Annotated in this window: 55 protein-coding genes (2 of these 55 running past the window's edge); 26 read left to right on the plus strand and 29 right to left on the minus strand. The window is 65.3% G+C overall.

All coding sequences use genetic code 11. The features are described from left to right. Positions 1-309, minus strand: the beginning of a protein-coding gene (locus KXR83_RS07975; protein ID WP_437424471.1) for a guanylate cyclase. It extends 393 nt beyond the left edge of the window; only the first 309 of its 702 coding nucleotides appear in the window; the start codon lies at positions 307-309; its stop codon lies beyond the left edge, outside the window. Positions 310-395: 86 nt separating this feature from the next. On the opposite strand from KXR83_RS07975, the gene KXR83_RS07980 reads away from it, so the two are divergent. Further along, positions 396-566 (plus strand): hypothetical protein, encoded by a 171-nt coding sequence (locus KXR83_RS07980; protein WP_437424363.1) that lies wholly within the window; start codon positions 396-398, stop codon positions 564-566. Positions 567-584: 18 nt separating this feature from the next. Here the strand turns inward: KXR83_RS07980 and KXR83_RS07985 are convergent, their stop codons facing one another. Next, positions 585-1,052, minus strand: coding sequence for an SRPBCC family protein (locus tag KXR83_RS07985; RefSeq protein WP_317713392.1), 468 nt, complete (start codon positions 1,050-1,052; stop codon positions 585-587). A gap of 50 nt (positions 1,053-1,102) precedes the next feature. Beyond that, entirely contained in the window at positions 1,103-1,984 is an 882-nt protein-coding gene (locus KXR83_RS07990) for an SDR family NAD(P)-dependent oxidoreductase (RefSeq protein ID WP_437424364.1), read from the minus strand. A gap of 183 nt (positions 1,985-2,167) precedes the next feature. Between KXR83_RS07990 and KXR83_RS07995 the strand changes: the two genes are divergently transcribed. Further along, on the plus strand, positions 2,168-2,815 hold the full coding sequence (locus KXR83_RS07995; RefSeq protein WP_437424365.1) for an NUDIX hydrolase: 648 nt from the start codon (positions 2,168-2,170) through the stop codon (positions 2,813-2,815). 76 nt (positions 2,816-2,891) lie between these two features. Then, positions 2,892-3,920, plus strand: coding sequence for an iron-containing redox enzyme family protein (locus tag KXR83_RS08000; RefSeq protein ID WP_437424366.1), 1,029 nt, complete (start codon positions 2,892-2,894; stop codon positions 3,918-3,920). On the opposite strand, the gene KXR83_RS08005 is transcribed toward KXR83_RS08000, so the two are convergent. Both KXR83_RS08005 and KXR83_RS08010 read right to left on the minus strand, forming a co-directional pair. Further along, complete coding sequence (locus KXR83_RS08005; RefSeq protein ID WP_437424367.1) at positions 3,921-4,184, minus strand: CDGSH iron-sulfur domain-containing protein; 264 nt, start codon at positions 4,182-4,184, stop codon at positions 3,921-3,923. Further along, positions 4,181-4,897: a HemK2/MTQ2 family protein methyltransferase gene (locus tag KXR83_RS08010; RefSeq protein WP_437424368.1), complete on the minus strand. Its 717-nt coding sequence runs from the start codon at positions 4,895-4,897 to the stop codon at positions 4,181-4,183. Before KXR83_RS08010 ends, KXR83_RS08005 begins: the two co-directional genes overlap by 4 nt. A gap of 279 nt (positions 4,898-5,176) precedes the next feature. Between KXR83_RS08010 and KXR83_RS08015 the strand changes: the two genes are divergently transcribed. The 5 genes from KXR83_RS08015 to KXR83_RS08035 all read left to right on the plus strand — a co-directional run bounded on the left by KXR83_RS08015 (position 5,177) and on the right by KXR83_RS08035 (position 9,916). Continuing rightward, positions 5,177-5,860 carry a phosphodiesterase gene (locus KXR83_RS08015; protein WP_437424369.1) on the plus strand — a complete coding sequence of 228 codons (684 nt, stop codon included), beginning with the start codon at positions 5,177-5,179 and terminating at the stop codon, positions 5,858-5,860. Between the two features lie 44 nt (positions 5,861-5,904). Next, entirely contained in the window at positions 5,905-7,380 is a 1,476-nt protein-coding gene (locus KXR83_RS08020) for an NCS2 family permease (RefSeq protein WP_437424370.1), read from the plus strand. A gap of 66 nt (positions 7,381-7,446) precedes the next feature. Beyond that, a complete protein-coding gene (locus tag KXR83_RS08025) occupies positions 7,447-8,685 on the plus strand; it encodes an MFS transporter (protein ID WP_437424472.1) in 1,239 nt (412 codons plus the stop codon). Positions 8,686-8,744: 59 nt separating this feature from the next. Beyond that, a complete protein-coding gene (locus KXR83_RS08030; RefSeq protein ID WP_437424371.1) occupies positions 8,745-9,665 on the plus strand; it encodes an alpha/beta fold hydrolase in 921 nt (306 codons plus the stop codon). Positions 9,666-9,724: 59 nt separating this feature from the next. After that, on the plus strand, positions 9,725-9,916 hold the full coding sequence (locus tag KXR83_RS08035; protein ID WP_437424372.1) for a hypothetical protein: 192 nt from the start codon (positions 9,725-9,727) through the stop codon (positions 9,914-9,916). Positions 9,917-9,933: 17 nt separating this feature from the next. On the opposite strand, the gene KXR83_RS08040 is transcribed toward KXR83_RS08035, so the two are convergent. The 4 genes from KXR83_RS08040 to KXR83_RS08055 all read right to left on the minus strand — a co-directional run bounded on the left by KXR83_RS08040 (position 9,934) and on the right by KXR83_RS08055 (position 15,070). Further along, on the minus strand, positions 9,934-10,575 hold the full coding sequence (locus tag KXR83_RS08040) for a DUF305 domain-containing protein (protein ID WP_437424373.1): 642 nt from the start codon (positions 10,573-10,575) through the stop codon (positions 9,934-9,936). Further along, positions 10,572-12,059 (minus strand): hypothetical protein, encoded by a 1,488-nt coding sequence (locus tag KXR83_RS08045; RefSeq protein WP_437424473.1) that lies wholly within the window; start codon positions 12,057-12,059, stop codon positions 10,572-10,574. The genes KXR83_RS08040 and KXR83_RS08045 overlap by 4 nt, the downstream gene beginning before the upstream one ends. A gap of 162 nt (positions 12,060-12,221) precedes the next feature. Then, positions 12,222-13,037 carry a hypothetical protein gene (locus tag KXR83_RS08050; protein WP_437424374.1) on the minus strand — a complete coding sequence of 272 codons (816 nt, stop codon included), beginning with the start codon at positions 13,035-13,037 and terminating at the stop codon, positions 12,222-12,224. Further along, positions 13,034-15,070, minus strand: coding sequence for a protein kinase domain-containing protein (locus KXR83_RS08055; protein WP_437424375.1), 2,037 nt, complete (start codon positions 15,068-15,070; stop codon positions 13,034-13,036). The genes KXR83_RS08050 and KXR83_RS08055 overlap by 4 nt, the downstream gene beginning before the upstream one ends. Before the next feature lie 156 nt (positions 15,071-15,226). Between KXR83_RS08055 and KXR83_RS08060 the strand changes: the two genes are divergently transcribed. From KXR83_RS08060 to phoU, 6 genes are all read left to right on the plus strand, one after another. Continuing rightward, positions 15,227-15,697 carry a hypothetical protein gene (locus KXR83_RS08060; protein ID WP_437424376.1) on the plus strand — a complete coding sequence of 157 codons (471 nt, stop codon included), beginning with the start codon at positions 15,227-15,229 and terminating at the stop codon, positions 15,695-15,697. Next, entirely contained in the window at positions 15,697-16,197 is a 501-nt protein-coding gene (locus tag KXR83_RS08065) for a nuclear transport factor 2 family protein (protein WP_062795356.1), read from the plus strand. The genes KXR83_RS08060 and KXR83_RS08065 overlap by 1 nt, the downstream gene beginning before the upstream one ends. 259 nt (positions 16,198-16,456) lie before the next feature. Then, positions 16,457-17,449: an acyl-ACP desaturase gene (locus KXR83_RS08070; RefSeq protein WP_437424377.1), complete on the plus strand. Its 993-nt coding sequence runs from the start codon at positions 16,457-16,459 to the stop codon at positions 17,447-17,449. Positions 17,450-17,488: 39 nt separating this feature from the next. Continuing rightward, positions 17,489-18,649, plus strand: a complete 1,161-nt coding sequence (gene dusB, locus KXR83_RS08075; RefSeq protein WP_255283870.1) for a tRNA dihydrouridine synthase DusB — start codon at positions 17,489-17,491, stop codon at positions 18,647-18,649. Between the two features lie 200 nt (positions 18,650-18,849). Beyond that, the gene (locus KXR83_RS08080) at positions 18,850-21,072 is read left to right on the plus strand and encodes an LCP family glycopolymer transferase (RefSeq protein ID WP_437424378.1); all 2,223 of its coding nucleotides are present in this window, start codon (positions 18,850-18,852) and stop codon (positions 21,070-21,072) included. Positions 21,073-21,171: 99 nt separating this feature from the next. After that, a complete protein-coding gene (gene phoU / locus KXR83_RS08085) occupies positions 21,172-21,831 on the plus strand; it encodes a phosphate signaling complex protein PhoU (RefSeq protein ID WP_116917290.1) in 660 nt (219 codons plus the stop codon). A gap of 6 nt (positions 21,832-21,837) precedes the next feature. On the opposite strand, the gene KXR83_RS08090 is transcribed toward phoU, so the two are convergent. From KXR83_RS08090 to KXR83_RS08125, 8 genes are all read right to left on the minus strand, one after another. Then, positions 21,838-22,710 (minus strand): serine/threonine-protein kinase, encoded by an 873-nt coding sequence (locus tag KXR83_RS08090; protein ID WP_437424379.1) that lies wholly within the window; start codon positions 22,708-22,710, stop codon positions 21,838-21,840. Then, positions 22,700-24,118, minus strand: coding sequence for an FHA domain-containing protein (locus KXR83_RS08095; RefSeq protein WP_437424380.1), 1,419 nt, complete (start codon positions 24,116-24,118; stop codon positions 22,700-22,702). Before KXR83_RS08095 ends, KXR83_RS08090 begins: the two co-directional genes overlap by 11 nt. A 71-nt stretch (positions 24,119-24,189) precedes the next feature. Further along, positions 24,190-24,966, minus strand: coding sequence for a phosphate ABC transporter ATP-binding protein PstB (gene pstB / locus KXR83_RS08100; RefSeq protein WP_023957280.1), 777 nt, complete (start codon positions 24,964-24,966; stop codon positions 24,190-24,192). A gap of 9 nt (positions 24,967-24,975) precedes the next feature. Beyond that, complete coding sequence (pstA, locus tag KXR83_RS08105) at positions 24,976-25,890, minus strand: phosphate ABC transporter permease PstA (protein WP_062795351.1); 915 nt, start codon at positions 25,888-25,890, stop codon at positions 24,976-24,978. Beyond that, positions 25,887-26,918 (minus strand): phosphate ABC transporter permease subunit PstC, encoded by a 1,032-nt coding sequence (pstC, locus tag KXR83_RS08110; RefSeq protein WP_116917287.1) that lies wholly within the window; start codon positions 26,916-26,918, stop codon positions 25,887-25,889. Before pstC ends, pstA begins: the two co-directional genes overlap by 4 nt. A gap of 33 nt (positions 26,919-26,951) precedes the next feature. Beyond that, the gene (pstS, locus tag KXR83_RS08115; protein WP_437424381.1) at positions 26,952-28,058 is read right to left on the minus strand and encodes a phosphate ABC transporter substrate-binding protein PstS; all 1,107 of its coding nucleotides are present in this window, start codon (positions 28,056-28,058) and stop codon (positions 26,952-26,954) included. A 212-nt stretch (positions 28,059-28,270) separates the two neighbouring features. Further along, positions 28,271-29,137: a mycothiol synthase gene (gene mshD / locus KXR83_RS08120; protein WP_437424382.1), complete on the minus strand. Its 867-nt coding sequence runs from the start codon at positions 29,135-29,137 to the stop codon at positions 28,271-28,273. Further along, the gene (locus KXR83_RS08125; protein ID WP_023957288.1) at positions 29,127-29,912 is read right to left on the minus strand and encodes a winged helix-turn-helix transcriptional regulator; all 786 of its coding nucleotides are present in this window, start codon (positions 29,910-29,912) and stop codon (positions 29,127-29,129) included. Before KXR83_RS08125 ends, mshD begins: the two co-directional genes overlap by 11 nt. 177 nt (positions 29,913-30,089) lie before the next feature. Between KXR83_RS08125 and KXR83_RS08130 the strand changes: the two genes are divergently transcribed. The 4 genes from KXR83_RS08130 (at position 30,090) to KXR83_RS08145 (ending at position 33,274) form a co-directional block, all read left to right on the plus strand. Next, the gene (locus KXR83_RS08130; RefSeq protein WP_437424383.1) at positions 30,090-30,926 is read left to right on the plus strand and encodes an LmeA family phospholipid-binding protein; all 837 of its coding nucleotides are present in this window, start codon (positions 30,090-30,092) and stop codon (positions 30,924-30,926) included. Positions 30,927-31,207: 281 nt separating this feature from the next. Next, positions 31,208-32,047 (plus strand): sulfurtransferase, encoded by an 840-nt coding sequence (locus KXR83_RS08135; RefSeq protein WP_437424384.1) that lies wholly within the window; start codon positions 31,208-31,210, stop codon positions 32,045-32,047. Between the two features lie 2 nt (positions 32,048-32,049). Beyond that, positions 32,050-32,355 carry a DUF1416 domain-containing protein gene (locus KXR83_RS08140; RefSeq protein WP_437424385.1) on the plus strand — a complete coding sequence of 102 codons (306 nt, stop codon included), beginning with the start codon at positions 32,050-32,052 and terminating at the stop codon, positions 32,353-32,355. 304 nt (positions 32,356-32,659) lie between these two features. Continuing rightward, the gene (locus KXR83_RS08145) at positions 32,660-33,274 is read left to right on the plus strand and encodes an FABP family protein (protein ID WP_116917283.1); all 615 of its coding nucleotides are present in this window, start codon (positions 32,660-32,662) and stop codon (positions 33,272-33,274) included. On the opposite strand, the gene KXR83_RS08150 is transcribed toward KXR83_RS08145, so the two are convergent. Continuing rightward, positions 33,271-34,146: an NAD-dependent epimerase/dehydratase family protein gene (locus KXR83_RS08150; protein ID WP_437424386.1), complete on the minus strand. Its 876-nt coding sequence runs from the start codon at positions 34,144-34,146 to the stop codon at positions 33,271-33,273. The two genes, KXR83_RS08145 and KXR83_RS08150, sit on opposite strands and share 4 nt — an antisense overlap. Positions 34,147-34,318: 172 nt before the next feature. On the opposite strand from KXR83_RS08150, the gene KXR83_RS08155 reads away from it, so the two are divergent. Beyond that, entirely contained in the window at positions 34,319-34,636 is a 318-nt protein-coding gene (locus tag KXR83_RS08155) for a winged helix-turn-helix transcriptional regulator (RefSeq protein WP_437424474.1), read from the plus strand. A gap of 252 nt (positions 34,637-34,888) precedes the next feature. Here KXR83_RS08155 and cydC read toward each other — a convergent pair whose 3' ends face one another. From cydC to KXR83_RS08180, 5 genes are all read right to left on the minus strand, one after another. Next, positions 34,889-36,592 (minus strand): thiol reductant ABC exporter subunit CydC, encoded by a 1,704-nt coding sequence (gene cydC / locus KXR83_RS08160; RefSeq protein ID WP_437424387.1) that lies wholly within the window; start codon positions 36,590-36,592, stop codon positions 34,889-34,891. Further along, a complete protein-coding gene (gene cydD, locus KXR83_RS08165) occupies positions 36,579-38,273 on the minus strand; it encodes a thiol reductant ABC exporter subunit CydD (RefSeq protein ID WP_437424388.1) in 1,695 nt (564 codons plus the stop codon). Before cydD ends, cydC begins: the two co-directional genes overlap by 14 nt. After that, positions 38,270-39,331, minus strand: coding sequence for a cytochrome d ubiquinol oxidase subunit II (cydB, locus tag KXR83_RS08170; protein WP_437424389.1), 1,062 nt, complete (start codon positions 39,329-39,331; stop codon positions 38,270-38,272). The genes cydD and cydB overlap by 4 nt, the downstream gene beginning before the upstream one ends. Positions 39,332-39,348: 17 nt before the next feature. Beyond that, positions 39,349-40,866: a cytochrome ubiquinol oxidase subunit I gene (locus KXR83_RS08175; RefSeq protein ID WP_437424390.1), complete on the minus strand. Its 1,518-nt coding sequence runs from the start codon at positions 40,864-40,866 to the stop codon at positions 39,349-39,351. Positions 40,867-40,994: 128 nt separating this feature from the next. Continuing rightward, positions 40,995-41,906: an aminodeoxychorismate lyase gene (locus tag KXR83_RS08180; protein ID WP_437424391.1), complete on the minus strand. Its 912-nt coding sequence runs from the start codon at positions 41,904-41,906 to the stop codon at positions 40,995-40,997. 38 nt (positions 41,907-41,944) lie between these two features. Between KXR83_RS08180 and ygfZ the strand changes: the two genes are divergently transcribed. The 3 genes from ygfZ to KXR83_RS08195 all read left to right on the plus strand — a co-directional run bounded on the left by ygfZ (position 41,945) and on the right by KXR83_RS08195 (position 44,138). Then, the gene (gene ygfZ, locus KXR83_RS08185; protein ID WP_437424392.1) at positions 41,945-43,069 is read left to right on the plus strand and encodes a CAF17-like 4Fe-4S cluster assembly/insertion protein YgfZ; all 1,125 of its coding nucleotides are present in this window, start codon (positions 41,945-41,947) and stop codon (positions 43,067-43,069) included. Positions 43,070-43,177: 108 nt separating this feature from the next. Then, positions 43,178-43,822 (plus strand): MOSC domain-containing protein, encoded by a 645-nt coding sequence (locus KXR83_RS08190; RefSeq protein ID WP_437424393.1) that lies wholly within the window; start codon positions 43,178-43,180, stop codon positions 43,820-43,822. A 136-nt stretch (positions 43,823-43,958) separates the two neighbouring features. Next, the gene (locus KXR83_RS08195) at positions 43,959-44,138 is read left to right on the plus strand and encodes a DUF3073 domain-containing protein (protein ID WP_081729715.1); all 180 of its coding nucleotides are present in this window, start codon (positions 43,959-43,961) and stop codon (positions 44,136-44,138) included. A gap of 157 nt (positions 44,139-44,295) precedes the next feature. Here the strand turns inward: KXR83_RS08195 and purM are convergent, their stop codons facing one another. From purM to KXR83_RS08210, 3 genes are all read right to left on the minus strand, one after another. Beyond that, positions 44,296-45,390, minus strand: coding sequence for a phosphoribosylformylglycinamidine cyclo-ligase (purM, locus tag KXR83_RS08200; protein ID WP_437424394.1), 1,095 nt, complete (start codon positions 45,388-45,390; stop codon positions 44,296-44,298). Between the two features lie 216 nt (positions 45,391-45,606). Continuing rightward, entirely contained in the window at positions 45,607-47,160 is a 1,554-nt protein-coding gene (gene purF / locus KXR83_RS08205; protein ID WP_437424395.1) for an amidophosphoribosyltransferase, read from the minus strand. A 118-nt stretch (positions 47,161-47,278) separates the two neighbouring features. Beyond that, positions 47,279-47,659, minus strand: coding sequence for a sterol carrier family protein (locus KXR83_RS08210; RefSeq protein ID WP_437424396.1), 381 nt, complete (start codon positions 47,657-47,659; stop codon positions 47,279-47,281). A 337-nt stretch (positions 47,660-47,996) separates the two neighbouring features. Here KXR83_RS08210 and helR point away from each other — a divergent pair, with 337 nt between their 5' ends. From helR to KXR83_RS08225, 3 genes are all read left to right on the plus strand, one after another. Next, entirely contained in the window at positions 47,997-50,204 is a 2,208-nt protein-coding gene (gene helR / locus KXR83_RS08215; RefSeq protein ID WP_437424397.1) for an RNA polymerase recycling motor ATPase HelR, read from the plus strand. 85 nt (positions 50,205-50,289) lie between these two features. Beyond that, the gene (locus tag KXR83_RS08220; protein WP_437424475.1) at positions 50,290-51,927 is read left to right on the plus strand and encodes an ABC-F family ATP-binding cassette domain-containing protein; all 1,638 of its coding nucleotides are present in this window, start codon (positions 50,290-50,292) and stop codon (positions 51,925-51,927) included. A gap of 64 nt (positions 51,928-51,991) precedes the next feature. Further along, the gene (locus KXR83_RS08225) at positions 51,992-53,500 is read left to right on the plus strand and encodes a glutamate-cysteine ligase family protein (RefSeq protein ID WP_437424398.1); all 1,509 of its coding nucleotides are present in this window, start codon (positions 51,992-51,994) and stop codon (positions 53,498-53,500) included. Positions 53,501-53,536: 36 nt separating this feature from the next. On the opposite strand, the gene KXR83_RS08230 is transcribed toward KXR83_RS08225, so the two are convergent. After that, positions 53,537-54,385 carry a phytanoyl-CoA dioxygenase family protein gene (locus KXR83_RS08230; protein WP_437424399.1) on the minus strand — a complete coding sequence of 283 codons (849 nt, stop codon included), beginning with the start codon at positions 54,383-54,385 and terminating at the stop codon, positions 53,537-53,539. A gap of 213 nt (positions 54,386-54,598) precedes the next feature. On the opposite strand from KXR83_RS08230, the gene KXR83_RS08235 reads away from it, so the two are divergent. After that, positions 54,599-55,630 carry an NAD-dependent epimerase/dehydratase family protein gene (locus KXR83_RS08235; protein ID WP_437424400.1) on the plus strand — a complete coding sequence of 344 codons (1,032 nt, stop codon included), beginning with the start codon at positions 54,599-54,601 and terminating at the stop codon, positions 55,628-55,630. An 18-nt stretch (positions 55,631-55,648) separates the two neighbouring features. Here the strand turns inward: KXR83_RS08235 and KXR83_RS08240 are convergent, their stop codons facing one another. Further along, the gene (locus tag KXR83_RS08240) at positions 55,649-56,728 is read right to left on the minus strand and encodes an NAD(P)H-dependent amine dehydrogenase family protein (protein WP_437424401.1); all 1,080 of its coding nucleotides are present in this window, start codon (positions 56,726-56,728) and stop codon (positions 55,649-55,651) included. A gap of 134 nt (positions 56,729-56,862) precedes the next feature. Then, positions 56,863-57,671 carry the 3' portion of an MFS transporter gene (locus tag KXR83_RS08245; protein ID WP_437424402.1) on the minus strand. The gene runs 469 nt beyond the window's last position, so 809 of the gene's 1,278 nt are visible here — the last part of the coding sequence; its start codon lies off the right edge, out of view; it ends in the stop codon at positions 56,863-56,865.

Here is a 57,671-nt window from a genome sequence, read left to right on the forward strand (position 1 = left end):
GGCCGCATACGGCGTCAGCTGCCGGATCCAGCATCGCTGACCGTACTTCTGCATCCACTGCTCGGCAGCCTCACGGGCGTCGTTGAGTTGCACGCCTCGGTGATTGGTGCCGGTCCACATGTCGGTGAGCTTGTTGCCCAACTCGGCGTGCCACATCAACGGCGGCAGATCGTCGAGTGCGACCGCCATCGCCACATGGTTCACCGGGCTGTTGGTGAGGGTCTGGATGGCGCGGTCGGGACCCGACCGCCCCCGAAAGAGCCACACATCTCCGGTCCGGGTGGAGTCGAGCGCCTCGTCGAGCGAGATGGCCGCAGGCCGCTGGGAATGCACACGCAGAGCCTAAACGCGCCACGTCGACCCCCGCAGCGTCACGGCGCCGGTACGCTCGACCGGTGCGCAACGCCTGGAAGTGGATCGGTCTGGCCGGTGTCGTAGGTGTCGCCGCCAGCGGCGTCCTGGTGCGACGGGACGTCCGCCAGCGCAACGCGTATACGGCCGACGACATCCGGGCCCGCCTGCACCAGCGATACGAGGAAGCCGAGGGCCCCGCCCCGGAGCGGTGACGTCAGTTGCTGTGACGGTCAGGCGAAGCGGGCGGCGAGGGCTTCGAGTGTGCCGGTGATACCGGAGCCGTTCTTCTTGTCGAACCCGAAGACCTCGAGCATCTTGGGCGACTTCGCACTGCTGTAGTCGAACGTCTCGGTGACCTGCGTGGTGTCGGGGCCGAGCGACGAGAACTCCCACCGCCACTTGTGGCCCAGCGGATGTTGCCACTCCACGAGGGTGTCGTTCTCGAAGGCGGTGACGGTCGAGGTGATCTTGTACGGAAGTCCGTACTGCTTCATGCCGACGCTGAATTTCGCGCCCTGACTCAGCCGATCGGGTCCTTTGACCGGGGTGTCGCGGACTGTGCCCGATCCGTCGAGTTCGGGGTGCCGGTGAGGGTTGGCGACCAGAGCGAAGACCTCGGAGACGGGTGCCTTCACCACCACCTGCCGGGCGATCTTGCGTGGGCCGGAATCGATTGTTGTCACAGTTGCATCTGCCATGGCGCCAACGTACGCCGCGACCGTGGGTCGATGCGCGTGCGAACACATTCTCAGAGCGGGTATCTCGTCCCGGTCTCACGTTCGGCAGCGCGCCACAGGTCGCCAGCCAGGTCGTAGTCGCAGGCGGTGGACGATCGCCCGGACAGCACCGGCGACCCTTTCAGCGCCCAGAGCCCGTCCATCCCCACGTAGCTGCCCGGTGGAATCGGTTCGGTCAGGCAGTAGAGCGTGGACGCTGCGCCGGCGTCGATGTCGTTGGCGACGAGGGTCGCTGCGGCTTTCACCACCTTGTGTACCGGACCGAGCCGGGGCTTGTTCGAGATGTTGGACGCCACCCAACCGGGCTGACTGAGCATCGCTGTGATGGGAGAACCACTGTGGCGCAACCTCTTGTCCAGTTCGAGGCCCCACAACATCACGGCCAGCTTGGACCGGGCGTATGCGCGGGGCGGCGACCACCGTGCGCTGCGCAGATGCAGGTCGTCGGGGTCGATGGTCGCCGATCGGTGGGCATCGGAGGCCACCAGGACGATCCGCTCACGAATCTGCGGCAGCAGCAGGTTGGTCAGCGCGAAGGGTCCGAGGAAGTTGGTGCCGATGGCGGTCTCGAATCCGTCGCCGGTGTCAGCGCGTGTCGTCGGGACCATTCCGGCGTTGTTGATCAGGACGTCGATCGGCCCGCCGAGGTTCGCCGCGGCGTCGCGCACCGACGAGAGGTCGGCGAGGTCGAGTCGCAGCACCTCGGTGTCTCCACCGATCTCCGCCGCGCGCCGGGCACCGAGTTCGGGATCACGGACCGCCAGGACCACACGCGCCCCGGCGCCTGCGAGTGCTCGGGCGCTGGCGAATCCGACCCCGTTCGTGGCCCCGGTGACCACCACCCGTTTGCCCTTCACGACACCGAGCCGGTCGGGTAGCCACTGTGTTGCCATGGCGTCGACCGTATCTCGCAACACCACGGGCGGGCAGGCGCGCACAGAAACCGGCCGCGATGGTCACATCCGGCCTTTCCACGACGACTTGTGTGCACTGTGGCGCACCCGCGCCGGAGCGGGCGGGCTCGGTTTGGTCCCTGCGCCGACACACCGGGGCGACCGATACGGCACAGTGAATCCATGAGCGTGAACAACACGAGGGGCGCCGGCGACCTCGGACGAAGCCCGGACACGGTCCGCCAGACCATCGTCGACCGTCTCGACGGTTTCGACCACGCCACCGCCGACCTCACCGAAGGCGTCCGGGCCGCCGCTGTGGCGATCGCGGTGACCAGTCGCGACGGCGAGTACGGCATCTGGCTGACCAAACGTCCTTCCCGGATGCGCGAGCACCCAAGCCAGTTCGCACTCCCCGGCGGACGTCTCGAGGCCGGCGAAACCCACGCCGATGCAGCGTTACGCGAAATGCACGAAGAGCTCGGCGTTCACGTCGACCAGACGCAGGTACTGGGCCGCCTCGACGACTACGCCACCCGATCGGGGTACGTGATGACCCCGATCGTGTGCTGGGCAGGGCCCGACCGCGAGACCAATCCGAACCCCGGCGAAGTGGCCCAACTGTTCTTCATCCCGATGTCCGACCTGATGGTGACGCCGCGGTTCGTCAGCATCCCGGAGTCGGACAAACCGGTCATCCAGCTCCCGCTGGTGGGATCGCTGGTGCACGCACCCACGGCCGCAGTGATCTACCAGTTCGCCGAAGTCGTGTTGGCAGGACGCCATACCCGGGTCGACGGGTTCGAGCAGCCGGTGTTCGCATGGCGTTGATCCGGGTGCCCAGAACCGGCTGTACCCCTCGTCACCATGAGGTTTCCACACAGCACCGAAAGGGTAGGCGAACACCGTGACCGCACCGCTGAAGACTTCATCGTCCAGTTCGATCATCCGGGACCTGCCGAAGCCTGCCGGTCCTCTCTCGGCGGCGGTCGTCTCGGCGTTGTCTCGTGATCCCGAAACATCCACGTCGCTGCTCTCCCTGGACGAGTCCGACTACAACACCGAACCGTACGGTCGTGATCTCCAGCTGGCGCTGTACGTCTGCTACGAACTGCACTACCGCGGGTTCATCGGCGTCGACGACGCCTGGGAATGGAACCCCGAACTCCTCCGGCTGCGCGCGCGCCTGGAGAAGAACTTCATGAACGCGCTGCGCGCGGACGTGGAGCCGGGCGACAACGCCACCGCGGAGATCGAGGCGCTCTCCATCGAGACCCCGGACGGCAGCGGACCTTCGTACTACCTGTGCGACGTCGGCACGTGGCACCAGCTGCAGGAGTACTTCGTGCACCGCTCGGTGTACCACCTGAAAGAAGCCGATCCCCATGCGTGGGCGATCCCCCGCCTCACGGGCCAGGCCAAAGCGTCGTTTGTCGCCGTCGAATTCGACGAGTTCGGTGGCGGTCGCGGCGAGAACGTCCACCAGCAGCTGTACGCCGACCTACTCGATGCCGCCGGCCTTGACTCCGACTACCTCGCTTACCTGGAGATCGTCCCCGGCGAGTCCCTGGCGCTGGTCAATCTGATGTCGATGCTCGGACTGCACCGATCGTTGCGGGGCGCGGTGGTCGGGCATTTCGCGGCCACCGAGATCACGTCCTCGCCCGGTTCCCGCCGGCTGGCGCAGGCCCTCGAACGTCTCGACGCCCCAGACGAGTGCATCCGGTTCTACCGCGAACACGTGGAGGCCGACGCCGTGCACGAGCAGGTGCTGCGCCACGAGGTGGTCGGTGACCTGCTGACACGCGAGCCCGAACTCGAATCCGACGTGGTCTTCGGGATCCGCGCGTTCGACTTCCTCGAGGAGAAACTCGCAGCCCTGCTGATGAGGAGCTGGACCGAAGGAAAGTGCTCGCTGCTCGAACCGATCAGCTGATCAGATCCGGTCCTCGCGGCGCACGATCTTCTTGCGGCCGCGATGGCTGGTGTCGCACAGCGGATAGGTCTTGCTGCGTTTGCATGCGCACAGCGCGACCATGAATCGATCGGAGTCGACGGTGCTGCCGTCGGGCATCTCGATGCTCACCGGTCCTTGAACCATGATCGGGCCGCCCTGCACCACCCGGATCACCCGGCGATCGCCGCCTCTGTTGCCGGCTCTTCCCTTCTCGGGAACGGTTCCCTTGTCAGGAACTGTCATCGCCCACCGGCGGCCTTGTGCGCCCGGACAACAACGAGTTCTTCTTCGCGGCAACCGGGTTCGAGCATGCCGAGGGACTCGAGCCAGCGCGCGTTCTGCATCAGCACCGGCCCGAACGGAATGCGTTCGCGGGCAATGACATCGGCGTTGAGGCCACCCGCACGCAGTTCGACCAGCGAACTCTCGGTATCGGCGAACTCCGACTGGACGATCATGATCGTGCCATCGTCGGCAAGCAGCTCCGGGGCCGCGACGCACAGCGGGTCGAGCAATGTCCGGCCATCGCGGCCACCGTGCCATGAATGTGTCAGTCCCACAGTCGCTGTCGAGAGGCGATCGGCAGGTACGTAGGGCGGATTGGAGACAACGAGGTCGAACGGGCCGGCTTCGAGCGCCTCCTCCAGCGAACCGAGCCGTGCGTCCACAACAAGTCCCTGCGCCTCCGCGTTGTCCAGCGTGCACTGCACCGCCTTGGGCGAGATGTCGTATGCGACGACTTCAGCGGCACCGATCCGTGCGGCCGCGACGGCGAGCACGCCACTTCCCGTGCACAGATCCAGCACTCGTCGCCCCTGCACCATCCCGAGACCGGCCATGGCCGCGAGCAGCAGTCGCGAGTCCTCCTGCGGCTTGTATACGCCGTTCGGCACCTCGATGGCCTCCAAGGCCGCCAGGGCCTCGTCGACAGGGTCCGACACGTAGTTGTCAAGCATCGGGACACCCCGAACTGGCAGCATTGTCATGTTGTGGGCCTTTGCGGTCTCGAGGCCGCCGACGCTGATCGCCGTGGCCGCCATGGGTTTCTTATGCCCCCTACCTGCGGGCGGTAAACACACCGTGCGCTTTGCCGTCTGAGCATATGGCCCCGAACTGTTCGACATTTCCGTTCCGGGTGACCGGCAGCCACGGAATGATGAGGGAGTTTGCCCGCATCGGCCGTCGGGTATCTGCCCTGGGACAGCGCCACGTCCCACCAGTGATGAAGGAGCGCGATGAGAGTTTCGGACATAGCCGGCCTTCCCATTCAGGCAGGCGCCGCCCTGCGGGGCGCTCGCCTCTTCCACCCCAACGGCGTATTGGCAAAAGGCACCCTGACCAGGGTGGCCGATGACGGTGTCGGGTTGCCGATGGCCGACTGCGACGTGGTGGCCCGGGTGTCCAAAGGTGTCGGGATGCCCGGAACGGTTCCCGATGTGCTGGGCCTTGCCATCCGGATGCCGCCGCATCCAGGCGATCACGCGCCGTGGGACGTGCTGCTCGCCAGTGCCGCGGGGACAAACTTGGTCGCCAGGACCATCCCCTTCCCCGCCCGCGCCCTCGGCGGCGCCGTCCTCTCCTCCCTGCAACCGCTGCACCACGACGGTGGGAGCTGGTGGCTCCGGGCAAGGGTGGCGCCGGAGACACCGCAGGCCAGCGTCTCCCTGGAGAACTTCCACAAACAGATCAGCGGTGCCGGTCTGGTCTTCGACATCGAGCAGGCCCACGGCACGGGGCCGTTCGAGCCGCTCGCCCGGTTGACGCTCGCCGAACCTGCCGACGAGGCCGACTACCCGAACATCGGTTTCGATCCCACGGTGAACACCACCAGAGACGTTGATCCGGAACCGAACTGGTTATCGGGTACCCGTAAGCTCGCCTATCGTTACAGCCGCAAGGGGCGTGCCGCCGAAGGGTGAGGTGAGCACGGCAATCTGGTCGAGTCGCGAAGGGGCCGAAGATCATGTCGTTGGACCAGGAGAAGACCGGCACCTCGGAACATCGCCTCCCTGCGCTCGACCGTTTCTTCAAGATCACCGAGCGCAACTCGACGCTCTCACGAGAGATTCGTGGCGGCCTTGTCACCTTCTTCACGATGGCCTACATCGTGGTGCTCAACCCGATCATCATCGGCGGGGTACCGGGCAACTCCAAGAACACCGACGTCCTCGGTGACGTTCTCCCCCTTGCACAGGTTGCGGCCGTCACCGCGCTGGTCGCCGGCATCATGTCCATCATCTTCGGGCTGGTGGCGAACTATCCGTTCGCGATCGCAGCCGGCCTGGGGATCAACAGCCTGCTCGCGGTGTCGATCGCGCCGCAGGTCACGTGGGCCGAGGCGATGGGGCTTGTTGTCGTCGACGGCATCATCATCGTGGCGCTGGCCGTCACCGGATTCCGGACAGCGGTGTTCCGGGCCGTCCCTGCAGAACTGAAGGCCGCGATCGCGGCAGGCATCGGGTGTTTCATCGCCTTCATCGGCCTGGTGGATGCCGGCTTCGTCAAACGCATCCCCGATGCGGCGGGCACAACCGTGCCGGTGAGCCTGGGCATCGACAACTCCGTGGCCACCTGGCCGACCCTGATCTTCGTCTTCGGGGTGCTGCTCATGGGCGTCCTGGTGGTGCGCAAGGTGCGGGGCGGTCTGCTCATCGGCATCGTGATCACCACTGCGGTGGCCATGATCGTGCAGACCTTCGCCGACCTGGGGCCCTCGGTCACCGATACCAAGGGCTGGAATCTCAACGTGCCCGACTGGCCGTCATCCATCGGAGGAATGCCCGACCTCGACCTCGTGGGCGACGTCGACCTCTTCGGCGCGTTCACCCGCATAGGTGTGCTCTCGGCATCGGTTCTCGTGTTCGCACTGGTGCTCTCGAACTTCTTCGACGCCATGGGCACGATGACCGGCCTCGGCAAAGAGGCCGAGCTCGCGGACAAGGACGGCAATCTGCCGAACATCGGTAAAGCCCTTGTGGTCGAGGGCGCCGGGGCCATCGCCGGTGGCGCCGGGTCGGCATCGTCGAACACCGTGTTCGTCGAGTCGGCGTCGGGCATCGCCGAAGGCGCCAGAACCGGTTTGGCGAACGTCGTGACCGGGGTCCTGTTCCTGGTTGCCATGTTCTTCACACCGCTGTACTCGGTGGTGCCGCTCGAGGCAGCCGCACCCGCCCTGGTGGTGGTGGGCGCGTTGATGATCGCGCAGATCCGCACCGTCGACCTCACCCGGTTCGACTACGCACTGCCCTGCTTCCTCACCATCGTGGTGATGCCCTTCACCTACTCGATCGCCAACGGCATCGGCGTCGGTTTCATCACCTGGGTGGTGCTCGCGTCGGCGCGGGGCAAGATACGGTCGATCCACCCCTTGCTCTGGCTGGTTGCCGCGCTCTTCGCCCTGTACTTCGCCAAGGAACCCATCGAAGCGCTCATCGGGTAGCTCGCTGCCGGACCGCGTGGCCGATTAGTTGGCAGCGGTAAACTATTTCCGATGCAACTCCCGGTGATGTTCTCGTCTCTCGGGGTACGCAACTACCGTCTCTGGGCTGGTGGACAGGTGGTCTCGCTCGTCGGGACCTGGATGCAGCGCATCGCGCAGGACTGGCTGGTACTGGAACTGTCCGGCGGCAGCGGCGTTGCGGTCGGCATCGTCATGGCCCTGCAGTTCGGCCCCACAGCCATCGTCTCGCTACCCGCCGGAGCACTGGCCGACCGGTTCGACAAACGCAAACTCCTCATCGCCACCCAGACCACCATCGCGTTGTGCGCCCTGATCCTCGGGGTGCTCGATGTGGCGGGGATGGCCACTCTGGCCTGGGTGTACATCCTCTCGTTCGCCTTGGGGTGCGTCTCGGCGATCGATGCGCCGATCCGGCAGTCGTTCACCATCGAGATGGTGGGCGCAGAGCAGTTGCCCAACGCGGTGGCACTCAACTCGCTGACGTTCAACCTCGCCCGGATCATCGGGCCGGCGGTGGCCGGGCTCCTGATCACCCTGGTGGGCACCGGCCCGGTTTTCCTCATCAACGCGGTCACCTCGCTGGCGGTGTTGGCCGGACTGTTCGCGATGCGCACGTCGGAGCTGATCCGCTCCGCACGTGCCACCACGGACCGCTCGATCCGCAGTGGGGTGCGCTACGTGCGCCGCAACCGCCACCTCGTCGTGGTCCTCGCAACGGTGTTTGTCGTCTCCACCTTCGGCCTGAATTTCCCACTCTCGCTTGCACTCTTGACCGCGAACACTTTCGAGGGCACTGCCGGCGGATACGGTCTGCTGTCCACGATGCTGGCCGTGGGCACACTCAGCGGAGCACTGGTGGCAGCCCGCCGGACGAAACCGGCACGGCTGCGGCACTTTCTGGCCGGCGCACTCGCGTTCGGTGTCTTCGAGGTCGTCGTCGGTCTGATGCCGACCTTCTGGCTGGTGGCAGTGGTCCTCATCCCGGTCGGTGTCGCCAACATCATGTTCACCACCTCGGCGATGAACATCATGCAGCTGTCGGTCGATTCGCAGATGCGCGGCCGGGTGATGGGCATCTACATGCTCTGTTTCCTCGGTGGCACGCCGATCGGCAGCCCGTTGCTGGGCTGGCTCGCCCAGGTGACCGATCCGCGTGCACCACTGATCGTCGGTGGTGCGATCAGCGCGATCGCCGTGGCGGTGTGCGGACTGCTGCTGATGCGCGCCGGTCACATGCGACCTTCGCTCGACCACGGCCGGGTGGTGTTGTCCTCTCACGAGTGAGGCAGGCGTTCCACCAGCAAATTGCATACACGGCCGACGTTCGGTGCCATTCTGGATGGATGATCGACATCGAACGACCCAAGATCGAAGGCTCCGTGGCGGTCGGTGAGGGACGCCGGATCGGGTTCGCCGAGTTCGGTTCCGCGACCGGCCGCGCTGTGTTCTGGCTCCACGGCACGCCAGGCGCCAGGCGGCAGATCCCGATCGAGGTCCGCGATCTAGGCGAAGCGGAGAACATCAGGATCATCGGTCTCGACCGTCCCGGTGTCGGATCTTCGACCCCGTACAGCTACCCCAACGTGCTCGCCTTCGCCGACGATCTCGCCACCGTGGCCGACACCCTCGGCGTGGACAAGTTCGCGGTCATCGGCCTGTCCGGCGGAGGCCCCTACGCGCTCGGCGTGGCCCATGCGATGCCCGACCGAGTGGTCGTCGCCGGCGTACTCGGCGGCGTGGCACCAGCCGTCGGGCCCGACGCGATCGGTGGAGGTGCCATGGAACTGGGCAAGTTCCTCGCACCCCTGCTGCAGACGGCCGGAGCGCCGATCGGGCGAGTTGTCAGTTCGGTCGTGCGAGTGGCACGACCGGTTGCCGGGCCGGCCATCGGTGTCTACGGACGGCTGTCCCCCGCTGCCGATCGCGAATTGCTCCAGCGCCCCGAGTTCAAAGCGATGTTCCTCGACGACCTCCTCAACGGCGGACGCCGCCAGATGGAGGCGCCGTTCGCCGATGTTGTTGTCTTCGCTCGCGATTGGGGATTCTCGGTCGGCGACGTGACCGTCCCGGTGCGCTGGTGGCACGGCGATCACGACCACATCATTCCGCACAAGCACGGCGAACACGTGGTGCATCTGCTGCCCGACGCCAAGATGTTCACCATGCCCGGTGAGAGTCATCTGGGCGGACTGGGTCTGGCGGTCGACATCCTCGGTGAGCTGATGGCGGTCTGGGATTCGGAGACCGCGCTCGACAAACGGTGAACGACGTAGGGTGGTCTCTGGCGCCGACCGGGCGTCCGCAAGCGGAACAGGAGTGCCGAATGTCCGACTGGGTGCACAAGATCAAACAAGAAGCCAAGGAGTTGAGGGCGTCCGCGGAGCAGGAGTTCACCGTCCTCGAGGGCGTTGACGGAGTGGACCCGATGGATCGTCGCGCCGGTGACCCCGAAGCCCACGCAGCGGAGAACGCAGCACCCTCGGACGAGTCCGAAGGCACGCCGAAACCGGAGTGATCGGGCGCCCCCCCAGCTCACACCGGGTACGGCAGGGTGTCCCCACCTCGTTGGTCGAGCATCACCGTCATCACCGAGATCTCGTCCGACTGCGACTTCACCATCCCGACCGCCGCGCGCCGGATGGCGGGTTCTCCAGCGGTCCGGGCCGCTTCTGCAGCCATGTCGACCGCCCCTTGATGATGCCGAATCATCAACTGCAGGAACAAGATCTCGCTCTGCACATCGTCGGCCGACGACAACCGGGTCAGTTCGTCGCCACTGGCCATCCCGGGCATCGTCGACACACCCGCGGAGTGCTGATGGCCACCCGATCCCATCCAGCTCATCGGACGCTCTGCTTGCAGCGGTGCGTCGAGCATCTGTAGCCAGCCCTGCATCTGCCCGATCTCGCGCCACTGCGCCTGCTCGATCTGGGCCGCGAGCGCCCGGACATCGGGCTGCGCTGTCGGCGCCAACAGGTCGCACATCATGAGGGCCTGCTGGTGATGTGCGGACATGTCTTGTGCAAACCCCACGTCCACGGCGGTCGCCGACTCTCCTGCCGCCTGCGACTCCGGACCGCCGCGGTCGATCATCAACCCGACACCCAGCCCGATGACCAAGGCCACGACAACCGCGGTGATCAGCCACAACCGTTGGCCGACAATGGCTTTCATCGGATCGGGTACACCGCCGGATCGAGCGTCAGCGCCATGAACCCGTTGTCCATGCAGGTCACCCAGAGCTGATCGCCGTGGAACTCCGGTGGCGACAGACACCAGTCGGCCGAGAGGTCACCTCCGACCAGACGACTCTGATCGTTGATGATCCCGTCCACGGGGCTGTCGCCCTGCAGCACTGCCCGGGCGACCGCCAGCGTGCCGATGATCGGCGGAGCCGCGATGGAGCCGAGCAAGGCGTGCAGAGAGTTGCTCAATTGCCAGTTCTCACCAGTCTGCGCCGGCGGGTTGAAGTACGCGATCTCCGCGAAGTGGTCGGGGTCGCTGATGTCGAACACGCGGACGCCCGACTGGATCCACCCGCAAGCCATCGCGGTCGGGTCGACCGGACGATCCACCGAACAGTAGTGGGCGTCGTAACCGAAAGCGCCGTTGGCCGTGGTGCTCTGAGCCCACCTGTTGGCGTTCTCCGGCAGATTGATCGCCAACTTGATCGCGTTGCGCTGCTGAAGATTCGACGAGCGCGCCGCATCGAACAACTTGACGCCACCCGAACCGCCCTCGTCGACGCTGAAGACGTGCGGCTGCCCGGTGTAGGTGACGTAGATGCTGTGTTGAGTGATCTGACCATCGACCCAGAGCTTTTCACCGACGTGCGGCATGAGTTCGGGCACAATCGTTCTCGGCTTGCGGTTCTGCACCGCCGAGACGTCGATCATCGTCAGCCCCAGAAGGTTTGACAGATACATGGTGTTGCCGTCTGGCGAGAACCCGAGACCGTGGGCCTCCACACCCGTCACACCGGACCACACCACCATCGGATCACGCGGATCGGTGATGTCGATGGCGCTGACGTAGCCGGGGGCAATGCCGGTGGCCCAGTACGTGTTCCCGTCAGGCGAGAAGTCACCCTCGTGGGTGGTGATCGGAATCGGCATCGACAGCTGGGACCCCGCGCCGGTGTTGAGCAACCGCGGGTGCGCGCAGTCGGTGGCGATGTCGTACACCGAGATGTAACCGGCGCCCTCGAGGATGCCCACCCCCGTACCCACCAGGAGTCCGCGTTCCTTGTTGACCTTCAACGACTCCCAGGTGCCGCCCACCATCGCAGGCTCGCTCAGCACATCTGTCATCCGCGGATTGGCCGGGTCGCTGACGTCGATCACCTGCACCCCGGGATTGGGCCCCAAGAAGTTGGTGGGGAAAGAAGAACCCGTGTACGAACAGTGGCCGTAGGTGGCACTGACGATGCCGGCACCCTGCCCCTGATACTGACCGATCAGATCGATGTTGCAGTTGTACCCCTTGGTGCTGCGCCCGGATTTGCGGTCCGCCAAGGGCACCTCGCCCTGGATACCGGTCTCGACCCGATCCCCCGGTCGACAGTCCGCGACGTCCACCGCGGTGGGCCAGACGTCGATCAGGTCGTTGTACCCGGGCGGAGCGGCCGCCGAAGCCGGACCGACCGTAGCCGTTGCCATCGCCAGGACCGCACCGAAGATCACCGCGATCCGGACCGCGCCTTTGTTTCCCGCCCATGCGCCCACAACAAGCCCCCTCCGGCTTCATTGCCGTGCTTCGCGGGAGCGTAACGCCGCTCGGCTGCGACGAGGTGCGCTTTCGGGATTTTTCTGCGGTGGTGGTCAGCCCACGGGCAGGCTGTTCACCGCATCGACGAGCTGGTCGGACGTGGTGGCCTTGTCCACGGCGGAGAGCTCGATGTAGACGTCGGGCATACCGTCGACCGTCAGCGCCATCCATCGCGGCTCGTCCCCGCCGCCACCGCTGACCGCGCGCCCGTTCTGCCACGTTGTGCTGGTCACCCCGTCGAAGCCGCGGATGTCGTCCATCCGGCTCTCGAGTGCCTCAGGTGTGACATAGAAGTCGGTCCACAGGTCGTACAGCTCACCATCGGAGTCCAGGACACAGCGGAAACCCGCCTTGATGAACTGCTCGCCCGATCCGTCGAGCCCGTCACCTTCCTCAGGCGGCACCGCATCCATCCGCGTCTCGCATCGCATACCGTTGTAGCCCTGCTCGTCGGGTCCCGCCGGTAACAGCTCGGGCAACCGCTGGGCCGACTCCGCGTACAACCCCCACCCGGAGCCCACCTCGACCGACGCCGAAGCGCTCGGTTCGGACACGCGGCCCTTGTCGTCCACCGCCCGCACCCGGTACTCCACCCGGTCACCGCCTGAAGGAGCCACCGCCGAAATGTCGGTGAACTCCGTGGCCGGGCCCGAATACACGACCGCCTCACCGCGACTGAGCAGATAGGAATCGGCTCCTGACGACGACTTCCAACTGACCTTCACCACCGGGCCCTCGGCACTGGCCGTGACCGTCCCCGGACTCGACACCGAGTTGCCGGCACCCCGCACGAAATAGGTGATGGTGAACGCGAGAACCAGCGCCACGACCCCGGCGACCACCAGCAGCGGCCATCCCCAGCGCTTCACAGCGGCAGCCTGTCCAGCAGGGCCACGGCGTCGGCGTCTTTGCCGCTTTCCATGGTGACGCTCAAGTCGTACACCTCACGATCGGTGTCGTCGAAGGCCAGGATCGCGGTACCCGCCCAGTCACTGGTCGGGCCGTTGCCCTGATAGAGGGTGCCGTCGGCGCCCTGATCGGTGGTCACCGATGACGTCTTCAAGTTGAGACCGTCCAGGTACTCGTCGCGGACCTGGCGAGACGGGAACTGCCGCAGCTGCACTGTGTAGGTGGCAGCGGCGTCGCGGCAGAAGATGACGCCCGTCTTCGGGATCTCCGGGTCGACACTGCCCGTCCCGCCCCAGCACGCTTCTTGCCCGAAGGTGTCGGTGGACAACGGGCTCGGGCCGACGATCTCCCCGAACGTGGCCGCCATCTGTTCCAGACCGTGCCACCGTTGCGCCACGGCTACTTCGTCACTCGCCGGGCTGTAGGACGATTCGTCCCGGTCGCCCGATCGCGCCGACACCGTGTACGAGTACGTACCCGGCAACGGCATGGGTTGTGCATACTCGGTTTTGTCCCCGACATAGATGACCGAATCACCTTGCCGCAGAACGTACTCGGACGCACCATCCACCGCGGACCAACTGATGTCCACGGACTCGGCGGCCAGTTCGACGGCGGGCTTCTGCGGCGCCGCCAGCGCACTGCCGCCACCGGCGATCAGCATGCCGGCGATCACACCGAGCACCACCGCGAGCACCACCACCGGCCCGGCGAGAATCGCAGGGCGGGTGAACCACGGACCGTTCGACGCCGGAGCCGCCGCGGATCCGGCGCCCGCGTAGGCCGGACGTTGTCCACTCGACGCCACCCCCGGGTATCCCTGGCCCGCCCCCTGATACGGGTTCGACTGATACGGGGACGAGTTCTGCTGTGCTGAATGACCGGGCGACGACTGACCCGGCGAAGAATGCTGGGGAGTGAAGTGCTGCGGTGACGAATGCTGGGCCGCCGGCTGTCCGAAACCGGGCTGTCCGGGAGTCGAGGGGTAGGGTCCCGGTTGGTAGGGATTCGATGGCACGGGCCCGGGCGTCGCTGCCGGAGGGAAGGTCGCCGCAGCTGCCGATCGGGGGGCATTCGTCTGCGGCGTATCGGGTTTGACCGGGATGGGCACAAAAGCGCTCTGCGCGCGTGTGCTCTGCGGCGCCCCACCGCCCTGCAGCGCCTCCAGTGCGGCATCGGCCAGCTCGCGGGCGGTGTCGAAACGGTCAGCGGGCTTTTTGGCCATCGCCCTTGCGATCACCGACGCCATGGCCGCCGGGACGGCGGGATTGACGGCGGCCGGGTTCGGCGGGGCGTTGAACATGTGCGCCGCCATCAGACCCTGACTGGTGGGGGCATCGAAAGGCGCTGTCGCGGTGAGCAACTCGTAGAGAGTGCAGCCCAGCGCGTACACGTCGGCACGATGGTCGATCTCCTCGCCACCGATTTGTTCAGGGGCGCTGTACCGCAGGGTGCCCACCGTCATCCCCACCGACGTGAGACTGCTGTCGGTCTCCTGCGCCATCCTCGCGATGCCGAAGTCGGTGAGCTTCACCGCATCCGGGTTCATCGGATCGGCACCCGGCGTGATCAAGATGTTCCCGGGTTTGACGTCGCGGTGCAGCAGCCCCTTGCGGTGCGCGTAGTCCAGTCCGTCGGCGACCTCGGAGATGATCTGCACCGCAAGTCGCGGATGCAACGGGCCGTCGATCAACATGTGCGCCGCGTCGGTACCCGACACGAACTCCATCGCGATCCACAGCTGACCCTCGTGAGTACCCCGGTCCAGCACGTTCACCAGGTTCGGATGACTCAGTGGGGCGACCAGATCGGCTTCCCGCTCGAACCGCGCCCGGGTGTCGGGGTCACTGCCGTAGGTGTTGTTCAGCAACTTGATGGCATCGGCTCTCGGCAACCGGGGGTGCTGGGCTTTGTACACCTCACCCATCCCGCCGCGGCCGAGCATCTCCAGAATTTGATAGCCACCGATGTAGGAACCGATCGCCACGCTCATCTCATGCCCTTCCAGCTCTCACCCACGGTCGGTGAGCTGAGCAGATAGTAGCCACCACCGGCTGGGGCGGACCAGATCTCGGAGCCCGATTACACCGTCTGACCGATCACGCCAAAACAGCCCGCGTGACACGGTTCGGCAAATACGCTCAGCGCCATGAAATCTGACGTTGTCCGGGTACTGGTCTGTGTCGCGGCGGTGGGCGCCGCGGTGTCTGCGGGCGCAGGTTCCGCTTCCGCCGCCCCCACGAATACGTGCACTGCGGCCGACCGGGTGGCCGGCGCCCAGACCTATCTCGATGCGCTCGTCGACCCCTCGTACGCCTACGACGTCCCCCTTGCCGACGACGTGGTCCGATTCGAGAACGGACTGCAGACCGGGTTCTCCGGCGACGTGATGAAGGCCGAACTCGCCCTGCATCTGCAATACAGCGGCATCACCTCGCTGGACAACGAACAGTGGTCGGGCAGCGGCGACTCGGTCCGGGTGATCTACGACCTCGAATATGGCGTCGGCGACCTCAATCTGGCTGATGCCACCGTGGACGAGACCTTCCGGTTCAACGGCGATTGCCTGATCCAGCGCATCGACGCGACCATCACCATCACCCCCGGTGACGGATTCTGATGGGGCGCTTCAGTCGCGCCGAACTCGAGAGTGAGTTCGCCAGGTTCGAGAAGATGGTCGAGCAGGTCGCCGAAACCCACGACTGGAACCCCTGGGCCGAGCAGTTCACCGACGACGCCGACTACGTCGAACACGCGATGGGCACCTTCAAGGGGCGCGAAGAGATCCGCACCTGGGTGATCAAGACCATGGGCCGGTTCCCGGGCAGCCACATGGTTGCCTTCCCGGCACTGTGGCATGTGATCGATGAGGAGACCGACCGGGTGATCTGCGAGATCGACAATCCACTGCGCGACCCCGGCGACGGTTCGTTGTTCACGGCCACCAACATCACGATTCTGACGTATGCAGGCGACGGGCTGTGGTCCAAGGAAGAAGACGTCTACAACCCGCTGGAGTTTGCTCAGGCAGCCAAAGCCTGGTGTCATAAGGCGCAGGAGCTGGGGAACCTGACCGACGAGGCCGGGCGATGGCTCGACACGGTGGGCAAGTACTTCTGAAGGATCGCTCGCCACCAATAATGGATTGGTAGTTCAGTTTTTCTGGGCGGATCCGCATCACGTCAGTAAGATGCACCACACACGGGGATCATCGGCGCACCCAGTCCGAGCAGTAACCAGGCCACCACTGACCAGCAGCGATTCAGTGGCGCGAGGGTTTCGACACACCTTTGCGCCGGCGCGAAGAACTTGGGTGGCGGTAGTGCGTTCCCGTAGCCTGGACCCTTATCACGCCTAGCCGTTCTTGGAGGAATAACTAATGGCCCGCGAGTTGACTCAACTGGAGCTCTTGAAAGAACTGGAGCCGGTGGCCGAGGAAAACGTCAATCGCCATCTGCGTCTTGCCAAGGACTGGAACCCGCATGACTACGTCCCCTGGGACGAAGGGCAGAACTTCGCAGCTCTCGGTGGCATCGACTGGGATCCGGAGCAGTCGAGGCTCGACGACGTGGCCAAGGCCGCGATGGTCACCAACCTCCTGACCGAGGACAACCTTCCGTCGTATCACCGCGAGATCGCGGAGAACTTTTCGATGGACGACGCGTGGGGCCATTGGGTCGGACGCTGGACCGCCGAAGAGAACCGCCACGGCATCGCGATGCGCGACTACCTCGTGGTCACCCGCGGCGTCGACCCGGTCGCACTCGAAGAAGCCCGCATGATCCACATGACCAACGGCTTCTCCTCACTCGCCACCGCAGGTGCACGCGCCGAGGAGCTCGGCGAGACCAGCGCAGGACTGCTGCGCTCGGTGGCGTATGTGACCTTCCAGGAACTTGCGACACGTGTCTCCCACCGCAACACCGGCAAGGCGTGCAACGACCCGATCGCCGACCGCATGCTCCAGCGCATCGCCGCCGACGAGAACCTGCACATGGTGTTCTACCGCAACATCTGCGGCGCCGGCCTCGACATCTCGCCCGACCAGACCATCCGCGCGATCTACGAAGTGGTCTCCAACTTCCAGATGCCCGGCCTCGGCATGCCGAACTTCCGTCGCAACGGCGTTCTCATGGCCAAGCACGGTATCTACGACCTGCGTCAGCACCTCGAAGAGGTCATCCAGCCCGTTCTGCGCAAGTGGAATATCTTCGAGCGCGAGGACTTCAGCGCAGAGGGCGAGAAGACCCGCGAAGAGCTGGCCGCGTTCCTCGACAAGCTGGCTGCCGACACCATCAAGTTCGAAGAGATGCGTGACCGTGCGCTCGCTCGCGAAGCGGCCAAGCGCGAAAAGGCCCGCGCCGCCTCCTAGCGGCGACTTCTCGGAAGAGGCAACACCCTGACCGCCCTGCTGCCAGACACGCGCACCACCCCGGCTCTGTCCATCGGGTCCATCGAGCTCTCCAGCCCGGTGGTCCTGGCTCCGATGGCCGGGGTGACCAACGTTGCCTTTCGCACGTTGTGCCGGGAACTCGAGCTCGCCCGGACCGGGACCGTTGCCGGTCTCTACGTCTGTGAGATGGTCACCGCCCGCGCTCTTGTGGAGCGCCACCCGGTGACCATGCACATGACCACGTTCGCCCCGGAAGAGAACCCGCGGTCGATGCAGCTCTACACGGTCGATCCCGAGTACACCTACGCCGCGGCCAAGATGATCGTCGACGAGAACCTCGCCGACCACATCGACATGAACTTCGGCTGCCCGGTGCCGAAGGTGACACGCAAGGGCGGCGGCTCGGCCATCCCCTACAAGCGCCGCCTGTTCGCCAACATCGTCGCCGCTGCCGTCCGCGCCACCGAGGGCACCGACATCCCCGTCACCGTCAAGTTCCGCATCGGAATCGACGACGAGCACCACACCCACCTCGACGCCGGTCGGATCGCCGCCGCCGAGGGCGCGAAAGCTGTTGCGCTGCATGCTCGTACGGCCTCGCAACGCTACTCCGGGAGCGCCGACTGGGACGAGATCGCACGGCTCAAGGAGCACGTGACCGACGTGCCCGTCCTCGGCAACGGCGACATCTTCGAGCCCGCCGACGCCACCCGCATGATGAATCAGACCGGCTGCGACGGCGTGGTCATCGGTCGTGGATGCCTCGGCCGGCCATGGCTGTTCTCCGAACTGAGCGCCGAATTGAACGGACTGCCCACCCCGGCGGCCCCCACGCTCGGCGAAGTGGCGCAGATCATTGTCCGGCACGGTCAGCTGCTCGCCGACCACCACGGCGAGTTCAAGGGCATGCGTGAAATCCGCAAGCACGTCGCCTGGTATCTGCGCGGTTTCCCCGTCGGCTCGGAGTTGCGCCGCGACATGGCCTTGGTCGAGACGGTCGATCAGCTCGCCGACATGGTGGGCCAATTACCCGCTGACGTGCCCTTTCCCCGCGACGGCCACGGTCCTCGCGGACGGCAGGGTTCGCCGTCGGCCGTGGCCCTCCCCCACGGCTGGCTCGACGACCCGGACGACGACTGCGTTCCCGACGGCGCCGAGGTCATGCATTCCGGCGGATAGCACCACCAGTAGGAATCCCGGATCCGGCAACCTCGGTTTCACGCTGTCGAACTCGAACACAAGAACAACGGCCGACGAACGCTCGGCAACAAGGCACATACAGGTTCGGCCAGTATCATCGTGAACGCGCCTGCCCGGCCGACATGTTTTTCGACGGGCCTGAGATACAGCCCGGTGCCCAGAAGTCCGAAGGAACATGAGTGAGCAGCGACGACGAGCTCCGGGGACGCACACCCGAGGAACGCCGCGATCTGATTCGCCGCCAGCTCGGCGCGCCATCGGATGAGGTACTCCGCGAACCCCCCGCTCGAGAACTGCCCCGCGACGCCGCGGGCCGGTTGACGGTCCAGGAACTCCTCAATCGGATGAATGCCGCCGGCTCGTCCGGACGCGCCGCACCATCCTCTTTGTCTCGAGCCGCATCCGACGGGCCGTCGCAGCCCCCGGCCGGCGAACCCCGATCCTCGACAGACCGGTCCCCTACACCTCCGTCCGATGGACCGTCGGTTCCGCCGCCACGCCCACGCCGCGTCCGTCCCGCCGATGCCCCCACCGAGACCATCAGCCGTGCGGTGGATCCGGGCCCGCCGTCCGATCCCAACCCTCGCGGTAGCCGCACTCCGGCCGGTGGACAGCCCTCCCCGCCTGCGAACCTGCCGAACACACCGAGCAATCCCTTCGCGCGCACCGACCCTCCGCAACGGGGCGACGACGACTCCCAGACTGAGGTCATCCCGGCCGCCAAGGACGACCCACCCGTCTACCTGTCCGCCGATCCCGAGCCGAATCCGGACTCGTCGCACGACAGCGTGGCCGACCGTGTTCAGCCGGCGGTGGTTCCTGAGTCCGGCGCGGGTACGGCCCGTGGCCGCAGACATGCCGCGGCGCCCAAAGAACGCGACCGAGCAGCGCTCACCAGGAATGCCCGGATGGGCGGCCGAGTCCTTCTCGCTCTCGCCTGCGTCATGACGCTTCTGGGAACAGGCGCGGTGTGGGGCTATCAGAAGGTCAAAGACGGCAACTGGAACATCGTCGATGCCGTCAACCCGGACAACAGCGAGATCCGCGGCAAAGAACTGCAGACCGGCGACGAAACCTATCTGATCGTCGGCACCGACACGCGGTCGGGAAAGAACGGGCAGATCGGTGCCGGTACCACCGAAGATGCCGGCGGTGCCAGATCCGACACGGTGATCCTCGTGAACATCCCGGCCGACCGCAGTCGCGTGGTGGCAGTCAGTTTCCCGCGGGACCTGCAGATCAACCGCCCGGAGTGCACAACGTGGGACAACGACAAAGGCGAATACACCGGCCAGATCGTGCCCGCCGAGACGGGCGCCAAACTCAACACCGCCTACGGCGACGGCGGCCCCAAGTGCATCGTCGACACACTCACCGCGATAAGCGGCCTCAACATCAACCACTTCATCGCGATGGACTTCTCGGGTTTCGAGAAGGTCGTGAACAAGATCGGTGGTGTGGAGGTCTGCTCGCCGGTCCCGCTCAACGATTTCGAGCTGGGCCCCATCCTCACCAAGCCCGGCAAGCAGAAGATCCGCGGCAAAGCTGCCCTCAACTACGTACGCGCCCGCACCATCGACACCGAGGGCAACGGCGACTACGGGCGCATCAAACGCCAACAGCTGTTCCTGTCGTCGCTGCTGCGCGGAGCGCTCTCCAGCAAGGTGTTGTCCAATCCCGCGACGCTCAACGGCATCGTCGACACCTTCATCCAGAACAGCTTCGTCGATCAGGTGAACACCGACGACCTGCTCCAATTGGCACAGTCGATGCAGGGGCTCGACGCCGGCCGCGTCACCTTCCTCACCGTCCCCACCTCGGGTACGGCCGAAGACGGTTCGGGCAACGAGATCCCCCGCGATGCCGACATCCGCGCGATCTTCGACGCGATCATCAACGACGAACCGCTGCCGGGAGAGAAGGAAGAAAAGCCGGCCGGAACAACAACCAGCACAACAACTTCTTCGACGCCCTCGCGTCCGGCAGACGTCACCGTCAGCGCGCTCGACCCGTATTCGGTGAGCATGCGGGTGCTCAACGGCACCGGTACCGCCGGAGTCGCCACCGGCATCGCCGAGAGTCTGGCCAATCAGGGCTTCGGCGTCCAGGGTGTTGCCGACGCCTCCGAGAACCGCACCGACACCGTCGTCCGGTACGGGGAGGGGCAACAGGTTGCGGCGGCCACGGTTGCACAGTTGTTCCCCGGGGCGAGCATCCAGGCGGACAACACCGTGCAGTCGGGTATCGAGGTCATCGTCGGCAGCGAATACAGCGGGAACCTGGGGTCGCCGGCCCTCGCCGGGAGCCAGATCACCGTTGCCGAACTGCCTCGCGAGTCGGGGACAGACGAGTTGCCCAACGACCTCACGGTCACGAACGCCGCGGATACGACCTGCGCATGAGTTGAGCCGGCGACGCCGACATCGACCCTGTGCCACTCGTTCATTCGCAGTTCACCACCTGACCACCATTCCCACCGATCGTGGCAGTACCGTTGGCTCATGCGTAGTGCCTACATTGAGCAGATGGCCGAACTCAACGGAGTTCTGGGACAAATGTGTGCGTTGGCCGGGATTGCGATGGAGCGATCCACCCAAGCCCTGCTCCAAGCCGATCTCGCGGTCGCCGAGTCGGTGATCAGTGACCACGAGCAATTGACCCAGCTGTCGACGCAAGCCGAGGAACGGGCGTTCGCCCTCCTCGCCTTGCAGGCTCCGGTCGCCGGCGACCTTCGTTCGATCGTCAGTGGATTCCAGATCGTCGCCGACATCGACCGCATGGGTGCGCTTGCGCTGCACGTCGCCAAGGTCGCTCGCCGCCGCCACCCCGCCAAGGCTCTGCCCGAAGAGGTCAACGGCTACTTCGCGGAGATGGGCCGGCTCGCCATCACCATGGCAACCAACGCGCGTGAGGTCCTCAACAGCCAGAACCCCGAGGACGCGCTGAAGCTGCAGGACGACGACGACGCGATGGACGACCTCCACCGCCACCTGTTCACGGTGCTGATGGACCGCGAGTGGCGTCACGGCGTCGCTGCCGCAGTGGACGTCACGTTGCTCGGCCGGTACTACGAGCGCTTCTCCGACCACGCTGTGCTGATCGGACGTCGCGTGGTGTTCCAGGCGACGGGGCAGACCCCGGAGCAGTTCACCGAGGTCTAGCGGCTCCTACCGGGGTGCAGTGCGTCGCACCTCGGAGATCCGGTCGGCCAGTTCTGCAGCCGTCCTGAACCGATCACTGTGCGGGGCAAGGCATTCCGACACCAGGTCACGTTCAGCCGGCGAAAGTGCCGGACTGATCCTGGGTTTGGTGGACTGAACGGTACGGATCGCCACCAGCGGCTGCATGTCGGGCAGTTCACCGTAGAGGCCTTCACCGGTCAGCGTGCGGTGGATCGTCGCTCCCAGAGCCCAGATATCCGTTGCCCGCGAAGGTGTTTGGCCGACAAGGGTGTCGGGGTCGGCATACTCGAGGGACGCCGATGACCCGATGCCGCTGACCGCGGTCGCCGCGGTGATCACCCGGGCCAGACCGAGATCGGACAGCACCCCGGCAGGTGACGCCGTGGCACCAGCGCGATCACCTCCAGCGATCAACACGTTCGCCGGCTTGATGTCGGAGTGGACCAACCCGGCCTCGTGCATGTCGTGTGCCCCCCTGGCCGCGCACTCGAGCACGGCGAGTGCCTGGTCACGCTGCAGGGGCATCGACGGGGCCGCCATCGACCCACCCGGGAAGTAGTCCATCGCGTACATGAAGAGGTCACCCAGTGCCGCTTCGTACAGATGCACCAGATGCGGGGACCGTACGGCGGCGAAACTGCGGAGTTCGCGCACACCGCGATGGAAGGCGTCCTCACCGCATGGGTTCGAAAAGACCTTCAGCGCAACATGTTCGACATTCAGCTGCAGGCGGTCCGGGGGCACCGCCAGATAACAGGTACCGTGACTGCCGGCACCGAGCGCCCGGACTATCCGGTAGTCGGCGATCGCAGGGGGCAGCCGTCGTGCATCGGTACCCGATGTCGGGTCAACGAACATCGCTGATCCTCCCGTGCGGCGCCTCGAACAGCAACGAGCGACTTCCCACCCGCAGTTCGGAACCCGGATACAACACCGCTTCTTGCCCGCGGCGCAACGTGATCCAGCCAGGTGCGCGCGGCAACCGGACATACGTCCCGTTCACCGACCCGGCATCCACCACCCGGACATCCCAATCCACCAGCCGCAGTTCACAATGCGCACGCGACATCGACCCCGAGGTGTCGTTGATGCGAATGGGGTCAAGTGGTCCGATGCCCGCACTCGCGACACCACCCCTGGCTGCGACCATCGGCTCGGGGTCACGTCCGATCATCAGATCGCCGGCCACCACGTAGGTGGTGCCGTCGTCGATGACGAGTAGCCCCAGTGGCGGTCGCGGACCCCGCACCATCGCCCCCGTCATCCGGTTGATCCGAATGCCGCACCGGGTACAGACCGGCGACCGCGGATCGTTGATGTGACCGTTCTGGCACAGCAGCCCCTGGATCTGCACCTGCTGTTCGCGCGCAGAGACCTTCGGATCAGATAGGCGCACAGGACGATTCGCGACATCGGTCGGCGCCGATGCCAGTGCGGCATCGGCCGGTCCGACGACGTCACGCGGCGGGACCAGTGTCGGCTCGGCGATTCCCCGGCGAACCGAGGCAGCTCTGCGCCGGCCACCGACGATCGGCAACGGCGCCCGGCCGGCTGCGGTGTGGTTGTCGAAGTCGTCCAGCCTCACCGAGAGAGCCGGTGGTAGCAAAGGAGTTTCGGCTACCGCCATCGCAGTGTCGACGAGCTCGGGACTCACCACCACCGGAACACCCGTGGGCTCGTCGGCAGCCGACGGCATCGGTGTGGCTGCCGGTACGGCGTATACCGCACTGTCGGTGGACGGCGAAGCCGATGGCCACAGCACCACGCCGGCGCCGGGTGCCGCACCTTTTTCGAGCGAGAAGATCTCTGAGGGGGCCAGACCTCCCGACCCGATCGGTCCACCCCCCAGCGGATCGTCCTCGTCGATGGTCAGGGCCACCGCGAACACACTGCTCGGATAGCTGCGCTGTACCAGGAAACCGGCGTCCGCTCCCCTGATGACCTCGGGGGTGGCGAACTCGGTGACATAGACCCTCGCACTCGCGGCGCCGTAGACGAAGACCTCCAGACCCCCGTGCCGGTCGGTGGAGACCACCGCGAAGTCCGGGCTGCTGTCCTCGTTGGCGAGCAACCACTTGGTCAGCGATCGAAGCCGCGACCCGTCGACGCGGCCGGCCTGTTCGAGCGGCTCGGTGGCCAGATGCGCCAGATCCGTGAGCGTTGCGCTGCTCCGGATCGGGTCGGCGTCGATGAGCAGGAGCGACGGTCCACGGCGGAGCACGATGCCGCGGCCGGGCAGCACACTCACCGGATGTTTTGCCGTCACGGGGACCATTCTGACAAGGAAACGGCCCCATGCGGAAACATGGGGCCGTTTTCTTGAGGTACCTGCGAGGATCAGCCGAAACGGCCGGAGATGTAGTCTTCCGTCGCCTTCTGCGTCGGGTTGGAGAACATCGTCTCGGTGTCGCTGAGCTCCACCAGCTGTCCGGGCTGGCCGACGGCCGCCAGGTTGAAGAACGCGGTCTGGTCGCTGACGCGTGCGGCCTGCTGCATGTTGTGCGTCACGATCACCACCGTGTAGTCCTTCTTGAGTTCGGTGATCAGGTCCTCGATGGCGAGCGTCGAGATGGGGTCGAGTGCCGAACACGGCTCGTCCATCAGGAGCACGTCAGGCGACACCGCAATCGCACGCGCGATGCACAGACGCTGCTGCTGACCACCGGAGAGGCCACCGCCGGGCTTGTTCAGCCGGTCCTTGACCTCTTCCCAGAGGTTCGCTCCGCGCAGGCTGCGCTCGGCGGTCTCGTCGAGCACCTTCTTGTCGCGCACACCCTGCAGTCGCAGACCGGCCACCACGTTGTCCTTGATCGACATCGTCGGGAACGGGTTGGGGCGCTGGAACACCATGCCGATCGTGGAGCGGACCGACACCGGGTCGATGCCCTTGCCGTAGATGTCGTCGCCGTCGAGCAGGACCTTGCCCTCGACACGAGCACCGGGGGTCACCTCGTGCATGCGGTTGAGCGTGCGAAGCACGGTGGACTTACCGCAGCCGGAAGGGCCGATGAACGCCGTGACGCAGCGGGGCGGCACTTCCAGGCTCACGTCCTTGACGGCGTGAAAGGCGCTGTAGTAGATGTTCAGATCTTTGAGGTCGAGTCTTTTTGCCATTGCCTTATCTCATTTCGTCTTCGGCGCGAGCAGTTTAGAAGCCAGCGCCGCGAGTGCATTCGCCAGCGCGATCACGATGACCAGGGTCAGCGCTGCACCCCAGACGCGGTATTCCCCGGCGGGATTGGGGTTTGCCAACTGGTTGTAGATGAACAACGGCAGCGAGGTCATGTTGTTCTGGAACGGGTCGTAGTTCACCGAAGCGGTGTAACCCACCAGGATCAGCACCGGAGCGGTCTCACCCATGATTCGTGCGGTGGCGAGGAAGACTCCGGAGATGATTCCCGACATCGCCGTCGGGACAACAATTTTCACGATGGTCTTGGACTTGCTGATACCCAGTGCGTAGGAGGCCTCACGCAACTCGTCGGGGACGAGCTTGAGCATCTCCTCGGTGGATCGAACAACCACCGGGAGCATCAGCAGCACAAGTGCAAGGCTGACCGCGAAGCCGCTCTGCGGCAGACCGAACGTGGTCACCCACACGGTGAAGATGAACAGTGCCGCGACGATCGACGGGACGCCGGCGAGGATGTCCACCATGAACGAGGTGGGCTTGACCAGCTTGCTGTTCGGGTACTCCACCAACATGATCGCGGCCATGATGCCGATCGGGACGGCGATCACCGCGGCGATCAACGCCGTGAGGATCGTGCCCAGGATCGCGTGTCCGACACCGCCGGAGAAGCTCGTCGGCCCGATCAGGAACTGGTCGCCCGACCACCACTCCGGCTTGATGATCGCTTCGAAACCCTTGCTGATGACGGTGAAGAGCACCATCACCAGGGGAATCATCGCGATCAGGAAGCACAGGGTGAAAACGATTGTGGCCGACTGGTTCTTGAGGCGCCGAGCGGGCGAGACCGGCTTGTACAGATTGCCGGCCTTGACCGGGCTGCTGCCATCGATGGTTGAGGTGCTCATCCGTTTACCTTTCCGCCGGAGAGAACCCGGGCGATGGCATTGACCACGAAGGTCAGCAAGAACAGCACCAAACCTGCGGCGATGTACGCGCCGGTCGGCAGGGGCTGGTTGAACTCGCCTGCGCCAGAGGCGATCTTCGAGGCGAATGTGTATCCACCATCGAAGAGGCTGAATCCGGACGTCGATGTCGCGGCCCGCAGGATGATGAGGACGGCAACCGTCTCACCGAGTGCGCGACCGAGCGCGAGCATCGACGCCGCGATCATTCCACTACGTGCGTAGGGGAATGAGGTCATCCGCAGCATCTCCCACTTCGTCGCGCCCAGTGCCAGGGCCGCTTCCTTGTGCAGGACAGGTGTCTGCTGCAGCACCTCACGCGAGATCGACGTGATGATCGGAAGGATCATGATCGCCAGCACGATTCCCGCGGTGAAGATCGTTCCACTCGAGACGTTGCCGTCGGCGAAGAGGAAGAACCATCCGAGGTTGCTGTTCAGGAAGTCGGCGACCGGCTGGAGCTTGGGTCCGAGAACCGCCATGCCCCACAGGCCGAAGATGATCGACGGCACTGCGGCAAGCAGGTCGACGACGGCGCCGAGCGGTCGGGACAACCGCGCCGGTGAATACGACACAAGGAATGTCGCGATACCGATTGCGATGGGCACCGCCAACGCCAGCGCGAACACCGAGCTCAGAACCGTGACCTTGAGCAGGTCGAGGATTCCGAACCGGAGGTTCAAGGCGTTGGTGGTGTCCCACACCGAACTCGTCAAGAAGTTGACGTTGTCCACTCTCAATGAGGGGATGGCCTCGAAGAGTAGGTTCAGTGCGATCAACAGGATCACCAGGCAAACGAAGCCACCGGCTGTGAGAGCCAGCACCTTGAACGCCTGATCGTAGAACCGACTCCGATTTTGTCGGGAGTTCGATTTCAGATCCGATTGACTGTCCGAAGGCTCGGGAGCTGATGCGCTTGGGCTCACCGCGCCTACTTTGTCAGATTGCCCGACCGCGTCATGCACCGTCATCGCTTTCCTGCCCTAACTTATGGAAGAGATCAGTCACTGAATGGAATCGATGGCTGTGTTCAGTTGCGTGCTGAAGCCCTCGGGGATCGGGATGTATCCCTCGGCCTCGAGTGAGCTCTGCACATCGGTGCTCGCAGCGACCTTGAGCAACGACTTCACGGCCTGACCGGTGGCATCGTCCGAGTAGTTGCTGCAGACGATCTCGTAGGTGGCCAGCACGATCGGGTAGGCACCTGCAACGGACGGCTTGTAGAAGCTCGAGGTGTCGAGGACCAGGTTGTTCGAGCCCGGGTTCTTCAGCGTTGCACCGTCGATGGTCTTGCCCACGGTCTCGACCGAGAGCGGCACGGCCTCAGGACCGGCCGAGGTGATGATGTTGGCGATGCTCAGGCCCTGGTTGGTGGCGTAGGACCACTCGTTGTAGGTGATCGATCCGGGCGAGCTCTTGATGGCTGCCGAGGTGCCCTCGTTGCCCTTCGCGCCCTCACCGACACCGCCGGCGAACGACTTGCCGGCGCCCTGGGTCCAGGTGCCGTCCGATGCGGCTTCCAGGTACTTCTGGAAGTTATCGGTGGTGCCGGACTCGTCAGAGCGGAAGATCACGATGATGTCCTGGTCGGGCAGGGACACGCCGGAGTTCTCGGCGGCGATGGCCGGATCGTTCCACTTCTTGATGGTGCCGTTGAAGATCTTGCCGAGGGTGGGGCCCGACAGGTTGACGGCGTCGACGCCGTCGAGGTTGTAGGTGACGGCGATGGGGCCGAAGACCAGGGGAAGGTTCCATGCCTCGGACCCGCAGGTGGTCGCCGCGGCGGTGGCTTCGTCTTCCTTCAGCGGCGAGTCGCTGCCACCGAAGTTGGTGAGGCCGCCGGTGAACTCTTTGACGCCGGCGCCGGAGCCGTTGGAGTTGTAGTCGACGGTCTTGCCCTCGCACGTGGTGGCGTAGGAGTTGGCGAACAGGGTCATGGCGTTGGCCTGTGCACTCGATCCACTGGCCTTCAGATTCGCCTGGCCTTCACATGTGACGCCTTCGACCTTTTTGGCCGTTTCGGAGTCTGACGCGGAGTTTCCACACGCCGAGATCAGCAGCGTTGAGGCAGCAAACACGCCCAGGATTGCTCCACTGTTTTTCAAGTTCACCTGAAGAAGTCCTTCGATTCGTGCATCGGCAGTCTGCTCGACACAGGTCGCAATGATTCACAGGCAGCCACGACGCCGTAGCGCATCGCGTCCTGCTGCGGTTTGGAAGCTACAGAGCGAGAGTGAAGCGATACCCCTGGAGAGGTGAACGAGAGGTGAACAGCCATGGTGACGAATCGGACATTGCCCCGGGATGACGGCCGGGGCGGCACTCAGCCGTATGCGACGTCGATCGCGTATTGGGTGAATCCCAGTTTGGCGTAGGTGTTGAGCGCAGCCTTGTTGTCGCCCTCGACGTAGAGTTCGACCTCCGCGAGGCCACGCTGCTGGAGATGGTGCAGGCCGGCGAGGGTGAGCAATCGTCCCAGACCTCGTCCCTGGGCGATGGCGTCGACACCGACGATGTACACCTCTCCCAGTGCGGGGGTGTCACCCTCGGCAGGGTGCACCTTTGTCCAGTGGAAGCCGAGCAAGGTATGGGGATCGGACGCGTCGAACACGAGGAACAACCCAGCGGGGTCGAACCAGTCGGAGCCCGTGCGCGCGATGATCTCGTCGTCGCTCCAACCGCCCTGCTCCGGGTGCCACTCGAAGGCCACGTTGTTGACCCGCAAGATCTCCGCGTCGTCCGACGGCCCCGCGTACGTTCGCAGAACCAGATCGTCGGGCACGGTGAGCGACGGGAGCTCGGCCCCGGCCAGAGGCCGTCGCAACTGCAGCAGCTCGCGCCGGGCAGTGAGTCCCAGTGACGCCGCCAGAGCCTGCGCGGCGGGCAGATTTCCATGCGCCCACACGCGACGGTTGTCGGGCACGTGCTCGAGAGTTGTTGCCAGCAGCTGTTTCCCGTGACCGCGTCGGCGGTGTTCGGGGTGCACCGCCAGCTCGATCATGGCCGGTTCGCCCTCTCGGGCAGGGGTGACGTTGGCATAGCCGACAACGGTGTCGCCGGATGAGACGGTGAACTCCTGGACGCCTTCGCGGCCGATGACGGCCACCGCCTGCTCGCCCAACGGCGCGACACCGTCAGCGCGGGCGGCGGCAGTCAGGAGGTCGCGAACGGGCTCGACGTCAGCCACCATTGGCGCTCGAACTCAGTTCCGGGTCCGGGAACTCCACCTCGTCCGATCCACCCAGATCGTCCAGATCTCCGTTGTCGGTGGAGGTCTCGCCGCCACCGCGACCGCCCCGGCTGGGACGCACGGCCTTGTAGCCGACGTTCCGGACGGTACCGATCAACGACTCGTACTCGCTGCCGAGTTTGGCGCGGAGACGCCGGACGTGCACGTCGACCGTGCGGGTGCCGCCGAAGAAGTCGTATCCCCACACCTCTTGGAGCAGTTGAGCCCGGGTGAAGACGCGACCGGCATTCTGAGCGAGATACTTCAGGAGCTCGAACTCCTTGTAGGTCAGGTCGAGCGGGCGCCCACGTAGCCGTGCCGTGTAGGTGCCCTCGTCGATGACCAGGTCACCGAGGGTGACCTTTCCACTGGCTTCCTCGGCGGTGACGCCTCGGGTGCGCACGACCAGAAGACGCAGGCGCGCATCGAGTTCGGCCGGACCGGTGTCGGGTAGCAGGAAGTCGTCGAGGCCCCATTCGGAGTTGACGGCCACCAAGCCGCCCTCGGTCAGCACCGCGACCACAGGGACCGATGAACCCGTACTCCCCAGCAGTCGGCACAGGCCGCGCGCGGCGGCCAGGTCAGAACGCGCATCAACGATGGCTACATCTGCGTTTCCGGCTTCCATCAATGAGGACACCTCGGTGGGCGCCACTCGAACGGTATGAGCCAGCAGTGACAACGACGGCAATACAGACTCAGGGGTGGGATCGGCTGTCAGTAACAAGAGATCCACAAACCACTCCGATCTCGATTATTCGTATATGTACGCTGTCTTACCAACGTGTGCGAGATAGATGACAGAATAGCGTCAAATCGGTCGTTACCCGTTAACAAGTCCCCAGCGGGAGTCTCCACCGGCGGTCGCCGGCCGCGTCGCCGGATGGACTGAGTCCATTACAGAGGGGAATCGTTGCGCAAGCTGGCAGTCGGTGTGCTCATCGCCCTCATGGTCGCCACGATCGCCGATTTCGCATCCGCGGCCTACGCAGAGTACCGCTATTCCACCGCGCTGCGGGAGGCATCCGACCTGGAGTTCGATCCCGAGATCACCATCTCCGGCTTTCCCTTCGTCGACCAGGCCACCGGCGACACGTACGACCAGATCGGCATCACCGCCCGGGGCGCTGACCTGGGCGATGGGCGTCGGGGCGACCTGCGGTCGAAGCTGTCCGACGTGCGCCGAGCAGACGGCGAATGGGCGATTGGACAGAACACGGAACTGACTGCAGACAAGGCCACCGCGTCCCTGAAGATCGACTCGGTCAACCTCGGCCGGTTCCTCGGCATCGTCGACCTCACCGTCACCACGCCGGCTCCCGAAGACAAGGCGGGCGGTGGTGGTCCGGGCGACGGGATCCTCTCGACCAGCAACGGCGTCATCCTGACCGGGACGGTCAATGTGAGCGAGCCGGGTAATTCCGGTCACAGTTCCGCACAACGCCGCGAAAAGGTGAGCGTCGCGGTTGATCTGTCCGTACGCGGCGGCGCCCTTCGCATCGATGCCCGCAGCCTCTACTCCGGTCCCGCCGAGCATGTGGAGTCCGACGTTCCGTCCGGGGCCGAGCCGATGGTGCTCGCCCAGTTCACCAAGACGCTGCCGGTCCTGCCGCTTCCGTGGTCGAGGCCGGCGGTGAAGGCGGCCTCACAGGGCAGCGATGTGGTGCTCGAGGCCGAGCCCGCGCCGTTGGTCGCAACCGCCCAGGACTTCTGGCAAGGGCCATCTCGGAGTGGTCGCGCGCTGCGGTAGGCTGTCGGCCATGCAACTGGGCTGTGAGTTGATGCTCACCCGCCGTCGGGCGATCGACTTCTGTCGTATCGCCAACTGTTGCTGTCTGAGCCGGTAACCGGCGGGCCGTTCCGAGATCTTCCGCGTCCCGCACGTCCGGCGTGCCCCTGGTTCGCGTTCTTCGCTCCAGCGATTCATCACGCTCCCAGCACCACCCCCAAGATTTATCCTCCCGAGCACCACCACAGTTGTATCTACTGCGGATCGCTTCTCGATGCCGCATCCACCACGAAAGGAAAACCATGGCTCGCTCCGACGTCCTGGTCAGCGCCGACTGGGCTGAGCAGAACCTGAAAGCAGACAAGACCGTCTTCATCGAGGTCGACGAGGACACCACCGCCTACGAAGGCGGACACATCGAAGGCGCCATCCGCCTCGACTGGCGCAAAGATCTGCAGGACGGCGTTCGCCGCGACTTCCTGAACCAGGAGCAGTTCTCGGAGTTGTTGTCGGCCAAGGGCGTCTCCAACGACGACACCGTTGTTCTCTACGGCGGCAACAACAACTGGTTCGCTGCCTACGCCTACTGGTACTTCAAGCTCTACGGCCACAAGGACGTCAAGCTCATCGACGGCGGCCGCAAGAAGTGGGAACTCGACGGCCGTCCGCTGTCGACGGATGAGGTGTCGCTGCCTGCCACGACGTACAAGGCCGAGGCCCCCAACAACAACATCCGCGCGTTCCGCGACGAGGTCATCAACGCCATCGGCAGCAAGAACCTGGTCGACGTGCGTAGCCCAGATGAGTTCTCGGGCAAGATCCTTGCACCGGCTCACCTCCCGCAGGAGCAGGCTCAGCAGAAGGGCCACATCCCGGGCGCCATCAACATCCCGTGGAGCACCACCGCCAACGAGGACGGCACCTTCAAGTCGGACGAAGACCTGGCACAGCTGTACGCCGACAAGGGATTCGACGAGAGCAAAGAGACCATCGCCTACTGCCGCATCGGCGAGCGTTCGAGCCACACCTGGTTCGTGCTCGATCAGATCCTCGGCAAGACCAACGTCAAGAACTACGACGGCAGCTGGGTCGAGTACGGCTCACTTGTCGGCGCCCCGATCGAACTGGGAGAGAGCAAGTAATCATGTGTGCTGCGCCTAAACAGGGACAGAAGATGCCCGCCGGTGTTGATACCGAGAAGGAGACCGTGCTGACCGGTCAGGTCGTCGACACCGACGGCAACCCCGTTGCCGGCGCGTTCGTCCGCCTCCTCGACCACACCGGCGAGTTCACCGCAGAGGTGGTCGCCAGCGGCACCGGTGACTTCCGGTTCTTCGCCGCTCCCGGCACGTGGTCGTTGCGTGCGCTGTCGTCCATCGGCAACGGTGATGCCACCGTGAGCCCGGAGGGCCCCGGCGTGCACGAGCAGAACGTGACCGTCAGCAAGTAGAAGGTCGGATCTGACGAGCCCGGCCCGCCTCTCGAGGCGGGCCGGGCTTCTTTCTTGACTGCCGTGTGCCTCCGTGCACACAACTCGCGTGACCGGGGCCGGGTGTGACCGTACTGACCGATCTGTGTGCACTCACGCACGCGGCCACGCGGCCGCACTGAGGGAATCCCCACACGCACCCGCCCATCATCGGGAGTTAGAATGCTCTGGTGGTCATATTCTTCGAAGCGTTGCTGGTGCTGGCAACCATCCTGATTTCCTGGTTTGGCCTGTATGTCCTCTACCGGCTGGTCACTGACGAATCGTGACCCGTTCGGGCGACGAAGCGATCAACCAGGCGGCGATCCGCGCGCAGGAAACCGCGGCGCGTAACGTCCCGTCGCTGCCCGATCTGCCGCTGCCGGACGACACGGCCAACCTGCGTCAGGGCCCTGACCTGCATCCCGGGCTGCTGGCACTCCTACCGATGGTCGGTGTGTGGCGCGGCGAAGGGGAAGGCTACGACCCCGAGAACGGTGACCACCACTTCGGCCAGCAGGTCATCATCAGCCACGACGGAGGCAACTACCTCGTCTGGCAATCCCGCACCTGGGTCATCGACGCGGACGCCAACTACGTCGGCCCCGGTGAGCGTGAGGCCGGGTTCTGGCGAATCGGCGAAGACGATGTCATCGAACTCCTTCTCACCCATGCCGAGGGCTGGGTGGAACTGTTCTACGGCAAGCCGCTCAATCAGACGTCGTGGGAATTGGCCACCGACGTCGTGATCAAAGCTGCATCGGGCCCTCGTGCCGGAGGCGCCAAACGTCTGTACGGCCTCGTCGAGGACGGCGACCTCGCCTATGTCGAGGAACGGGTCGACGCGGACGGCGACCTCGTTCCCCGCGCATCGGCCAAATTGCGCCGCTACGCCGGCTAGATGCCGACGTTCGCCGCCCGATAGCCGTTCGCCAGCTCCTCGGACAGCGGCGCACGCTGCGGGCGCCAGCCGAGATCGCTCGCGCGCAAGCCCGAGCCCACCCGCTGATCAAGCAACAGGGCATCGGCGAAATCCCCGCCGAGCCGCGCCCTGGTCTCGTCGACCGTTGCTGCGACAAGTCGAGCATGTGGGTGCGCCGCAGCAGCCAGGTCACCGACTGCGGCCGTGTGACTCACACCGATCACTCGCCCACCCGGATTTGTCTGCAACGCAAGCACATAGAGCGCGGCAAGGTCGCGCACGTGCACCAGACCCCAGTGTTGCGTGCCATCACCGATCAGGCTCAGACCGTCTGTTCCGGCGACGGCCGGCGCATCGACGAGTAGGTTGGCGATGCCACCGCCCTCACCATGGACGACGCCGGGGGCAATGACCGTTGCGGCGACGGACGAGTCGAGAAGGCGGTCTTCTCGCTCCACCCGCCAGGCCACGATCGCCGGCGGATCCAACGGCGAATCCTCGGTGATGTCGAGGTGCGAGCCCCACAGCCAGATACCGCTGGTGTGGACATACGGTTTCGCCGTTCCCGAGAACTCCTCGATCACCGCGTCGACGACAGCGGAGTCGACGTCGGCACTGGTCGCATCTCCCGGGCTCGCCGCGTGAACGGCTCCGTCCGCCTGGGCCAGCACACGGCGCAAAGCTCCCCTGTCCGTCAGGTCCATCACGACGGGCTCGGCACCTTTGGCCCGTGCGGTGTCAGCGGCGGCCTCCGAGCGCACCACCGCAGTCACCGTCGTGCCACCCTCGATGAGCGCGTCGAGGACAGCGCCTCCGATATAGCCGGTCGCTCCGGTCAAGGCGATTTTCATGGTCGTCCCTTCATCAGTTATTGACTGTGAGCAGGACGGTATCTGCTGGAAACTGATGACTTCAACGTGCTTTACTTACCCCGTGGAAAGCATCCAGCATGAGGACGACAAGACCGCATGCACATCAACCCCGCCCGATGTACTCAAGCCCAACTGCCCGAGCCGGACCGTCGTGGAACGGCTCGGTGACCGGTGGACTCTGCTCGTGCTGATGGGACTGCGGCCGGGGCCGGTTCGCTTCACGGTTCTGCGGGACATGATCGGAGTGGTGACACCCAAGGTGCTCACCCAGACGCTCCGCGCCCTCGAGCGTGACGGCCTCCTGACCCGCACCGTTTATGCGGAGATCCCGCCGCGGGTGGAGTACCAGCTGACCGACCTCGGACTGTCTCTGATGGGCCCCGTCGACGCGATCCGCGAGTGGTCCGAGACCAACTGCCATCGGATCATCGAGGCGCGCTCGGCCGCCGATTCGAAGCAAACAGCCTGACCCCCCGACAAGGAACGCCGAAGAAATGGGTAGACCCCCGCACCACCCGCTTCTCAGCGGGCTCTCTCGGCCTGGACAAGGCCGAGGTGCGGGGGTCCGGTGACCATTGTGGATTCAGCTGACGACCGCTGGGACGCAACAGATGTGCGATCCCGATCGGGCCAATCCACCGAAACGGCCGTTAGCTGATGGTCACCTCACGTGTCCAAGAATTCAACTTCAGACCACCTCCTTCCTCGTGTACGGACGAAGTTACCCCCGGTTCGAAAGGTCGGCAACCGCTTTTTCTCGTAGCGAATTCGCTCCCAGATCGATGACCCTGTCGGCGCGATGAGAAGCCGGTAGTCGGTGCGAGACAACAACCACCGCGCGTTCACGGTCGACGAGCCCGCCACCGACATCGAGGAGTCCGGCCTGCACTCTGTCCGCATCGGCACGGTCGAGATTTTCGCCGGGTTCGTCGATGAGCAGCACCGGCGAGGGGTTGATCAGGGCGCGCGCCACGAGCAGCCGTCTCCGCTGCCCTCCGCTGATGGCGTCCGCACCCCCTTCGAGGACCGTGTCGAGTCCATCCGGTAATCCACCGACCCAGGTGTCGAGGCCGACGGATGCCAATGCCGACATCAGCACCTCGTCGGTCGCGTCACCACGTGAGACGAGCAGGTTCTCGCGAACACTGGTGGTGAACACGTGACCGTCCTCCGCGAAATATCTTGGGTCCGAACCACTCTCACTCGAAACGGTGACGGTCCCCGATACAGGTTCCAACAACCCGGCCAACGTCAGCAGGAGCGTGGACTTCCCACAGCCACTCGGACCCACAAGGGCGATCCTGGATCCCGGTTCCACGTCCAGGTCCAGGCCGGCAGACCCGCCGAACACCACCCCGCCGGGCCACCCCCATCGCAAGCCACGGACCGTCAGGTGCCCGGCCGGCAGCGCAGTCGACCGGTTCGGGCGCGCGTTTTGGTAGTCGTGCGCGCGGTCGACGAGGGTCATGATCCGCCGGGCCGCAAGGCGGCTGCGCGACAGCGTCATCGCAGCGTCGGTCATGGTGCTGGTGGAGTCGAAAGCACTCAGGGGCAGGAGGATCAGAACGCCCAGCGTCATCGGGGACACCGAATCAGCCATGCCGATGCCGATCAGCCCCGCCACTATCACCGAGATCCCGACGGCAAGTGGTGTGGCAGCCGCCGCCCATGCGCCCTGCCGGGCTCCACGGTCGGTGGCGCTGAGGGCATCGGCCTCGGCAGATGCCAAGTCGGTCAACACCTCTGCGCGACGACGTGTCACGGCCAGCTCGGGTCCGTGATCAAGCAGATTCATCATCGCCTCAGCGCTGCGCGCCTGCGCCACGGCGGCATCCACTGCGGCACGGCGTGCACCGCGTGCGGCACCCCACGGCGCAACTGCGCCGCTGATCAGCAGACAGATCGCCAAGGCAACCGCCGACCACAACGAGACACACGCCATGATCACGACCGCGGCACCGGACACCACCATCGACACCCCGATGGGTATGAGGGCCCGAATCAAGGCGTTGCCCACCTCGTCGACATCGGCACCCGTGCGCGACAACAACTCTCCGCGGCGCAATCCCACCGAATAACCAGACGGTCCACCCGCGAGGGCGACATACAGTCGGCGGCGTGCCGTAGACATCGCATCGAGCGCCACATCGTGTGTGGCCAGGCGCTCGAGGTAGCGGAACAGCCCGCGCGAGATGCCAAGTGCTCGCACAGCTGTCACGGCAAGCGACAGATATAGAACCGGCGGCATCTGCCAGGCGCGGGTGATCAGCCATGCCGACAGCGCGGCAAGCGCCAGTGCGCTACCGGCACCGAGTATTCCCAGCAGCAGCGACTTCGCCACCAATTGTCTCCGCAGGCCGAGTAGACCCATCGCACGCCACAGTGGATCCTCGCGTACCGCCGGCCACTTCTCAACGAGGGACATGGACACGCGCTCCGATCTCGACCACGTCGTCGGCTGCCGCGAGCAACGCCGGACGGTGAGCGACAACAACAACGGTGTCACCGGCGCGGGCGCGGGCCTGCAGCACCCGGCACACCTCGGTCTCGGCCATCGCATCGAGGTGCGTGGTCGGTTCATCGAGCAGCAGCAGCGGCGCGGGCGACGCCAGCACACGGGCAAGCGCCAGGCGTTGCCGCTGCCCCGCCGAAAGCCCCACTCCCCCATGCCCGAGCTCGGTGTCCCACCCCTGCGGCAAGCCGGCAACCACTTCATCAAAACCGCTTGCTCGGCACGCCGACTCGCGATCCGCATCTGCGACCGGCCCACCGAGGAGAAAGTTGTCCCTCACGGTGCCCGGTACCAGCACCGGGTGCTGGGGTAGCCAAGAGACCTGCTCCCACAACGCTTCCCGGTCGAAATCGCCCACCGGCACGTCGCCGATCAGGATCGAGCCGGCATTCAGGTCTTGCAGACCCAGGATCGCCGAGAACACGGTCGACTTACCTGTCCCGTTGGGCCCGATGACCACGGTCAGGCGTCCCGGCCGGATGGTCGCCGTCACATCGTCCGGGGCCCAGCCGTCGCGGCCCTCGACGCCGACGCCGGACAAGGTGATGGCGGCTCCGGCGACCGGTACCGACCGACCGACTGTTGTCGGCGCGGCAGATTCCGCCTCGATGATGTCGAATATCTCCTCAGCGCTGGCCGTCCCGGCCTCGGAGTTGTGGAACTGAGCCCCGGCGGCCCGTAGCGGCAGGTAGATCTCCGGTGCGAGCACCAGGGCCAGGACACCCCCGTACAGCCCCATGTCACCGAAGACCAGGCGCAGTCCGATGCTCACGGCGACCAATGCCACGCACAGGGTGGCGAGGAACTCCAGCACCGCACCCGACAGGAAGGCGACCCGGAGCGCCTTCATGGTGCTGCGCCGATGGGCCTGCCCCAACTCACCGATGCGACCCGCAGGCTCCAGCTCGCGCCCCAGTGCACGCAGTGTGGGTATCCCCGCGATGAGGTCGAGCAATTGGGACGAGAGGCGACTCATCGCCGCCAGACGGTCAGCCGTGCGATCGCGGGTCATCACCCCGATGAGGATCATGAAGATCGGTATCAGCGGCAGAGTGATGACGACGATGATCGCCGACGTCATGTCGGCCATCGCCAACACCACGATCAGCACTGGGATCACCACCACCGAAAGGACAAGGGCGGGGACGTATCCGGTCAGGTACGGCCCGAGCGCCTCGATACCACGGGTGAGGATGGTGGCAAGACGCTCCCGACGGGTGAGCAGATCACGCGGTGCGGTGCGGGCTGGGTCTGACACCACGGCCAGGGCCGCCTGGCGCAACTCGGCGATCACCTGGGCGCCCGCGCGATGGGCGTAGCGGTCGTGGAGGTAGGTCGCGGCCACCCGCACCACTACCGACGCCGCCAGCCAGATCAGATGTGACGCTTGCGCATCGAGGCTGCGCAGCCCCGGAGAGACGATCAGTTCCGACAAGATCGAGGCCACCATCGCCGCGGTGACGATGACGGTCGCCACCGACACCACGGCCATGAGCACCGTGATCACCAGGTACCGGCGTGAGGTCCGTGAGTATCTCCACAGGCGCGGATCGATCGGCGGTCTAGTCCTTCGCCGTCGCCCCGACGCGGTCATCTCGGTGCCTCGGCGGCTTTTCGTTCGCGTAGTGCCAATCCGATGGACGGGGGGATCTGTGATGTCGAGATGCGCTGCCGGAACACCCAATACGTCCAGCCCTGATAGGCGAGCACCACGGGGGTGATGAACGCTGCCGCCCACGTGATCACCACCAATGTGTGATGACTCGATGCACTCCCCTCGACGGTCATGTGGAAAGCGGGGTCGGTCGTGGACGGGATGACGTTGGGGAACATCGACCCGAGGATCAGGACCACCACACCGAAGATGGCGAAGCACGTGGCGACGAATGCCCACCCTTCCCTTCGCATCCAGGCCAGCGCCGTGGCGGCGACAACGGCCACCGCGGCAACCGCCAGTGCCACCCACGTCCACCCCTTGCCGTAGGCCAGCTGGGTCCACACACCCCACACCGCGGCGACGATGGTGGTCGGAACGGCGAGCCAGGCTGCGGTCCTCATGGATTCACGCTGCATGTCGCCACCGGTCTTGAGTGCCAGGAACACCGCGCCGTGGGTGATGAACAACAGTGCGGTGGCAGCGCCGCCGAGCAGTGCGTACGGCGACAGAAGGTCGAGGATGTTGCCGGTGAACTGCTCCTCACCGTCGATGGGAAGTCCGCGCACCAGATTGGCGAACGCGACGCCCCACAGAACAGCCGGCAGCCACGAGCCGAGCCCGATACCGACGTCGGCCCACCGACGCCACCGCGGGTCGTCGATCTTCCCACGCCACTCGATGGAGACGACCCGGGTGATCAGACCGACGAGGATGAGCAGCAACGGGAGATAAAAGGTACTGAACATTGTTGCGTACCAGGCAGGAAAGGCCGCGAACAAGGCGCCACCGCCTGTGATCAACCACACCTCGTTGCCGTCCCACACCGGGCCGATGGTGTTGAGCATGACCCGTCGCCTGGTGTCCCCGGACACCCCGTCCTTCGCCCGGCCCAGAAAGGGCATGAGCATCCCGACCCCGAAGTCGAAACCCTCGAGCACGAAGTAGCCGAGGAACAGCACTCCGACGAGTGCGAACCAGAACTCAGCAAGGCTCATCACGTCACCTCGGCCTTTCAGTAAGCGAACGAGAGTTGTTTGACGTCATCGGCGTCGTCGTCCTCGCGACCACTGCCGTCGTCGTCGGTGCCCGACCCACCGACCGGGGGCCCGGAATCGGACGGTTGTGGACCTTCGCGGGTGTACTTGCGCAACAACGTGAACCAGATCAGGCCGAGCACTCCGTAGAGGAGCGTGAAGATGATCAGCGACGTGAGGACGAGGTAGCCCGAGTGTCGGCTGACGCCCTCTTGCACGGTGAGGTGCACCTGCGACAGACCCGTCGGATTGGGCGCCACCATCCAGGGTTGACGCCCCATCTCGGTGAAGATCCAGCCAGAACTGTTGGCCAAGAACGGGGTTGGGATCATCCAGATGGCAAATGTCCCGAAGCGCTTCGAGTCGGGGATACGACCACCGCGCGTGAACCAGAGTGCGAGAAGAGCCAGCGCTGCCGAGCCCAGTGCCCATCCGATCATGGCACGGAACGCCCAGTACGTGACAAAGAGATTCGGCTTGTAATTGCCGGGACCGAAGTTCGCCTCGTGCTGCGCCTGCAGGTCTTCGACACCCTGCAGGGTGGAGTTGAAGTCGTAGTCGGCCAGGAACGACAACGCCTTGGGCACCTCGATCAGATGCGTGACGGACTCACAGTTGTTCTGGGTGCCGATGGCGAGGATGGAAAAGCTTGCACCGCTTTCGGTCTCGCACAGCGACTCGGCCGACGCCATCTTCATCGGTTGCTGTTCGAACATGAGCTTGGCCTGCACGTCACCGGTGATGGCGAGGGCCACGCCGCTGACGATCATCACCCACAGGGCAAGGCGGGTCACCGGACGGTACAGCGTCCGCGCATCGGCTTCCAGCCGGTCCGCCTCGGCACCTTCGGACCGCTTGCCCTGCCGCATGTTTCGCACCATCCACCAGCAGCCGATCCCCGCGACGAAGGTGCCGGCGGTGAGGAACGCGCCGGCGATGGTGTGCGGGAAAGCCGCCAACGTGGTGCTGTTGGTCATCACGTCCCACAGGCTCTTGAGCTCTGGACGTTGCTTCTCCTCGTTCCACTGCGCCCCGACGGGGTGCTGCATCCAGGAGTTCGCAGCGACGATGAACCACGCGGACGCGTTGACGCCGATGGCAACCATCCAGATCGTCAGCAGATGGATCTTCTTGGGCAGGCGATCCCAGCCGAAGATCCAGAGACCCAAGAAGGTCGACTCCATGAAGAAGGCGACGAGGCCTTCGAGCGCCAGCGGACCGCCGAACACGTCCCCGACAAACCTGCTGTACTCGCTCCAGTTCATCCCGAATTGGAATTCCTGGACGATGCCGGTGGCGACGCCGAGAGCGAAGTTGATCAGCAGCAACTTCCCGAAGAACTTGGTGGCGCGATACCACTGCTCACGGCCGGTGACGACCCACACCGTCTGCATCACCGCAACCATCGGAGCGAGTCCGATCGTCAGCGGTACCAGGATGAAGTGGTAGACGGTGGTGATCCCGAACTGCCACCGCGAGACGTCAAGAGCGTCCATTTTTGCCTCATTCGCCGAGTCGCTACTACGAGAGGTAGTAGATGCAGCGTACGCCCGGGCGCAGATGGCGAACAAGCAAAATGGGTGTGGCGCCGGGCACCTTCACCGATGCCGAACGGCGGGTCGAATCAGTCGATTGCGCGGTCCACCAGAGCCGAAAAGTCATGTGGGCGAGCAGGATTCGTCATCGAGTAACCGTTGAGCTCGGTGACGCGGGTGGCCAACGTGATGCTGGACACCAACCACACCGATTCGGCACAGATGAGGTCTGCCGGACGCAGGGCGTGAACCTCGGTTTCCCAGCCGTCCTTTTCGGCCTGGGCGAACAGGGCCTGCTGGGTGGTGCCACTGAGGATGCCGATCTCGGGCGGCGGTGTGATCAACCGTTTTCCTTCGACCACGATGACCGTCGACCGCGGGCTCTCGAGCACGTAGCCCTCGCTGCTGGTGTAGATGACGTCGTCGGCGCCTTGCTCGGCGGCGTACCGCAGCGCAGCCATGTTGGTGGCATAGCTGAGCGTTTTGGCACCGAGCAGCTGCCACGGGGCCACCGCGGCGAGATCGACCGAGTATCCGCGGGGAGCGGTGATGACCTTCACACCGTTCTCGCGGACCTTGGCGGCGCGTTCGGCAACGGGTCCGACGGTCAGATATTCGGTGGCCGCGTTCGCCTCACGGGTGAGCCCGGTCTCGTCGCGGTCTCGCGGAGGCGCGGCATCGACGGGCGCCGACTCCCGTCCGCGTGAGTAGACCAGCCGCATGAGCCCCTCAGCGTTGCCGTTGGCCTCGGCCCAGACCCTGGCACCCGTCTCGATCGCCTCGGCCCACTTCTCCTCGTCGGGAGCAGGCAGATCAAGCGCCTTGGCGCTCCGCGAGAGCCGCTGGAGATGCAGGTCGACCACGCGCGCCCGCCCGTCGCGGACGAGCAGGGTTTCGAAAATGCCGTCTCCTCGGACCGCAGCAAGGTCGTCCGCATGCAGGATCGGCACGTCAGGGTCGAGTACCGCGCCGTCGACAGTCACCAAGATCGGTTGAGCCATGACGGCAAGAGTAGCGAGCACGCTCGTACGATGATGACGTGACTGTTTTGTTGGATTCATTACGCGCCTCAGGCGCAGTCGGTGGCCCGGAAAATTCCCCAGACGAAGCAGTGGCGTGGCACTTCGGTGACCCCTTCGGTGAACAACGTGCCGCGACCACCTCTGCGGTGATGATCGACCGTTCGCACCGCGGCGTCATCGCCCTCACCGGCGACGAGCGGCTCAGTTGGCTCAACACCATCTCCAGTCAGTTCGTCACCGACCTCGCGGACGGACGCAGCGCGGAGAACCTCAGCCTCGACGGGAACGGCCGGATCGAGGATCACTTCAGCCAGACCGACCTCGCCGGCACCACGTGGATCGACACCGAGGCGCACCGCGGCGACCCGTTGGCCGCGTTCCTGACAAAGATGATCTTCTGGGCGAAGGTCGAGGTCGCCAGGCGTCCGGACATGGCCGTGCTGAGCCTGCTGGGGCCGCAAACCCGTGGAGGTGCCGTCGCACAGTTGCTCGGCGTCCCCGCGACGGCATCGGTCTACGACGCCGGGCCGTTGGCCGACGGCGGGTTCTGGCGGGTGATGCCGACTCTCGGTGAACACGCCTCCGTCGAGGCCATCGACCTGGTCATTCCGGCCGACCAGCTGATCACGTGGTGGTCGAGCCTGACCGCGGTCGGCGTGCGCCCCGCAGGTTCGTGGGCTTACGAAGCTCTGCGGGTCGCCGCTCTGCGACCCCGACTGGGCATCGACACCGATGAGCGCGCGATCCCTCATGAGGTGAACTGGATCGGGTCGCCGAATGAGATGGGTGCGGTGCACCTGAACAAGGGGTGTTACCGCGGTCAGGAGACCGTCGCTCGGGTGCACAATCTCGGCAAACCTCCTCGGCAACTGCTCCTGCTCCACCTCGACGGCAGTGCTGACAGCCGTCCCGTCACCGGTGATCCCGTCACCGCGGGTGGACGTGCAGTCGGTCGGATCGGCACCGTTGTCGAGCACTTCGAGTACGGACCGATCGCGCTCGCGCTGGTCAAGCGGGGTGTACCTGCCGACACAGCACTCGAGACCGGCGGCACCACCGCGGCCATCGATCCGACTTCGGTACCGGCTGATGACCGGGTGCAGGCCGGACGGGCGGCGATCGAAAAGTTGAGGGGCAGATGATCACCGTGAGCACCTGCCTGGTCGGCCGGCACAGCGAGAAGTTGAGGGGCAGATGATCACCGTGAACACCTGCTTGGTCGGCCGGCACAGCGAGAAGTTGAGGGGCAGGTGAGCTTGGCCGAGGGCACGGTGCTGGCCGTGTGCGCGGTGCACGAGGAGCATCGCCTGGCGGGTGGTGTCGGGATCAGCGCCATCGACAAGCGGGCGATCGACGGTCCGGTGGATGTGAACGAGAACGGCCTCGACATCGACCACGTCTGCGACGTCAAACACCACGGCGGAGTGGATCAGGCTGTTTACGCCTACAGCGAAGACGAGGCCCAGCGATGGGCAACGGAGCTGGATCGCGAGCTGCCGTACGGATGGTTCGGCGAGAACCTCAGGATCGCAGGCGTCCCTACCACCGATGCAGTGATCGGCGAGCGCTGGAAGGTCGGTGACACTCTCGAACTGGAGGTCACGATTGCGCGCACCCCATGTCGCACCTTCGCCGACTGGGCGCAGGAGGAGAACTGGATCAAACGCTTCAATGCCCAGGCCGACGTGGGCTGTTATCTCCGCGTGGTGCAGCCGGGTGCCGTGACAGCGGGTGATGCGGTCAGGGTCGTTTCCCGGCCGGATCACGGGGTTCTGGTCCGGCATCTGATCACCGGTCCCGACCGTGATGCCTTGGTGGAACTGCTGGCCGCCGACAGTCTTCCGCCGAAGGTCGTCCGGGACGCAGAGCGGTGGCTTCGCAAGAAGAGCAGGTAAATTCAGCGGGCCCCCGCCGAGCCGGTCCGCATCACGCTTGCGAGCACGCTAGACTGTGTTTCACGACCATATTTGTAAACACAGAATGGGGCCGCCACGTGTTTGGCCGCCCCTTCATTGCGCGAGGGGGTCCCCTATGGGCCGCGGCCGGGCGAAGGCGAAGCAAACTAAAGTTGCTCGTGAACTTAAGTACAGCTCACCGAACACCGACTTCGACAGCTTGCAGCGAGAGCTGTCGGGTGGCGATTCCGCTGAACCGAACGATGGGTTCACGGACGATCGGTGGTCCGATGAGGAGAGTTGGCGGCGAGCCTGACAGGCGAGCCGGGGGTTCGGGCCATCTGGTTCGAACCACCACTCTTGATAACCCCCTGAAGCGACTCCCGGTCAGGGCGGCTCACTCGGCATATCCGTGATCGGGTCGCATTCCTGATCGGGCACATCCCCGATCAGGCCGCAGCTCCCTTACGCGTCTAGAACCGCGGGTGCTCGCCCATCAGCTCGGCAACCCCGGTCTTCTTCTTGTGATCCCCCGGGCTGCTTGTGTGCGACTTCTTGATCGATCCCAGCACCCAGCAATCCAGATGGCGAGCGGTCAGGACGGCCAAAGCGCGGTCGGTGTCTTCAGGCGCCACCACAGCGACCATCCCGACGCCCATGTTGAAGGTGCGTTCCATCTCGATACGTTCCACGCGTCCGCGCTGGGCGATCATCTGGAAGATGGGTGCCGGCGACCAGGTGCCACGGTCGAGTTCGGCGACCAGGCCGCTGGGGATGACGCGGGCCAGGTTGTCGGCCAGTCCGCCCCCGGTGACATGAGAGAACGTGCGGACGTCGGTCTCCGCTGCCAGGGCAAGGCAGTCCTTGGCGTAGATACGGGTGGGCTCCAACAACTCTTCGCCGAGGGTGCGCTCGAACTCTTCGACGTGTCCGCCGAGGTCCATGTGGCCCCATTCGAGGAGGACCTTCCGCGCCAGCGAGTATCCATTCGAGTGCAGGCCGCTGCTGCCCATCGCAATCACGACGTCGCCCGGCCGCACGCGGTCTGGCGAGAGCACTGCGTCGGCCTCGACGATGCCCACGCCGGTGGCAGACAAGTCGTAGTCACCTTCTGCCATCAAACCCGGGTGCTCGGCCGTCTCGCCGCCGAGCAGCGCGCACCCGGCTTCGACGCAACCATCGGCGATTCCCTTGACCAACTCTGCGACGACCTCGGGCACAACCTTGCCGACGGCGATGTAGTCCTGGAGGAACAGCGGTTCGGCACCGCAGACGACTAGGTCGTCGACCACCATCGCCACGAGATCGCGCCCGAGGGTGTCGTGCTTGCCCATGGCCTGCGCCACGGCGATCTTTGTTCCCACACCGTCGGTGGACGACGCGAGAACCGGCTCGCGGTAGCCACCCTTGAGCTTGAACAGGCCGGCAAAGCCTCCGAGTCCACCCATGACCTCGGGACGCAGCGTGCGCTTTGCATGCGGGGCGAACAGCTCCACTGCTCGCTCACCGGCATCGATGTCCACTCCCGCCGCAGCATATGAGGCGTTGCTGGGCTCGTTGTCGGTCATCGGCGTGTGGTTCCCGTTCTCGAAGTCCGGCAGCCGGGGCTGCCGTGGTGGCGAATAATCCGGTCTCACGCTACCCGAGGTGCACCCGATGAGTTCTGGCGACGTGCATTGCCTACATCGGCGGACAACCGCACACTGCGCAAGGCGGACACCCGATGGGGTACCGAGTCATCCCCACGCCAGGGATGACTCGCGACCGGGAACGGTGACTGTGGCCTAGGGCCGGCGAATCGCACTCACATTGTCGTTGTCGGCGAGCACGTCGGAGCCCGTGGCGGCATTCTTGAGCATCGTCTCGAGAACCGCCTTGCCCATGGAGGTCTCCTTGGGCAGCTCGATCGGGTACTCACCGGTGAAGCATGCGGCGCACAGGTTGTCGGCGGGCTGCTCGGTGGCGGCGATCATCTCGTCGGTACTGATGTAGCCGAGGGAGTCTGCCCCGATGGCGTGCCGGACGCCTTCCACGAGATGCTCTTCGGAGTCCGTGCCGTTGGCGATCAGTTCGGCGGGCGATGCGAAGTCGATGCCGTAGAAGCACGGCCAGCGCACGGGGCTCGATGCGATACGCACGTGCACCTCGGCTGCACCTGCCTCGCGGAGCATCCGGATCAACGCGCGCTGCGTGTTCCCGCGGACGATCGAATCGTCCACGACCACAAGTCGTTTCCCGCGGATGACCTCTTTGAGAGGGTTGAGTTTGAGCCGGATGCCCAGCTGACGAATGGTCTGCGACGGCTGGATGAAGGTACGCCCCACGTAGGCGTTCTTCATCAGTCCCTGGCCGTAAGGAATGCCCGATTCCTGGGCGTATCCAACCGCGGCAGGTGTGCCCGATTCGGGTACGGGGATGACGAGGTCGCCTTCGGCCGGGAACTCGCGTGCCAGCCGGCGGCCGATCTCCACCCGGGTGGTGTGCACCGAGCGTCCGTTGATGACGCTGTCGGGCCGTGCGAGGTAGACGTATTCGAAGACGCAGCCCTTGGGCGTGGCCTCGGCGAAGCGGGAGCTGCGGACGCCGTCGGCGTCGATGGCGAGCAGTTCGCCCGGCTCGATCTCACGGACGTAGGACGCGCCGACGATGTCGAGGGCTGCGGTCTCGGACGCCACGACCCATCCGCGGTCGAGACGGCCGAGGCACAGTGGCCGGACACCGTGAGGATCACGCGCCGCGTACAGCGTGTGCTCGTCCATGAAGGTCAGGCAGAACGCACCTCGAAGCGTGGGAAGCAACTCCATCGCGGCCTGCTCGATGGTCGAGTCCGCCGCGCCGTGGGCCAACAGCGCCCCGACGACGTCCGAATCCGAGGTGGCGCCGCCCGCGCGGCGCGAATCCATAAGACCGAAGTCGCGAGCCTTGCTGGCCAGGTGGGAGGTGTTGACGAGGTTTCCGTTGTGACCGAGCGCCACGCCAGTGCCTGCGGCGGTGGTACGGAAGATGGGCTGGGAGTTCTCCCAGGTGGTGGAGCCGGTGGTGCTGTAGCGACAGTGGCCGATGGCCACGTGGCCCTGCATGGCACCGAGGGTCTGCTCGTCGAACACCTGCGAGACGAGCCCCAGGTCTTTGAACACCAAGACCTGCGAACCGTCGGCCACGGCGATGCCCGCGGCCTCCTGGCCTCTGTGTTGCAGGGCATAGAGGCCGTAATAGGTGAGTTTTGCGACATCCTCACCGGGTGCCCAGACACCGAACACGCCACATTCTTCGCGTGGCTCGTTCTCAGGCTCGTCGGCGTCTAACAGGTTCTTGCTGTTGATCGACAGCTCGGTCACTGGCACTCCCATGAGGTGGGCTGGTGGAGGGCGTGGGCTCAAGTCTACGGGCAGCCGAAACGCGTTAGCGAATCGCCGGAGTGTGTGTCTGTCACAACTGTCTCACCAGCACCGGAATCTAGACGAGCGGTAGCCAGTGATCGATCTCCCTGGCGCGACTCCCCGATGCGGTGACCATCCCCGAGTCGATTGCGTCGACGAGTTCGAGCTGTCCCGTCACCAACAACAGCCAAGTGCGCGAATTTGTTTCCACCACATTCGGCGGCGTGCCCCGGGTGTGCCGAGGTCCCTCGATGCACTGCACCGCGACGAACGGGGGAACCCGCACCTCGACCGACGAACCAGGTGCGACCTGAGCGAGGGTGCGGGCAGAGGTTCGCACGGCATCGGCCAGTTCGGCTCGTGTCGGCTCGGCGGCGGCTGGATCGGTCAGCCACGGTTCGACGAGCGCCACCGCGGCACGCATGGCTGCCGGGTCGACCGGCTTACGAGAAGGCACACCCAATCGTGGCACGCCCACCGATGCACCGATGGGCGCGTTCTTGTCGGGGTCGGCGTTGCGGGCAGCTCGCGGCCTTGCGAGTGATCTGGCTGAGGAGAGTGGACTTCTCTGCGAGACGCCGGCGCGACGGTTCCAGAGCCGAGTTTTCGGCGTGAAGGTTCTGGGGCGAGATGAGAGGGCACGTGTCCTTGCCCCTTCTAATTTATAGCGCACCCAGGGGCTTGCGGCAAGACCCGGTTGAGGGCGCAAACTCACTGTCCACGGCCAACATTCGGCCCTTCCGTGCGGTGGCAGCAAGCCGTCGCGATGCGGAGCCGTCAGAGGAGATGAGCGCTTGAACCCGTTGTCCACCAGTGTTTTCGACCTGCCCCACCACCTGGCCCGCAAAGCCGACCCCGTACTGATCGCGCACGATGAGCACCATTTCACCCAGGTCGCGAGGAGTTTGGAAGAGTCGTTATCGAACCTGCGGGATCGCATCGACGCTGAACGGAAGGCGCCGGGAGGTGAGGGCCGGGCGGCCATGGACCGGGACATGGAGGTCCACCGGCTCACTGCGCGTCTGCGCACACTGCGGCGGTTCGGCGTCGACCTGTGTCTCGGCCACATGGTCGGCGCGGACGGTTCAGACCCGGTGTATGTCGGGCGCCTGGGACTGACGGACAGCTCTGGGCGGCAATTGATGGTGGACTGGCGCTCCCCCGTCGCCGAGCCGTTTTTCGGTGCCACTCATGCCGATCCGATGGGCCTGACCCGGCGCCGTCGCTACCGATGGTCCGGCGAGAAGATCACCGACTACTGGGACGAGGTCTTCACCATGGAAGGTCAGGTGGTCGCGGACTCGGAACGGAGCGCCGCGCTCGATGACCAGTCGGCGTTCATCGCAAGTCTGGGACAGAACCGATCGGCCAAGATGCGCGACGTCCTGGGCACGATCGCGGCTGATCAAGACGCCATCATCCGCGGCGGATCGCGCGGCGCACTCGTCGTCGACGGTGGGCCGGGCACCGGCAAAACCGTTGTGGCACTGCACCGAACCGCCTATCTCCTCTACTCCGACCCTCGCCTGGGTCATCAACGGGGCGGCGTGCTGTTCGTCGGGCCACACGAGCCCTACCTGGCTTACGTCGCCGATGTCCTGCCCAGTCTCGGAGAAGAAGGAGTGCGGACATGCACCGTGAGAGACCTTGTGCCGGAGGGCGCCAAGGCGAAGGTCGAAGCCGACCCCGCGGTGGCGCGGCTCAAGGCATCGGCCGACCTGGTGAAAGCCGTCGAGGTGGCCGTCCGATTCTATGAGAAACCGCCGACGAAGGGCATGACCGTCGAGACCGACTGGACCGAGATCTGGCTGAGCGCCGAGGACTGGGCGGCGGCTTTTCGGTCACCGGACCGCGGCACACCCCACAACGAAGCACGCGAGGCGATCCTGGAGGAACTGATCGAGATCCTGGTCGACAGGTACCGGGGTGACGTCGGAACCGATCAGGTTCGAAAGTCATTGCAGCAGAACGAGGATCTGCGCGCCGCGCTGAATCGGGCCTGGCCGATGGTGGACGCCGCCGACCTCGTCGGGGATCTGTGGTCCGTGCCCGCCTACCTCCGCATGTGCGCGCCCTGGCTCGACTCCGAGGAAGTCGCCGCACTGCAACGTCCTGATCCACGGGCATGGACTGTCTCCGACCTGCCTCTTCTCGACGCCGCCCGACACCAGCTGGGCGACCCGGAGGCGGCCTCACGCATCCGCCGCCGACGTGCAGCCCTGCGGGCCGAACACGAACGCAGATCCGGGGTGGTGGACGACCTCATCGCATCGGACGACTCCGAACTGCGCGTGATGTCGATGTTGCGCGGCCACGACCTGAGCCGGGCTCTGGTCGACGACACCGACCGGCAGGACGACTCGAGCGATCCCCACGCGGGCCCATTTGCCCACATCGTTGTCGACGAAGCCCAGGAGTTGACCGACGCCGAATGGCAGATGTTGTTGCTGCGGTGCCCTTCTCGCAGTTTCACCATCGTCGGCGACCGCGCGCAGGCACGGCACGGCTTCACGGTGACCGACCCTGGATCGTCTGAGGTTCGCATGGAGTCCTGGCGGGAAAGACTCGAACGCGTCGGGCTCGACCGCATCGATGTCGCGACACTCGGTATCAACTACCGCACACCCGAGGAGGTCATGACCGAGGCCGAACCCGTCATCCGGGCTGTCGTGCCCGATGCCAACGTGCCGATGTCGGTCCGTAGCAGCGGCTTCCCGGTGGAACACCGATCCATCGCCGACCTCGGCCGCATCATCAACCTTTGGCTGACGGAGAACCCCGACGGCACGGTCTGTGTCATCGATGACGACGAAGTGGACACAAGCAGATTCGGGGACCCCGCACGCGTCCGATGGTTGACGCCGCAGCTGTCGAAGGGACTCGAGTTCGACCTGGTCATCTTGATCGACCCGGAGTCGTTCGGTGTCGGTGTCGAGGGCGCGGTGGATCGCTACGTCGCGATGACCCGGGCGACGCAGCGACTCGTGGTGCTCACCGGCTAGGGACGGCACGACAGCCAGAACCGGGCCGCCGCGTCGAGGCGATATCCTGCGGACAGCCCAGAACCCGAGAAGGAGCGTCACCACCATCAGCGCCACCCTGCATGCCGCCGGACTGTCCGCAGGTCACGGTGAGCGGACGTTGTTCTCCGATCTGGATCTGACCGTTGCGGAGGGTGACGTCTTCGGGTTGGTCGGCGCCAACGGTGCCGGCAAGTCGACGCTCCTCACGCTGCTCGCCGGCCAGGGCACAGCCGACTTCGACGGCACCATCACGCTCAGTCCCCCGGATGCCGAGGTCGGCTACCTGGCCCAGGAGGCCGAGTTCGTCTCCGGGGAGTCGGTCCGGCACTTCCTGTGCCGCAGGGTGGGGGTGGCGCAGGCGCAATCGGCGATGGACGAGGCCGCCGCCGCGCTGGCGGACGGCGGCGACGACCTGTATTCGCCGGCACTCGAACGCTGGCTGCACCTGGGTGGGGCGGACTTCGACGAGCGCGCCGAACAGGTCACCTCGGAGCTGGGCCTGACGATCGACCTGGACGCACCGATGACCACCCTGTCGGGTGGACAGGTGGCCAGGGTCGGACTGGCCGCGTTGTTGTTGTCCCGCTACGACATCCTCCTTCTCGACGAACCGACCAACGACCTCGACCTCGACGGGCTCGATCAACTCGAGAACTTCGTGCGCGGTGCTCGCACACCGCTGGTGATCGTCAGCCACGACAGGGAGTTCCTGGCCCGGACCGTCACGGGCATCATCGAACTGGACCTCGCCCAGCAGCAGGTGTCGGTGTATTCCGGCGGTTACGAAGCGTTCCTCGTCGAACGCGAGGTGGCCCGTCAGCATGCGCGCGACGCGTACGACCAATACGCCGACACCAAGAGCGCGTTGACCGAACGTGCACAGATGCAGCGCGGCTGGATGGAGCACGGTGTGCGCAACGCGCGCCGTAAGTCCAAGGACAACGACAAGATGGGTCGCGCGGTCCGGTTGGAGTCCACCGAGAAGCAGGCGGCCAAGGCCAGGCAGACGCAGCGCCGCATCGAACGCCTCGACGAGGTGGCCGAACCCCGGAAAGAGTGGGAGCTGCGGATGGAGATCGCCACCGCTCCACGGTCGGGCACCGTGGTGGCCACCCTCAACGACGCGGCTGTCATCCGCGACGGCTTCACCCTCGGACCCATCAGCACGCAGGTCGATGTCGGCGACCGCATCGTGATCACCGGCGCCAATGGTTCCGGCAAATCAACGCTTCTCGGGCTGCTACTGGGCACCGTCATGCCGGATCAGGGCACGGCTGCACTGGGCGCGGGGGTCCTCGTGGGTGAGGTGGATCAGGCGCGTGCGCTGTTCACCGGCGAGACCCCGCTGGCCGACGCCTTCGCCCTGCAGGTTCCCGACCTCACCGAGGCCGATGTGCGCACCCTTCTCGCCAAATTCGGTCTGCGCGGCCACCACGTGACGCGGCCGGCCGATTCGCTGTCGCCCGGCGAACGCACCCGCGCCGCCCTGGCGTTGTTGCAGGCCCGTGGGGTGAACCTGCTGGTGCTCGACGAACCGACCAACCACCTGGACCTACCGGCCATCGAGCAGCTGGAGCAGGCCGTCGAGTCGTTCTCCGGGACAGTCCTGTTGGTCACGCACGACAGACGGATGCTGGCCACGGTGCGCTCGACCCGCAAATGGCGACTGGACGCGGGCCGGTTGTCAGAGACCCTGGCCTGACCGGCAGTTCTGCACAGGGCCCGTCGACGAGAACGTCGCAGGAAGTCCGTGACACCATGAGTGAATGGGCACGGATGTGAACACCCAAGAGTTCAGCCGCGAGGACCGCCGACTGTTCCGCGAACAGGTTGGGCGATGCACCGAGGCTGTTGCCCGGATGCTCGCAGATGGACTCTTCACCGATCAGGGCAATCCGCCGGAGCCATTGCTCGGCATGGAGGTCGAACTCAATCTGGTCGACCTGGCGATGAACCCGGCGATGTCGAATGCCACTGTGCTCGAGGCGATCGCCGACCCCGACTACCAAACCGAGTTGGGCCAGTTCAACATCGAGATCAACGTGTCACCCCGCCCATTCGTCGGCGGCGACACCGTGTCGCTGGAGCAGGCTCTGCGCGATTCACTCAACCGCGCAGAGGAACGCGCGGCAGGCACCGACAACCACCTGGTGATGATCGGCATGCTGCCGACGTTGCGCCAGGAACACTTTGCGCATCAATGGATTTCGGCCAATCCCCGGTACGACCTGCTGAACCAGCAGATCTTTGCCGCCCGCGGCGAAGACATCGAACTCGACATCACCGGAGTCCCGCTGACCCCGGGTGGCGAATCCGAACGGCTACACACCTCGATCGACTCGATCTTGCCCGAGGCGGCATGTACGTCACTGCAGCTGCATCTGCGGGTGGCACCTGAGGATTTCGCGGATCACTGGAACGCGGCGCAGGCCATCGCAGGTGTTCAGGTGGCCCTGGCAGGCAATTCGCCTTTCCTGGCGGGCCGCTCACTCTGGCATGAAAGCCGCATCCCGGTGTTCCAGCAGGCCACCGACACCAGGCCACAAGAACTCATCAATCAGGGCGTCCGCCCGCGCGTGTGGTTCGGAGAGCGTTGGATCACAACGATTTTCGACCTCTTCGAAGAGAACACCCGGTACTTCCCGTCGCTGCTGCCGGTGGTCTCCGACGAGGATCCACTCGAACAGCTCGAGGCGGGGACCATCCCGGAACTCACAGAGCTGCGTATGCACAACGGCACCGTCTACCGCTGGAACCGCCCGGTGTACGACGTGGTCGACGGCCACGCACATCTGCGCATCGAGAACCGGGTGTTGCCTGCAGGACCGACCGTTGTCGACATCATGGCCAATGCTTCGTTCTATTACGGCGTGCTGCGTGGCCTGGTCGACGCCGAGCGGCCACTGTGGTCGCAGATGTCGTTTGATGCCGCGGCCGAGAATTTGCAGGCGGCATCACGTGACGGGATCGACTCGCAACTGTATTGGCCGACGCTCGGCTGGGTACGACCCGACGAGCTCGTGCTGCGAAAGTTGTTGCCGCTGGCCGATGAAGGGCTTCAGGCGTTCGGTGTGGGCGCCGACGCCCGCGACCGCTATCTCTCGGTCATCGAGGGACGTGCCCTCAACCGGCAGACCGGCTCGGTGTGGCAACGTGCCTCGGTGCATGCACGCGAGCAGGCCGGCGACAGCCGCGAGGTGGCGCTGGCTGGGATGCTGCGCGACTACATCGATCGCATGCACGACGGCGCCCCGGTCCACACCTGGGATCTGTAACGGCCGCGGCCGGCCCGCGACTCTCGGTCGCGTTGTCTACCGTGCCGCGTTCTTGATGAATTCCTCCACGCCCGCAGCAGGTTTCACGCCGCCGAAGTAACCGCCACGCACGTGCCTGCGGAGTGCGGCATCGTCGGTGGCGCGGGCTGCGGAGTGCCACAGATAGGCGTCGTGCAAGATGATGTCGCCGCGTTCGGCGTAGACGCCCACCTCACCGCGGATCTTCTCGAATCCGAGGGGCATCTCGAACGGTGGTGTGCGGTCGGTACGCCCGCCCGAGGGTCGCGCCGTCGACGGCACCGACACCCCGTTGGCATTGCGATACGGCGCAGGGGTCGCCCACAGGTGACTGCCCGGCACCACCCGCAGGAATCCGTTCGCCGGGCTGGTGCCGTCGATGTGCACGGTGAAGGCGGTACTCGGCCAGACATCCAGGCTGGGGCTCGCCTGCCAGTCGGAGTGCCAGCCGATGCGCGTGTAACCCGATTCCCTTCCGGGCCGGGCATCTTGGTACACCACACCGTTCTGTTCGTGGGCCCGGATCCAACATGATTCCCCGACAAGCTGTTTCATGATGTTGGTCAGCACGGGGTCGGTGATCGCGGCGTCGACCGCCGGCGACAGCTCGCTGATGTACTCCACGTAGTTGGCGAACTTGTCGGCCTTGGCCGCCTCATCGAGGAACACCGTCGAGCCGTAGCGGTCGTCGAGTTCGCCGGACACCACCTTGCGCTGGGCGTCCACGCACTCCGCTTCGATGGCGGCGGTATCGGCTTCGGCGAGCATTCCCCGCAACACGACGTAGCCGTGCATGTCGTAGAACCAGAGGAGACCCTCGATGTCGTCGGGTCCGTATACGCCGGGGCCTGCGGTCACAATTGTCATTCACCAGACGTTAGCCCTGGTCAGGAGTTCTCTCAGGGCGAGCGCGTCTTGCCGGCGAAGTTGTCACGTGGTCTTAATACGAGCCCGTGACCAGTCCCCTCACCCACGCGACGTAACTGGACGGTTCATCAAAACTAGAACATGTTCTAGTCTGGTGCCGAACCGCCGGGGAGTGGCCTGAAGCCGAGCCCGGCCACAACGAAAGTGATCGTCATGAAAGCAGCAGTCACCGGAGCCGCAGGATTTGTGGGCCGCAATCTCGTCGACCGTCTGGTCGCCGGCGGTCATTCCGTCGTCGCCATCGACAGGCACCACCCCGTCGATGTTGCCGACCACGGCGCAGTCACCTGGGTGAGCGCCGACATCCTCGATCCCGAGTCGATCACCCAGGCACTGACCGGAGTGGACGTGGTGTTCCACCTGGTCGCGGTGATCACGCTGCGCCACACCGACGACAACGCCTGGCGGATCAACACCGAAGGCGTCCGCAACGTCGCAGAAGCAGCCCTGGCCGTCGGCGCCCGGCGCATGGTGCACTGCAGTTCGATCCACTCGTTCGACCAGTACACCTGCGGTGGTGTCATCGACGAGACATCGAGCCGGTCGGACAACGCCGAGCTGCCGGTCTACGACAGGTCGAAATGGGCAGGTGAACAGGAGCTGCGCAAGGTCATCGACCGCGGACTGGACGGGGTGATCTGCAACCCGACCGCCGTGATCGGCCCGGTGGACCACACCCCGTTCTCGCGCATCAACGGGATGTTGCTGGATTCGGCGCGGGGCCGCGTGCCCGCACTGGTCACCGGAGGATTCGATCTCATCGACGTGCGTGATGTGGCGGCCGGCCTGATCGCCGCGGCCGAGCACGGCCGGACCGGTGAGAATTATCTGCTCACCGGGCAAATGGTCACCATGCTCGAGGCGTTCCAGATGGTCGCCCGAGAAGCAGGGCGTCGCGGACCGGCATTCGCGTTCCCGATGAGCATGGTGAAGGCCATCCTGCCGGTCGCCGAGCCCATCTGCCGACTCTTCAAATCCGATCTGATGTCGAAGGCGGCGCTCGGGGCCCTCGAAGCCTCCCCGGTGGTCGATGGCACCAAGGCCCGCACCGAGCTCGGCCACTCGCCGCGGCCGGTCGACGAGACGATGCGTGACTTCGTGACCTTCATGGTGGCCGAGGGACAGCTCAAGGTCGCCGGGAGCAAGGCTTCGGCCGACACCGCCGCCACACCGGCGGCCATCTGATGGTCGCCGGTGGTCACCTCAGTCCTTGGTGACCAATCCACGGCCGGTGATCTGCGGGAGGTCCAACGCGGTCAGCAGACCGGGCTGGGCCTCCACCACAGCCTGCACTGCGTTCACCAAACGCATTGCGGTGACCAGCATTCCGGAATCGTTGTGATCGCCGTTCTCGCCGTGGTGCACGAAGTCGACCGTCATCACCGGATCGCCGGTGATCTCGATGCGGTAGCAACCGTCGCCGTGACTGGGGATCGGCCACTCGGGTTGGGCATCGGCCTTGGTGCGGGTGACGTGTTCGAGAATGATGCGCTCGGATCCGTTGACGGTGCCGATCACCTCGAACCGCACCGCAGCCATCGTCCCCTTGGCGATGTGGCAGGAAGCGATGTCGTAGTCCTCTTCGGCAGGTCGTCGGTCGATTCGCTCCACGAGGGGCTCATCCAGGGTGAGGTCGAGACCGGCAGCCAGTTGCCGCACGACGGGACCCCACGCCAACGACAACACCCCCGGCATCCAGAGCATCGACTGGTGGTCCATGGGTTTACCGAAACCGAACAGCTCGGTCATCGTCATCGGCTGGTAATACGTGGAGTAATCGGCGATCTCGGCCACTCGCAGTTCGTCGATCCGCTTGGACAACGACGTCATCGCCAGCGGCAGGACGTCGTTGGCGAAACCCGGATCGATGCCGTTCACGTGGAGGCTGGCATTGCCCGCTCGTGCTGCGGCTCGGATGCGCTCGTTGAAGTCGTCGGGGAACACACCGTCCGGATAGACCAGCGCGACCGGTCCGGACGAGACCACGTTGACTCCCGCTTCGAGGAAGCTGATCAGGTCGTCGACCGATTCCATGATGCGGTCGTCGGTCATGGCGCCGTGAACGATGCAGTCGGGGCGCAGCGCCAGTAGTTCTTCTTTGTCTCCGCTGGCGGCGATCCCCAGTTCGCGACCCAGGCCGGCGAGCTCGCCGACGTCCTTGCCGACCTTGTCGGGATTCGACACCCAGACCCCGACGAGTTCGAGTTCGGGGCGGGCGAGCACACCCGCTATCGCCAGCTTCCCGATCGTGCCGGTTGACCAGACCACTACACGTAACGCCACTTCATGACCTCCAGGACAGAAACTAGAACACGTTTCACCCTAGACCCCGCCCACCCCGAAAGTGGTGGGTTTCGGTGAGCAAACCTGCTGGTCGCCGTCCCCGAAACCCACCACTTTCGGAGGGTGGAAGACGACTACATCTCTTCGGCGCCCACCAGCGCGGCTTCTTCGAGACGGCGTTCGGTGGCGGCAGCGGGCTCGGGCTCCGATTGCGTCCCCACCACTGCGATGGCGGCGACCGCGATCACGCTGTAGCCCACGGCAAACCAGTAGGGGGCTGCGTCGGTGCCGAACCACTCCGCGAGATGGGCCACCAACAGCGCCGACACCGCCGCACCCATCCAGCGCAAGAAGTTGTATCCGGCACTCGACACCGACCGCGGACCGGTTCCAGCCGCCATCGCCATGCCGGTCAGCGCAGTGTTCAGCACACCGGACGGGATCCCCGAGACGATGATCGCGGCCATCACCAACGGCTTGAGGTCACCGGCCGTTCCGATGGCCGCAACAGCCATCACGATGCCGAAGACACCAACAGCAGTGGTCACGCCGAGCCGCTCGCCGAGGGCCTCGACCACCCGGGGTGCGAGCGTCACGCCGCTGAGCGCGACGCAGAGGCCCCATCCGACAAACACCAGCCCCAGGAAGATCGGCCGCATGTCCAGAACGATCGGCGCCCAGGCGATCACGGTGAAGAATCCGGCCGTATAGAACGCCGAGCCGATACCTGTCACCAGAAGCCTACGATTTCGCAACGCACGCAACGGGTCTGCGATACCCACCTTGGGACGCGCTGTGGCCGGACCATCCTTCGACAGCTTCATCGCGCAGAGCAAGGCGCCGATCGCCATGAGGACCGCCGTACCGGCAAAGGGGGCGCGCCACGTCCATTCGCCGAGAATTGCACCGAGCAGCGGCCCGACCGCAAGCCCGACCCCGAGGG

It is taken from the genome of Williamsia muralis, from assembly GCF_051487485.1.
Lineage (GTDB): Bacteria > Actinomycetota > Actinomycetes > Mycobacteriales > Mycobacteriaceae > Williamsia > Williamsia muralis_B.

Excerpts from the sequence above, each read along its gene's own strand:
- KXR83_RS08015 (WP_437424369.1), top strand. The coding sequence starts at position 5,177 with ATGAGAGTTTCGGACATAGCCGGCCTTCCCATTCAGGCAGGCGCCGCC.
- KXR83_RS07990 (WP_437424364.1), bottom strand. The coding sequence starts at position 1,984 with ATGGCAACACAGTGGCTACCCGACCGGCTCGGTGTCGTGAAGGGCAAA.
- KXR83_RS08055 (WP_437424375.1), bottom strand. The coding sequence starts at position 15,070 with ATGAGCGTGGCGATCGGTTCCTACATCGGTGGCTATCAAATTCTGGAG.
- KXR83_RS08180 (WP_437424391.1), bottom strand. The coding sequence starts at position 41,906 with ATGGCTCAACCGATCTTGGTGACTGTCGACGGCGCGGTACTCGACCCT.
- KXR83_RS08150 (WP_437424386.1), bottom strand. The coding sequence starts at position 34,146 with ATGAAAATCGCCTTGACCGGAGCGACCGGCTATATCGGAGGCGCTGTC.
- phoU (WP_116917290.1), top strand. The coding sequence starts at position 21,172 with ATGCGTAGTGCCTACATTGAGCAGATGGCCGAACTCAACGGAGTTCTG.
- KXR83_RS08020 (WP_437424370.1), top strand. The coding sequence starts at position 5,905 with ATGTCGTTGGACCAGGAGAAGACCGGCACCTCGGAACATCGCCTCCCT.
- KXR83_RS08045 (WP_437424473.1), bottom strand. The coding sequence starts at position 12,059 with ATGGCAACGGCTACGGTCGGTCCGGCTTCGGCGGCCGCTCCGCCCGGG.
- KXR83_RS08175 (WP_437424390.1), bottom strand. The coding sequence starts at position 40,866 with ATGGACGCTCTTGACGTCTCGCGGTGGCAGTTCGGGATCACCACCGTC.
- KXR83_RS08040 (WP_437424373.1), bottom strand. The coding sequence starts at position 10,575 with ATGAAAGCCATTGTCGGCCAACGGTTGTGGCTGATCACCGCGGTTGTC.
- KXR83_RS08225 (WP_437424398.1), top strand. The coding sequence starts at position 51,992 with ATGGGCACGGATGTGAACACCCAAGAGTTCAGCCGCGAGGACCGCCGA.
- KXR83_RS08140 (WP_437424385.1), top strand. The coding sequence starts at position 32,050 with ATGTGTGCTGCGCCTAAACAGGGACAGAAGATGCCCGCCGGTGTTGAT.
- pstA (WP_062795351.1), bottom strand. The coding sequence starts at position 25,890 with ATGAGCACCTCAACCATCGATGGCAGCAGCCCGGTCAAGGCCGGCAAT.
- KXR83_RS08230 (WP_437424399.1), bottom strand. The coding sequence starts at position 54,385 with ATGACAATTGTGACCGCAGGCCCCGGCGTATACGGACCCGACGACATC.
- pstC (WP_116917287.1), bottom strand. The coding sequence starts at position 26,918 with ATGACGGTGCATGACGCGGTCGGGCAATCTGACAAAGTAGGCGCGGTG.
- cydC (WP_437424387.1), bottom strand. The coding sequence starts at position 36,592 with ATGTCCCTCGTTGAGAAGTGGCCGGCGGTACGCGAGGATCCACTGTGG.
- KXR83_RS08060 (WP_437424376.1), top strand. The coding sequence starts at position 15,227 with ATGAAATCTGACGTTGTCCGGGTACTGGTCTGTGTCGCGGCGGTGGGC.
- KXR83_RS08135 (WP_437424384.1), top strand. The coding sequence starts at position 31,208 with ATGGCTCGCTCCGACGTCCTGGTCAGCGCCGACTGGGCTGAGCAGAAC.
- KXR83_RS08030 (WP_437424371.1), top strand. The coding sequence starts at position 8,745 with ATGATCGACATCGAACGACCCAAGATCGAAGGCTCCGTGGCGGTCGGT.
- cydB (WP_437424389.1), bottom strand. The coding sequence starts at position 39,331 with ATGAGCCTTGCTGAGTTCTGGTTCGCACTCGTCGGAGTGCTGTTCCTC.
- KXR83_RS07995 (WP_437424365.1), top strand. The coding sequence starts at position 2,168 with ATGAGCGTGAACAACACGAGGGGCGCCGGCGACCTCGGACGAAGCCCG.
- pstB (WP_023957280.1), bottom strand. The coding sequence starts at position 24,966 with ATGGCAAAAAGACTCGACCTCAAAGATCTGAACATCTACTACAGCGCC.
- KXR83_RS08005 (WP_437424367.1), bottom strand. The coding sequence starts at position 4,184 with ATGACAGTTCCTGACAAGGGAACCGTTCCCGAGAAGGGAAGAGCCGGC.
- KXR83_RS08090 (WP_437424379.1), bottom strand. The coding sequence starts at position 22,710 with ATGTTCGTTGACCCGACATCGGGTACCGATGCACGACGGCTGCCCCCT.
- KXR83_RS08010 (WP_437424368.1), bottom strand. The coding sequence starts at position 4,897 with ATGCTTGACAACTACGTGTCGGACCCTGTCGACGAGGCCCTGGCGGCC.
- KXR83_RS08025 (WP_437424472.1), top strand. The coding sequence starts at position 7,447 with ATGTTCTCGTCTCTCGGGGTACGCAACTACCGTCTCTGGGCTGGTGGA.
- KXR83_RS07985 (WP_317713392.1), bottom strand. The coding sequence starts at position 1,052 with ATGGCAGATGCAACTGTGACAACAATCGATTCCGGCCCACGCAAGATC.
- mshD (WP_437424382.1), bottom strand. The coding sequence starts at position 29,137 with ATGGTGGCTGACGTCGAGCCCGTTCGCGACCTCCTGACTGCCGCCGCC.
- KXR83_RS08235 (WP_437424400.1), top strand. The coding sequence starts at position 54,599 with ATGAAAGCAGCAGTCACCGGAGCCGCAGGATTTGTGGGCCGCAATCTC.
- cydD (WP_437424388.1), bottom strand. The coding sequence starts at position 38,273 with ATGACCGCGTCGGGGCGACGGCGAAGGACTAGACCGCCGATCGATCCG.
- KXR83_RS08070 (WP_437424377.1), top strand. The coding sequence starts at position 16,457 with ATGGCCCGCGAGTTGACTCAACTGGAGCTCTTGAAAGAACTGGAGCCG.
- purM (WP_437424394.1), bottom strand. The coding sequence starts at position 45,390 with ATGACCGACAACGAGCCCAGCAACGCCTCATATGCTGCGGCGGGAGTG.
- KXR83_RS08065 (WP_062795356.1), top strand. The coding sequence starts at position 15,697 with ATGGGGCGCTTCAGTCGCGCCGAACTCGAGAGTGAGTTCGCCAGGTTC.
- KXR83_RS08035 (WP_437424372.1), top strand. The coding sequence starts at position 9,725 with ATGTCCGACTGGGTGCACAAGATCAAACAAGAAGCCAAGGAGTTGAGG.
- KXR83_RS08195 (WP_081729715.1), top strand. The coding sequence starts at position 43,959 with ATGGGCCGCGGCCGGGCGAAGGCGAAGCAAACTAAAGTTGCTCGTGAA.